This window comes from Agarivorans sp. Toyoura001, assembly GCF_005405585.1.
Taxonomy (GTDB): domain Bacteria; phylum Pseudomonadota; class Gammaproteobacteria; order Enterobacterales; family Celerinatantimonadaceae; genus Agarivorans.
The window spans coordinates 1-57,671 of the sequence record NZ_BJEQ01000019.1; the positions used below are offsets into that span (position 1 = coordinate 1).

The 57,671-nt window shown below is 44.7% G+C and carries 56 protein-coding genes and 1 riboswitch (1 of these 57 running past the window's edge); of the genes, 22 read left to right on the forward strand and 34 right to left on the reverse strand.

Translation table 11 applies throughout. The features are described from left to right. The first annotated feature begins 376 nt into the window (after window positions 1-376). Window positions 377-838: an RNA-binding protein gene (locus FFR00_RS17835; protein WP_137674770.1), complete on the forward strand. Its 462-nt coding sequence runs from the start codon at window positions 377-379 to the stop codon at window positions 836-838. Here FFR00_RS17835 and murI read toward each other — a convergent pair. The 3 genes from murI to FFR00_RS17850 all read right to left on the reverse strand — a co-directional run bounded on the left by murI (window position 835) and on the right by FFR00_RS17850 (window position 5,045). Continuing rightward, window positions 835-1,620, reverse strand: coding sequence for a glutamate racemase (murI, locus tag FFR00_RS17840; RefSeq protein WP_137674771.1), 786 nt, complete (start codon window positions 1,618-1,620; stop codon window positions 835-837). The two genes, FFR00_RS17835 and murI, sit on opposite strands and share 4 nt — an antisense overlap. A gap of 80 nt (window positions 1,621-1,700) precedes the next feature. Continuing rightward, window positions 1,701-3,551 carry a TonB-dependent receptor domain-containing protein gene (locus FFR00_RS17845; RefSeq protein ID WP_137674772.1) on the reverse strand — a complete coding sequence of 617 codons (1,851 nt, stop codon included), beginning with the start codon at window positions 3,549-3,551 and terminating at the stop codon, window positions 1,701-1,703. Between the two features lie 35 nt (window positions 3,552-3,586). Further along, window positions 3,587-3,813, reverse strand: a riboswitch (cobalamin riboswitch). A 56-nt stretch (window positions 3,814-3,869) separates the two neighbouring features. Further along, window positions 3,870-5,045 (reverse strand): DUF5610 domain-containing protein, encoded by a 1,176-nt coding sequence (locus FFR00_RS17850; RefSeq protein ID WP_137674773.1) that lies wholly within the window; start codon window positions 5,043-5,045, stop codon window positions 3,870-3,872. A gap of 146 nt (window positions 5,046-5,191) precedes the next feature. On the opposite strand from FFR00_RS17850, the gene trmA reads away from it, so the two are divergent. Beyond that, window positions 5,192-6,295: a tRNA (uridine(54)-C5)-methyltransferase TrmA gene (trmA, locus tag FFR00_RS17855; protein WP_137674774.1), complete on the forward strand. Its 1,104-nt coding sequence runs from the start codon at window positions 5,192-5,194 to the stop codon at window positions 6,293-6,295. Window positions 6,296-6,804: 509 nt separating this feature from the next. Here trmA and FFR00_RS17860 read toward each other — a convergent pair. After that, window positions 6,805-7,143, reverse strand: a complete 339-nt coding sequence (locus tag FFR00_RS17860) for a DUF1422 family protein (protein WP_137674775.1) — start codon at window positions 7,141-7,143, stop codon at window positions 6,805-6,807. Window positions 7,144-7,152: 9 nt separating this feature from the next. Then, window positions 7,153-7,773, reverse strand: a complete 621-nt coding sequence (gene fabR, locus FFR00_RS17865; protein ID WP_137674776.1) for an HTH-type transcriptional repressor FabR — start codon at window positions 7,771-7,773, stop codon at window positions 7,153-7,155. Between the two features lie 277 nt (window positions 7,774-8,050). Here fabR and FFR00_RS17870 point away from each other — a divergent pair, with 277 nt between their 5' ends. Then, entirely contained in the window at window positions 8,051-10,120 is a 2,070-nt protein-coding gene (locus FFR00_RS17870) for an alpha-amylase family glycosyl hydrolase (protein WP_137674777.1), read from the forward strand. A 153-nt stretch (window positions 10,121-10,273) separates the two neighbouring features. On the opposite strand, the gene metL is transcribed toward FFR00_RS17870, so the two are convergent. Together metL and metB are read right to left on the reverse strand one after the other, a co-directional pair. Further along, a complete protein-coding gene (gene metL, locus FFR00_RS17875) occupies window positions 10,274-12,685 on the reverse strand; it encodes a bifunctional aspartate kinase/homoserine dehydrogenase II (RefSeq protein ID WP_137674778.1) in 2,412 nt (803 codons plus the stop codon). 29 nt (window positions 12,686-12,714) lie between these two features. Further along, entirely contained in the window at window positions 12,715-13,872 is a 1,158-nt protein-coding gene (gene metB, locus FFR00_RS17880; RefSeq protein ID WP_137674779.1) for a cystathionine gamma-synthase, read from the reverse strand. Window positions 13,873-14,025: 153 nt separating this feature from the next. Here metB and metJ point away from each other — a divergent pair, with 153 nt between their 5' ends. From metJ to FFR00_RS17895, 3 genes are all read left to right on the forward strand, one after another. After that, window positions 14,026-14,325 (forward strand): met regulon transcriptional regulator MetJ, encoded by a 300-nt coding sequence (gene metJ / locus FFR00_RS17885; RefSeq protein WP_137674780.1) that lies wholly within the window; start codon window positions 14,026-14,028, stop codon window positions 14,323-14,325. Window positions 14,326-14,553: 228 nt separating this feature from the next. Continuing rightward, window positions 14,554-14,922, forward strand: a complete 369-nt coding sequence (locus tag FFR00_RS17890) for a hypothetical protein (RefSeq protein ID WP_306766898.1) — start codon at window positions 14,554-14,556, stop codon at window positions 14,920-14,922. A gap of 395 nt (window positions 14,923-15,317) precedes the next feature. Continuing rightward, entirely contained in the window at window positions 15,318-16,412 is a 1,095-nt protein-coding gene (locus tag FFR00_RS17895) for a DUF4062 domain-containing protein (protein WP_137674782.1), read from the forward strand. Between the two features lie 78 nt (window positions 16,413-16,490). Here the strand turns inward: FFR00_RS17895 and rpmE are convergent, their stop codons facing one another. Then, window positions 16,491-16,703 carry a 50S ribosomal protein L31 gene (gene rpmE / locus FFR00_RS17900; protein WP_016399703.1) on the reverse strand — a complete coding sequence of 71 codons (213 nt, stop codon included), beginning with the start codon at window positions 16,701-16,703 and terminating at the stop codon, window positions 16,491-16,493. A gap of 241 nt (window positions 16,704-16,944) precedes the next feature. On the opposite strand from rpmE, the gene priA reads away from it, so the two are divergent. The 8 genes from priA (at window position 16,945) to rraA (ending at window position 25,758) form a co-directional block, all read left to right on the forward strand. Beyond that, window positions 16,945-19,149: a primosomal protein N' gene (gene priA, locus FFR00_RS17905; protein WP_137674783.1), complete on the forward strand. Its 2,205-nt coding sequence runs from the start codon at window positions 16,945-16,947 to the stop codon at window positions 19,147-19,149. Window positions 19,150-19,337: 188 nt separating this feature from the next. Beyond that, window positions 19,338-21,092, forward strand: a complete 1,755-nt coding sequence (gene argS, locus FFR00_RS17910) for an arginine--tRNA ligase (RefSeq protein ID WP_137674784.1) — start codon at window positions 19,338-19,340, stop codon at window positions 21,090-21,092. Window positions 21,093-21,094: 2 nt separating this feature from the next. Next, window positions 21,095-21,655 carry an SPOR domain-containing protein gene (locus FFR00_RS17915; protein WP_137674785.1) on the forward strand — a complete coding sequence of 187 codons (561 nt, stop codon included), beginning with the start codon at window positions 21,095-21,097 and terminating at the stop codon, window positions 21,653-21,655. Between the two features lie 318 nt (window positions 21,656-21,973). Then, window positions 21,974-22,276 carry a PilZ domain-containing protein gene (locus FFR00_RS17920; RefSeq protein WP_137674786.1) on the forward strand — a complete coding sequence of 101 codons (303 nt, stop codon included), beginning with the start codon at window positions 21,974-21,976 and terminating at the stop codon, window positions 22,274-22,276. A 107-nt stretch (window positions 22,277-22,383) separates the two neighbouring features. Beyond that, window positions 22,384-23,037 carry a division plane positioning ATPase MipZ gene (locus tag FFR00_RS17925; RefSeq protein WP_137674787.1) on the forward strand — a complete coding sequence of 218 codons (654 nt, stop codon included), beginning with the start codon at window positions 22,384-22,386 and terminating at the stop codon, window positions 23,035-23,037. Window positions 23,038-23,206: 169 nt separating this feature from the next. Then, window positions 23,207-23,737 (forward strand): ATP-dependent protease subunit HslV, encoded by a 531-nt coding sequence (gene hslV, locus FFR00_RS17930; protein ID WP_137674788.1) that lies wholly within the window; start codon window positions 23,207-23,209, stop codon window positions 23,735-23,737. Window positions 23,738-23,756: 19 nt separating this feature from the next. After that, entirely contained in the window at window positions 23,757-25,088 is a 1,332-nt protein-coding gene (gene hslU / locus FFR00_RS17935; RefSeq protein WP_137674789.1) for an HslU--HslV peptidase ATPase subunit, read from the forward strand. Window positions 25,089-25,269: 181 nt separating this feature from the next. After that, window positions 25,270-25,758, forward strand: a complete 489-nt coding sequence (gene rraA, locus FFR00_RS17940; RefSeq protein ID WP_137674790.1) for a ribonuclease E activity regulator RraA — start codon at window positions 25,270-25,272, stop codon at window positions 25,756-25,758. A gap of 17 nt (window positions 25,759-25,775) precedes the next feature. Here rraA and zapB read toward each other — a convergent pair whose 3' ends face one another. Further along, window positions 25,776-25,982 (reverse strand): cell division protein ZapB, encoded by a 207-nt coding sequence (gene zapB, locus FFR00_RS17945; protein ID WP_137674791.1) that lies wholly within the window; start codon window positions 25,980-25,982, stop codon window positions 25,776-25,778. Window positions 25,983-26,174: 192 nt separating this feature from the next. On the opposite strand from zapB, the gene FFR00_RS17950 reads away from it, so the two are divergent. Further along, on the forward strand, window positions 26,175-26,396 hold the full coding sequence (locus FFR00_RS17950; RefSeq protein WP_137674792.1) for a DUF1653 domain-containing protein: 222 nt from the start codon (window positions 26,175-26,177) through the stop codon (window positions 26,394-26,396). 16 nt (window positions 26,397-26,412) lie between these two features. Here the strand turns inward: FFR00_RS17950 and cysE are convergent, their stop codons facing one another. Genes cysE through FFR00_RS17965 form a run of 3 tightly spaced genes read right to left on the reverse strand, consistent with a single transcriptional unit; the run spans window position 26,413 to window position 28,644 of the window. Beyond that, entirely contained in the window at window positions 26,413-27,219 is an 807-nt protein-coding gene (gene cysE, locus FFR00_RS17955; protein ID WP_201798769.1) for a serine O-acetyltransferase, read from the reverse strand. Between the two features lie 9 nt (window positions 27,220-27,228). Beyond that, window positions 27,229-28,131 carry a cation diffusion facilitator family transporter gene (locus tag FFR00_RS17960; protein WP_137674793.1) on the reverse strand — a complete coding sequence of 301 codons (903 nt, stop codon included), beginning with the start codon at window positions 28,129-28,131 and terminating at the stop codon, window positions 27,229-27,231. Window positions 28,132-28,173: 42 nt separating this feature from the next. Continuing rightward, the gene (locus tag FFR00_RS17965) at window positions 28,174-28,644 is read right to left on the reverse strand and encodes a Spy/CpxP family protein refolding chaperone (RefSeq protein ID WP_137674794.1); all 471 of its coding nucleotides are present in this window, start codon (window positions 28,642-28,644) and stop codon (window positions 28,174-28,176) included. Between the two features lie 136 nt (window positions 28,645-28,780). Between FFR00_RS17965 and FFR00_RS17970 the strand changes: the two genes are divergently transcribed. Genes FFR00_RS17970 through trmL form a run of 3 tightly spaced genes read left to right on the forward strand, consistent with a single transcriptional unit; the run spans window position 28,781 to window position 31,316 of the window. Next, window positions 28,781-29,488 carry a response regulator gene (locus FFR00_RS17970; RefSeq protein WP_137674795.1) on the forward strand — a complete coding sequence of 236 codons (708 nt, stop codon included), beginning with the start codon at window positions 28,781-28,783 and terminating at the stop codon, window positions 29,486-29,488. A 2-nt stretch (window positions 29,489-29,490) separates the two neighbouring features. Next, window positions 29,491-30,825, forward strand: a complete 1,335-nt coding sequence (locus FFR00_RS17975) for an ATP-binding protein (RefSeq protein ID WP_137674796.1) — start codon at window positions 29,491-29,493, stop codon at window positions 30,823-30,825. A 26-nt stretch (window positions 30,826-30,851) separates the two neighbouring features. After that, a complete protein-coding gene (gene trmL / locus FFR00_RS17980; RefSeq protein WP_137674797.1) occupies window positions 30,852-31,316 on the forward strand; it encodes a tRNA (uridine(34)/cytosine(34)/5-carboxymethylaminomethyluridine(34)-2'-O)-methyltransferase TrmL in 465 nt (154 codons plus the stop codon). Between the two features lie 10 nt (window positions 31,317-31,326). On the opposite strand, the gene dinF is transcribed toward trmL, so the two are convergent. The 5 genes from dinF to FFR00_RS18005 all read right to left on the reverse strand — a co-directional run bounded on the left by dinF (window position 31,327) and on the right by FFR00_RS18005 (window position 35,960). Further along, the gene (gene dinF / locus FFR00_RS17985; protein ID WP_137674798.1) at window positions 31,327-32,661 is read right to left on the reverse strand and encodes an MATE family efflux transporter DinF; all 1,335 of its coding nucleotides are present in this window, start codon (window positions 32,659-32,661) and stop codon (window positions 31,327-31,329) included. A 145-nt stretch (window positions 32,662-32,806) separates the two neighbouring features. Continuing rightward, window positions 32,807-33,721, reverse strand: coding sequence for a heme o synthase (gene cyoE, locus FFR00_RS17990; RefSeq protein WP_174235973.1), 915 nt, complete (start codon window positions 33,719-33,721; stop codon window positions 32,807-32,809). After that, window positions 33,699-34,715, reverse strand: coding sequence for a heme A synthase (locus tag FFR00_RS17995; protein WP_137674799.1), 1,017 nt, complete (start codon window positions 34,713-34,715; stop codon window positions 33,699-33,701). Before FFR00_RS17995 ends, cyoE begins: the two co-directional genes overlap by 23 nt. 16 nt (window positions 34,716-34,731) lie before the next feature. Continuing rightward, on the reverse strand, window positions 34,732-35,235 hold the full coding sequence (locus FFR00_RS18000; RefSeq protein ID WP_137674800.1) for a hypothetical protein: 504 nt from the start codon (window positions 35,233-35,235) through the stop codon (window positions 34,732-34,734). Continuing rightward, the gene (locus tag FFR00_RS18005; RefSeq protein ID WP_137674801.1) at window positions 35,232-35,960 is read right to left on the reverse strand and encodes an SURF1 family protein; all 729 of its coding nucleotides are present in this window, start codon (window positions 35,958-35,960) and stop codon (window positions 35,232-35,234) included. Before FFR00_RS18005 ends, FFR00_RS18000 begins: the two co-directional genes overlap by 4 nt. Here FFR00_RS18005 and FFR00_RS18010 point away from each other — a divergent pair. Then, window positions 35,953-36,156, forward strand: a complete 204-nt coding sequence (locus tag FFR00_RS18010; RefSeq protein WP_137674802.1) for a DUF2909 domain-containing protein — start codon at window positions 35,953-35,955, stop codon at window positions 36,154-36,156. The genes FFR00_RS18005 and FFR00_RS18010 overlap by 8 nt on opposite strands. On the opposite strand, the gene FFR00_RS18015 is transcribed toward FFR00_RS18010, so the two are convergent. From FFR00_RS18015 to lexA, 5 genes are all read right to left on the reverse strand, one after another. Further along, a complete protein-coding gene (locus tag FFR00_RS18015; RefSeq protein WP_137674803.1) occupies window positions 36,157-37,032 on the reverse strand; it encodes a cytochrome c oxidase subunit 3 in 876 nt (291 codons plus the stop codon). Continuing rightward, window positions 37,016-37,597 (reverse strand): cytochrome c oxidase assembly protein, encoded by a 582-nt coding sequence (locus tag FFR00_RS18020; RefSeq protein ID WP_137674804.1) that lies wholly within the window; start codon window positions 37,595-37,597, stop codon window positions 37,016-37,018. The genes FFR00_RS18015 and FFR00_RS18020 overlap by 17 nt, the downstream gene beginning before the upstream one ends. Window position 37,598: 1 nt before the next feature. Further along, complete coding sequence (gene ctaD, locus FFR00_RS18025; RefSeq protein ID WP_137674805.1) at window positions 37,599-39,188, reverse strand: cytochrome c oxidase subunit I; 1,590 nt, start codon at window positions 39,186-39,188, stop codon at window positions 37,599-37,601. Between the two features lie 11 nt (window positions 39,189-39,199). Further along, complete coding sequence (gene coxB / locus FFR00_RS18030; protein ID WP_201798771.1) at window positions 39,200-40,267, reverse strand: cytochrome c oxidase subunit II; 1,068 nt, start codon at window positions 40,265-40,267, stop codon at window positions 39,200-39,202. A gap of 328 nt (window positions 40,268-40,595) precedes the next feature. Continuing rightward, window positions 40,596-41,240, reverse strand: a complete 645-nt coding sequence (gene lexA / locus FFR00_RS18035; protein WP_137674807.1) for a transcriptional repressor LexA — start codon at window positions 41,238-41,240, stop codon at window positions 40,596-40,598. Between the two features lie 116 nt (window positions 41,241-41,356). On the opposite strand from lexA, the gene FFR00_RS18040 reads away from it, so the two are divergent. Beyond that, window positions 41,357-41,854, forward strand: a complete 498-nt coding sequence (locus FFR00_RS18040; protein WP_137674808.1) for a GNAT family N-acetyltransferase — start codon at window positions 41,357-41,359, stop codon at window positions 41,852-41,854. A 58-nt stretch (window positions 41,855-41,912) separates the two neighbouring features. Here FFR00_RS18040 and FFR00_RS18045 read toward each other — a convergent pair whose 3' ends face one another. Both FFR00_RS18045 and FFR00_RS18050 read right to left on the reverse strand, forming a co-directional pair. Continuing rightward, window positions 41,913-44,699 (reverse strand): choice-of-anchor Q domain-containing protein, encoded by a 2,787-nt coding sequence (locus FFR00_RS18045; protein WP_137674809.1) that lies wholly within the window; start codon window positions 44,697-44,699, stop codon window positions 41,913-41,915. Between the two features lie 166 nt (window positions 44,700-44,865). Beyond that, a complete protein-coding gene (locus tag FFR00_RS18050) occupies window positions 44,866-45,552 on the reverse strand; it encodes a PEP-CTERM sorting domain-containing protein (protein WP_137674810.1) in 687 nt (228 codons plus the stop codon). Between the two features lie 244 nt (window positions 45,553-45,796). On the opposite strand from FFR00_RS18050, the gene plsB reads away from it, so the two are divergent. Beyond that, window positions 45,797-48,190, forward strand: coding sequence for a glycerol-3-phosphate 1-O-acyltransferase PlsB (gene plsB, locus FFR00_RS18055; protein WP_137674811.1), 2,394 nt, complete (start codon window positions 45,797-45,799; stop codon window positions 48,188-48,190). On the opposite strand, the gene ubiA is transcribed toward plsB, so the two are convergent. Both ubiA and FFR00_RS18065 read right to left on the reverse strand, forming a co-directional pair. Then, complete coding sequence (gene ubiA / locus FFR00_RS18060; protein ID WP_137674812.1) at window positions 48,187-49,068, reverse strand: 4-hydroxybenzoate octaprenyltransferase; 882 nt, start codon at window positions 49,066-49,068, stop codon at window positions 48,187-48,189. The genes plsB and ubiA overlap by 4 nt on opposite strands. Then, on the reverse strand, window positions 49,049-49,612 hold the full coding sequence (locus tag FFR00_RS18065; protein ID WP_137674813.1) for a chorismate lyase: 564 nt from the start codon (window positions 49,610-49,612) through the stop codon (window positions 49,049-49,051). The genes ubiA and FFR00_RS18065 overlap by 20 nt, the downstream gene beginning before the upstream one ends. A gap of 228 nt (window positions 49,613-49,840) precedes the next feature. Here FFR00_RS18065 and FFR00_RS18070 point away from each other — a divergent pair, with 228 nt between their 5' ends. Continuing rightward, window positions 49,841-50,242 (forward strand): flagellar basal body-associated protein FliL, encoded by a 402-nt coding sequence (locus FFR00_RS18070; RefSeq protein ID WP_137674814.1) that lies wholly within the window; start codon window positions 49,841-49,843, stop codon window positions 50,240-50,242. A gap of 59 nt (window positions 50,243-50,301) precedes the next feature. Here FFR00_RS18070 and glpG read toward each other — a convergent pair whose 3' ends face one another. The 8 genes from glpG to FFR00_RS18110 form a co-directional block, all read right to left on the reverse strand. Continuing rightward, on the reverse strand, window positions 50,302-51,150 hold the full coding sequence (gene glpG / locus FFR00_RS18075; protein ID WP_137674815.1) for a rhomboid family intramembrane serine protease GlpG: 849 nt from the start codon (window positions 51,148-51,150) through the stop codon (window positions 50,302-50,304). After that, complete coding sequence (glpE, locus tag FFR00_RS18080; RefSeq protein WP_137674816.1) at window positions 51,147-51,473, reverse strand: thiosulfate sulfurtransferase GlpE; 327 nt, start codon at window positions 51,471-51,473, stop codon at window positions 51,147-51,149. The genes glpG and glpE overlap by 4 nt, the downstream gene beginning before the upstream one ends. A gap of 138 nt (window positions 51,474-51,611) precedes the next feature. Next, complete coding sequence (locus tag FFR00_RS18085; RefSeq protein WP_137674817.1) at window positions 51,612-52,313, reverse strand: ATP-binding cassette domain-containing protein; 702 nt, start codon at window positions 52,311-52,313, stop codon at window positions 51,612-51,614. A 19-nt stretch (window positions 52,314-52,332) separates the two neighbouring features. Continuing rightward, complete coding sequence (gene livG / locus FFR00_RS18090; RefSeq protein ID WP_137674818.1) at window positions 52,333-53,097, reverse strand: high-affinity branched-chain amino acid ABC transporter ATP-binding protein LivG; 765 nt, start codon at window positions 53,095-53,097, stop codon at window positions 52,333-52,335. Next, window positions 53,094-54,365 carry a high-affinity branched-chain amino acid ABC transporter permease LivM gene (locus FFR00_RS18095; RefSeq protein ID WP_137674819.1) on the reverse strand — a complete coding sequence of 424 codons (1,272 nt, stop codon included), beginning with the start codon at window positions 54,363-54,365 and terminating at the stop codon, window positions 53,094-53,096. The genes livG and FFR00_RS18095 overlap by 4 nt, the downstream gene beginning before the upstream one ends. After that, on the reverse strand, window positions 54,362-55,288 hold the full coding sequence (gene livH / locus FFR00_RS18100) for a high-affinity branched-chain amino acid ABC transporter permease LivH (protein ID WP_137674820.1): 927 nt from the start codon (window positions 55,286-55,288) through the stop codon (window positions 54,362-54,364). Before livH ends, FFR00_RS18095 begins: the two co-directional genes overlap by 4 nt. 96 nt (window positions 55,289-55,384) lie before the next feature. Then, window positions 55,385-56,503 (reverse strand): branched-chain amino acid ABC transporter substrate-binding protein, encoded by a 1,119-nt coding sequence (locus FFR00_RS18105; RefSeq protein ID WP_137674821.1) that lies wholly within the window; start codon window positions 56,501-56,503, stop codon window positions 55,385-55,387. Between the two features lie 509 nt (window positions 56,504-57,012). Continuing rightward, on the reverse strand, window positions 57,013-57,671 hold the 3' portion of the coding sequence (locus tag FFR00_RS18110; RefSeq protein WP_137674822.1) for a mechanosensitive ion channel family protein. 424 nt of this gene lie beyond the right edge of the window; only the last 659 of its 1,083 coding nucleotides appear in the window; the start codon falls outside the window, past its right edge; it ends in the stop codon at window positions 57,013-57,015.

Below are 57,671 nucleotides of genomic sequence, written 5' to 3' on the forward strand. Positions count from 1 at the left end.
AATAAAGCCTCAGGCCTTACCAACCCTGACATCGTTTCTACATCGCTTTGCAGCGCCGCTTGCCGTGTCAGTGGAGTCGCATTATAGGGATCCGCGATTTTGGTGCAAGCGTTTTTTGAAGAAAATCGTAATAAAATTAAGGTTCCTAAGTAGCCCCCAACTAAGCCACACCTTACCCACAAACTTATCCACAAAATCGACGTTTTAAGGCCCATCAAACCTATGAATTAAAAGTAATTGTGTCTTTTAGCAAATTTCTGAAAGAGAAATTGTACATTTTCTAGCTTATCGACAAAAAGCTGGCTAACATGATGTCGCAATTTTGTTAAATAAGTTGCTTTCCATTATTCCGAATACATTGAGCATTGAATTTATTATGAAAAATTCCAGTTTATCCATTGTCATTTTAGTTGCAGCAGCTATAGCTGCATACTTTGTCGCTGGCGCTGTAGCATCTCTTGAACCTATCTATCTGTCTGTTGCAGTAATAGTAGGTGGCGCCATCGTATTATTAAGCTCCGGTTCAGCCTCTAGCGAAGAGTCAAATTCAGATTCATCTGCTAGCGATTCTGCTGACGCTATTGATACCCAAACACTATACGTAGGTAACTTGCCGTACCGTGCAAACGAGTCGGCGATTCGTAAGTTGTTTTCTGACTACGGGCAAGTAGTTTCCGTTCGCTTATTAAAAGACAAGCAAACCGGCAAACGCCGTGGGTTTGGTTTTGTTGAAATGGCAGCTGAAGACGCACCTAAAGCTGTAGAAGCATTGAACGAGCAAGAGTTTCAGCAACGCACCTTGAAGGTACGTGAAGCAAACGAACGTAAAGAGGCTTAAGTTAATAGCTGCAAACTATGTAGGCCATAGTGCTGTAGTTGCTTAAGTAAATCAGAATTAGCGGAATGCTCTGTGCAATATGCATGGGTTTCCGCTTTTTTTTGCATTAAATTCGGTTTACTAGTATCTGTAAGTAGGCTTTGTACTCGCTTGGCTATAGCTGAGCCAGAATCGACAAGTTTAACGTTCTCTCCTAATACCTGTTGTAACTCTTCTTTTAATAGCGGGAAATGAGTACACCCCAGCACAACGCAATCTAATGTCTTGATCGATAGCCACGGCTCTACAACTGCTTTAACAGCCTCTAGTGTAATATGTTCGCCTGCCAGTTTTTGCTCAGCTAACTGCACCAATGATGTAGACCCTACTAATTCGACTTGGCAATCTGCGGCAAAATCATTAATCAATTGTTCTGTATAGCTCCGCTCTACCGTTCCCGGCGTGGCCAATAAGCCAAAATGCTTAGTTTGGCTTAGCTTAGCCGCTGACTTAATCGCAGGCACAACACCCACCACCGGAATAGTTAATGTTTCTCGTAAATAAGGAAGAGATAAAGTACTAGCTGAATTACAGGCAACGACAATGATATCGGGATTAAGTTGATGAACAGCTAACTTTAGCAAGCCCAAGACTCGCTCCACGAGTTGATTGTCGGCTAACTCGCCATAGGGGAAAAAAAGGTTGTCGAATAGGTAGCTATACTGCAGTTCTGGATTAAGTTGCTGAAGCTCTTCGAGAATAGACAGCCCGCCGACACCAGAATCAAAAACAAGAACATGCATTGTTGTACCAATAAACCCCAATAAAAATCAGCCCTAGTGTAACCAATGCTAGGGCTGACGGCCATTGTTAAGCGTTTAGCTTAAAACTTGTAACTCGCACCCACTTCTACCGTGCGGCCAGGGGCTTGATAGTTTTGTGCTGTAGAATACGTTTGGTCGAATAAGTTACGTAGTTTTGCATCTAAACGCAGCCCATTTTGGAAACGATAGTTAGCACTAAGATCCCATACCGAGTAGCTACCCAAGGTTTTGGTGTTAGCCGCATCTTCATAAGACTCACCACTCCATAAGAAATCGACAACCACTTGTAAGTCAGACCAATAAACATCTGCTTTATACTTCACTTGCTCTTCAGAGCGACGAATAAGGTTTTTATTGGTACTGCGGTCTTTTGGATCAAGGTATTCAACAATCACTCTATGGTTTACCCAAGCAGTAGAAAAGTCACCTTGAATTTCGATACCTTGAATACGCGCATCACTAACATTGTCAGGTGTCCATAAGGGCCAAGTATCTGATGGGCCACTGTAGTCATTATCACAACGAGCTACACAGCCCCAAGCAATGAGGTTTTCTACATCGTTACGGAACACATTAAATTGCCACTGGCTACGCAATAAATCTAAAGCAAAACCAAACTCAGTATTAGTAGAGGTTTCAGCTTTAATATTCGGATTTTCGCTGCCTGGGTAATAAAGGTCGTTAAAAGTAGGCGCTCTAAATGCAGTGCCATGTAACGCATTAAAGCGAAGATCAGATTGAAGCTGCCATGCCCATCCTAAGTTATAGGTGGTATGGTCACCATAGTGCTCATTGTCATCATAACGAACGCTAGCTTCTAAGATATGCACTAAGTAGTCTGCTCGAGCACCAATATGCGCGGCTTTGTTGTCGCGGCTTTCTTCCTTATAAGCACTCTTAGAACCAGAAATGTCATCACTTTGGTAATCAAGACCACCTTGCAATAACCACTGTTCATCTAGTTTGTAACCTAACAGCCAGTTAGCGGCTTTGCGCTCGGTTGCATAGCGGTTAGGGTTAACGAAATTACTTGCCTCAGCGCTGTCAGACTTATCTTGATGGTAACTTAAGCCCAGTTCACTAGACCATTGGTTAGCAGCGTAATTAGCACTAACTCCATATACACTTTGCTGATGCTTGTTGAGGTACTTTACACCTTGAATAAATTCAGACTCACCGTCGTTATGGATGGCATAAACACGACCGCGCCAAGATTGGTTAAATTGGTGGTCAATGCTAAACAATCCACCAAAGGTACTATAACCATAGTCTTCGTCTAATGTGTCTTGCGGGCGAATATCGTAGCCGTCACTTTTATCAGCGCTAAGCACCACATTATATTGGGTTGAGCTGCCAATTAAACCACTCGCGCGGCCAGCAATTTTAGCGGTGGCTTCTGTTCCAACCGCAACTTTAAGCCCATGGTACTCGCTGCCAAACTCTGGACGAGTAATAATGTTAATAACACCACCCACTGCGTCAGCACCATAAACAGACGCGCGTGCACCGCGTAAAATTTCAATTCGTTCGACAAACTCAAGAGGCAGCAGGCCTAACTGAGCACCACCTAAAGTTGCGGTGTTAATTCGTACGCCATCAATAAGGTACAACGATTGCGAAGAACCCGAACCACGAATAAATACGCTTTCACTGTGGCCTTTACCACCATTACGGCTAACACTAATACCTACTTGCTGGCTGAGTACATCCACAATGTCTTGGGCGCCACTGCTTTCTATTTCACTGCGAGTTACCACCGTGAAGGGGGCAATAACGCTAGCTGCAGCTTGCTCCATACGGTTAGCGGTAACTACCATGGTGGCTTGTTGTTCTTGAGCAGGCTCTTGAGGGGTTTCTTGGGCATAGCCAAAAGCTGGCGCAACTGCAGCCAGTAATATGAACTTCTTCATCGATGTATCCTAATCGTCGCGTAGTACTTTGCTATTGTAAGCATGTGCGATGTGGCAGGTATTCGGACTTAGAGGCAGGTTACATGTACTACGGCTACGACTTCCCGCTTGGCTAAACAAGCAGTGTCTGGTGATCCTTGGAAAGGGCCAATCCTTGAGCTTTCGTTCCTCTTTACCGCTGCGCGTCAGTTCTGGAGTTCCACCAGATTCCCTATTAAGCCTAAGTTTCGCTTACTTAAGCACCACAGCGGGCGAGATTATAAGCCAGCATTAATGTGATTAATAGCACAAAATGGCTGGCTTTTTCTCTACATGAAATTAACTAATATTGGCGTTTTCGTTCGCTTGATTAGGCGGAGTGTTATTAAACATCGCCAAAGCCTCAGCCATTCTGTCGGCGAAACCTTTAAAGCGTTCTATATCTGCTTGTTTGTCATTCTCTTCACTTGGGCTAGACACCGGTAAAATACCAGCAAGTAAGGTTTCTGTTGTAGACTCTGGCTGAGCAAACAAGGCGCTCACTTTAGCTTGAATGTCTTGCCAAGAACTTAAGAACTGGCTGAGATCGGGCACTAAATCTGATCCACCAGCCGCTTTGTCATCGGCCTGCTGATAAGCTTGGCTCACCGCGACACTTTGTTGCTGCTGAAAATTGACCGCAAAACCCACTAGCTGCTGCTCATCAAAGCCAATCGTTAGCGCTTGATCAAAAGCCTTATCTAAGTCACCAGAGAAGAACTGCTGACCTACTTCATCAACTTGCTTAATTAGATCGGCTATCGCTGCCAGTTCATCTTCATTTAAATCACCTTCAACAGAGAAGCTAAATTGCTGCTGAGACGCAAATGATGCCTGATAGGACGAACCACTTTCGCTATAACTTGCCGCTAATTGCGAGCCGTAACTAATAGTGACCTTATCGCCTTCCGCTGTTTCTAACTGCATGCTAGCAGATTGCGAACTAGACATGGCCAATTGGCTGGCAATAGGTGCTGATTGAATCTCGTAATCACCCTCTTCTATTTTCTCTAGGCCGTCTTGAATCAAGTCATAACTTTTATCAATACCTTTCTCGAGCTCTTCGTTAAGGATCCCCGCATCACTTAGCTCTTCTCGAGCGCTTTCAAAGCCAATATCTACACCTTTACGGGCTTGAGCCATCATCTCGGCCAATTTATCTTCCGACATCCCAGATTGCTTTGCGCTATATAAAGAGCTAGCAACAAAGTTAAGTACATTTCTCGCCACTTCTTCGGCATCAAACACACTCACTTGCTGCGGCTTAGGTAAGCTAACGCCGCCCGTGGCCATCGACAAAGTGTGTTTTTCTATTGAACTCAACAATACATGGCTGGCTACAGCACCTTGTTGATTTAGGCTTGCCTTGTCGTCGGCGAGATTATTCCTTTTCTCGATCGCCGGCGCAGACTGTTGCAATAAGCGCTCGGCATATTGCTGCACGGGTGTTTTACCCAAGCCATTTAGTTCGTTCATAAAGCCTCCATGGATTTACCCTAGTCACAGCTTATCGGCGACCAAATTTAAAACTTTAGAAATTTTATCACTATTATTGTAGATAAACTGGACAAGCAAGCCATGCGCCTTTAAATTGCGCTCCTTGCTAGAACACAGGAGCGGCCATGAGCGCTATCGCATACTACCCAGAACAGTACCAAGAACTCTTGGCCGAGAAAGTCGCTAAACGTCGCGAACAATTTGCCGAGTTTTCTCCACCCGAGCCAAGTGTGTTCGCATCTCCGACTAAACACTATCGTATGCGCGCCGAGTTTCGCGTATGGCACGAGGGCGACGACCTCTATTACATTATGTTTGATCAAAAGACCAAGCAGAAGTTTAGAGTAGACACTTTTCCACCAGCGAGTGAAATCATCAATCAGCTGATGCCTTTATTAGTTGAAAAGCTCAAAAGCAACACGCTATTGCGCCACAAGTTGTTTCAGGTAGATTTTCTGTCAACCTTGAGTGGCGAGGCGATCGTAAGTCTGCTTTACCATAAGCCCATTGATGAAAGCTGGCGCACAGCAGCAGAACAACTTAAAGCCGAGCTTAGCCAACAATTCTCAATTCAATTAATTGGCCGCTCACGCAAACAAAAAATGTGCTTAAGCGATGATCGTGTTGATGAAGTGCTTCGCGTGAATGGCGAAGAGATTGTTTATCAACAAATAGAAAATAGCTTCACCCAACCTAATGCAGTAGTGAATCAGCACATGCTAGATTGGGCGCAAAACACCACTCGCTCTAGCCAAGGTGACTTGCTGGAGCTGTATTGCGGCAACGGTAACTTCTCACTGGCGCTGGCTAAAAACTTTAATCGAGTACTGGCCACCGAAATCGCCAAACCCTCGGTGCAGGCTGCGCAATACAATATAAAAGTGAATCAAATAGATAACGTGAAAATTTTACGTTTGTCTGCAGAAGAATTTACCCAAGCGATGTTGGGTGAGCGAGAGTTTCGCCGCTTACAAGAAGCCGATGTGGATTTAAGTAGTTATCAATGCGATACCATTTTGGTTGACCCACCACGTGCGGGACTAGACGACGCTACGTTAGGCATGGTGCAAGCTTACGACAACATTGTGTATATTTCTTGTAACCCTAATACCTTGTACAACAACCTTGGCGAACTCAGTAAAACTCACCAGATTAGCCATTGGGCTTTGTTCGATCAGTTCCCTTATACCGACCACATAGAGGTTGGCATCTACTTACAACGCCGTTAAACCCAGCCAACAACAGCGATTAATGCATCTTAATCGCTGTTGCTTGAGATCCATTTAAGTAAGGATTGCTTATGCACCCTTGCTCTTTTGCTACTCTACTCACTATATTCAGCTTTTTTAGCTTAGCGGCAGAACCTGCGAGTACACCCTATATTGGAGTGACAAAGCAGAGGGTAGATTGGATAGTTTGAGTCATGCACAACAAGACCACCGAGGGATCCTTCAAGGAAAAAATACTTAGTTCGCGGGAATAATGCCGATTAGTACATTGTTAACCAACAAAGCGCCGATAAATTCGCTAAACAGCCAGAAACTTACCTACCTCGTTACAACTGTTTTTTCCTCAAATGCCTTATCAATAGGTGAAGGCTTGGTAGCCACCAACGGCAAAGTACCGGAGCTTTTGGGTGGTGAACGGATTTATCCTATGCTCAAAAGGCAGGCGATAATAGTTACAAAGCAACTGGTAGACCTACCTGCAATAAACCAGTAAAGCCAAGCAACCAAAACTAACGCTTAAAACCGCCGAGTTTGAACATAAGCCATAAGCCAATAAACAGGCAAATCAGCAACAACACTAAGTTACTGCCTATGTCTGGAAACTGCGCCCGCAGCATAGCCGAATAGCCTAATGCACCTAACAAAAAGGCCGCGACTCCCATCAGCGGAGAGTCTTCGCTAAGATCTTTTTCCATATAAAGTTGATACAGCTGCATTATTGACAGCACAAAGGCAATAATCGGAAATACTGAAAACGTCAATTCCGGCACTGTGAGTAAAGCCAGACTAGCATTGCCACACAAACCTGCGATAAACGCTAATAACAATAGCCACTTTTTTACCTTCATATATACCTCTTAGCTTAATGCTTGAGTACGATTATATAACGCTGCACCTTTAGCCACTATACGCAACTGCTTAACCGTTTTGTCTGCCAACACTTGCCTATCGAACTCGGCCAGATCTAAAGCCGATGCTCCGGCATTGAAGACTAAAATCACCATCGCTTCAGCTTGCATCTGGGCATCATCTCGCGGGCACTTATATTGGTGCTCTAAATAGTCGGTCAGTTCCGCGATAAAATGGGCAATCTCTCGTGCTACTGCCGCTCTAAACGCTGGTGAAGTCCCAGAACGCTCTCGCAGCAACAATCGAAAAATATTGGGATTGTTATAAACAAACTCCATAAAAGTATCTACCGAGGTCCCAATAACGCTCCCCCCAGTGGCAATAATGCGTTGCCGTGCTTGACGCATAAGTTGTCGCAGAGTTAAGCCTCCTTCATCAACTAAGGTTAGGCCTAATTCTTCCATATCGGAAAAATGGCGATAAAAAGACGTCGGTGCAATTCCTGCTTCTCTTGCCACCTCGCGTAAGCTCAGGCTCGATAAACTGCGCTCAGCACTTAGTTGGCTAAACGCAGCATCAATAATTGATCTACGGGTTTTTTCTTTTTGCTGCGCTCTAACGCCACTCATAGTTTTCCCTTTATTTTAACAGCACCATCATACCGCGAGCTGAATAAAACCCAAATCGAAGATTAGCTTTAACTTAAAGCCAAGCTTTTAACCACAAAATGATACAACTCAGGAATTTTTCACTGAAAAGCATTTCATAAAAAAACAATAATCTCAATAAAACCAAAGATGCGAGCTAGGTCAATATTCCATCAACCTGAAAACGATACCAAGTATCCAGCCTTGCTGCGCTGTGATTAACTCAATCTATATAAGACGTACCTAGCAAGGATGAATAATGAATTGGTCGAAAAGCGCCATCTCAATGGCAGTAGTATTCGGTTTAAGCGCTTGTGGCGGCGGTGGTAGTGACGGCGGTGGCACACCTACTGTTCCAGATTATGAATACCAAGCATACGCCTGTGATGCTGCTATTTATGAAAAAGCCAAAGAACTACGTATATACCAGGTAATGACCGAAGCATTTATCGATGGCGATTCTAGTCACGACTATAATGACGGTTATGGCACTAGCCACCACAAAGGTGACTTGCAAGGAATTATCGATTCTCTCGATTACATTCAAGGCCTTGGCATGAATGCCGTTTGGATGACACCTATCTTTGATTCTCAAGGTGATTCTAAACTAGACGCTACCGGCTACTTCACCCGCAACTACTTCGCCATTGATCCAAATTTTGGCACCATGGAACAAGCGCGCACTTTAGTTGATGAAGCTCACGCTCGTGGAATGTACGTGATATTTGATGGCGTATTTGGTCATCACAAAGGCAACGTTACACCTTCTCCGAACGGTTTAACGCCGTCAGGAAGCGACAACCCGGTGAGCTACCCGGGTACTGATAACGACACTTTAGAGTTTTATAAAGAAGTGGCTTCTTATTGGATCACCGAACTAGGCATTGACGGTTGGCGTTTAGACCAAGCGTATCAAGTTCCGGTTGGTGCTTGGGGTGAGATCCGTAAAACAGTGGAAGATGCTTCTAAAGCGAAAACTTACACAATGAATGGCGAAACCGTTAATCCTATGGGCTATCTGGTAGCCGAAATTTGGAGAGGTGAATCTGAAATTGCAGAACAAGCTTATGGTACTGCCGAGCAACCGGGCTTATGTTCAGCCTTTGACTTCCCTGGTCGTTACCGCATTGTTCAGTCATATGCTGTTGAAGAGAGTGGCAGCAATAACCATAGCGCGGGCAACTTAGCCAGTGTGTTTAGTACTCACTCAGCCTACCCTGACCACGCTGTTCCTAATGGTTTTATCTCTAATCACGATTTAGTCCGCTTAGGCGACTTACAACAGCGCGGCAACATCGCAGAACCAAATGAATCAGAGTATTGGTTACGCCATAAAGCAGCAAATGCATTTTTGGCTGCCTATTCAGGACCAATTACTTTCTACTATGGTGAAGAAATTGGCGATGAAGTTCCTGGCTTTGCCGATCAAGAAGACAACTCTACTTGTGCAGCAGATGGTTTATGTGATGACCACGTCGCTCGTAACAGTGGCAAAGTAGAAGGTTTGCCTAACGGCGATCGCACCAACAATGAACTGTTTAGTGCTAACGTTAATCAAGCTGACCTTCGCGATTACATTGCCAAACTGATGCAAATTCGTTCTGAGCACGCAGCCTTATACAAAGGTGAACGCACGGCCATTGTGACCGAAGAAGCGACTAGTGTTTACTTTGACCATAAACAATCAGGTGATAATGTCGCGCTATACCTTGCAAACACTAGCACCACACCAAAAACAATTACCGTAAGTGACACTCAAATTGGTAGTAATGGAGACTTACGCGATCTTATTACTGAAGACGTGATAGCTCAGGCATCAGGTGAATATGAAATTACCCTTGGTTCTTTAGAGTCACGCTTCTTCCAAGTTATTGACCCATCTCCAGAAGGCCCTGATACAGGCGGAATCATTGGTGAAGGCGAACTAGCTGACTGTACACTTCCAGACTCGAATGAAACAGGACCAATTGGCGAAGACGTTTTTGCCCGCGGTTCTCACAATGGTTGGGCAGCCGTTGATACTCACAAGCTTAGTTACAAAGGTAACAACCTATACCAGCTAGTATTTGATGAACCAAGTGAGACTGCCTTTGGTTTCAAATACGCTGTAGCGGAATGGAGTGACGATAGCACTAAGCGATTCGAAGTTTCTACGCCGACTCAAACGGTTGTGTTAGGAACAACGCTTCCAGTATCGCGAATTGAAGGTTCAGGAAAAGAAATGAATGTGACGATTCCTGAGGCTGGAAAATACGTTTATAGCCTGAAACTTGACAATGCAGAACCAGAATCAGCCTCGGGTACGATGATGGTTAGCAAATGTGAGTAAAAGTTAGAGAAGTGGCCCTTAGGGCCATTTCTTACTGTAAGAAAGGTTTTCTAGCAACCCTTAAAACTAGACTGAAGGTTTGCCTTCAAACGTTTGTAAACACCCTTAATATCCTGTTTGGCCTCTTAAGTTTTAAGAGGCCTTTTTTTGTTCTCAGCTCATTAACTGACACAGGTTCACAAGGTCGGCTTGTATTGCACCAGCCGTCACTTCTCGACCCGCGCCAGGGCCTTGGATAACGAGTTGATTTTGCTTATACCACTGGCTTTCAATGGCAAATACATTGTCGCAGGGTTTTAAATTTGCGAAAGGGTGCTGAGCGTCTATTGCCGCTAATCCTACTTCTGCTTGGCCTTTAGCATCTACTTTCGCTAAAAAGCGAATCACTTTGCCTTGACGCTTAGCATCGTTAAACGCTTGCAACATTGGCTCATCTAACTCAGACATGGCATCTAGAAAGGCCTCTAAGTCTAAGTGAGCTAAATCCTCGGGCACCAAAGACTCTAGGCTAATATCACTCAACTCCAATTCCAAGCCGGCTTCTCGCGCTAATATCAGAAGCTTTCGCTGTGCGTCTTTACCCGATAAATCCTCTCTAGGATCAGGCTCTGTTAAGCCTTGATTAAGCGCATCCGCTAGCAATTCTGAAAATGCTAAAGAACCATCGTACTGTTGGAAGAGCCAGCTTAAGGTGCCAGAAAAGATCCCCGATATAGACTCAATGTTGTCACCAGCTTGGCGTAACTGCTGAATGCTAGATTGCACCGGCAAACCCGCACCAACGGTGGCATTACTTAACCAATGGCAAGAGTGATCGGCAAAGGCCTTTGTCAGAGCCGCATAGTTTGCTTGCTCGCTAGCGCCAGCATGTTTATTCGCAGTTATGAGATGGAAACCCCGGCGTGCGAACTCTTGATAATATGCACTAAGCGCTTCACTGGCGGTAATATCTACCACCACTAGCTCGTCATAGGGGTGACGACTCAGCTTATCAAATAACTCAGGCCAAATAAGCGGCACATCGGCCTCAATACTTAAAACCTCGTCGGCATGTAAACCTGCAAAATTTAAGTGACCAGCTTGGCTAGAAAATACTCCCGCTAAGCTCAGTTCTAATCCGTATTGCTGTTGTAACTGCGGTTGTTGCTCGGCAAATAAACCCAGCCATTGGCTACCTATATTACCCTTACCAAACACAATCAGACCTAGATTAGTTTTTTGTTTAAACAGATTAGTGTGCAACTCTTTAAGCAAAGGCTCTAAGGTAATTTTTCTTACCACGGCACATAGGCTGAGCTTATCGGCACTTGAATGAATAAATTCAAGTGGTTGCTCAGCTAACTGTTGGAAAAACTGATAGCACTGTTGCGGGTTATCACATACTCCAGCTCCAACCAACGCAACCAAACAGAACCCTTCGCTGCGCTCAACTTGTTTAAGTTGAAACTGCTCGGCTAATTGGTCAATTCTGCTCAAGGCTTCATCAACCAGCTCACGGGTATATGCCATTCGCAAAGAACCCGTTTCACTGTGTTTGTGGCGAGTCGCCGGCGCTAAATGGCTTTTTGCTAAGGCCTCCAGTAGCGCGGTGGCATTGCTTGAAAAATCGTGGCTGAAAGTAAGCTCAAGTAATACGATGTCATCTACAGAAGTAACAATTTTTGCAGTATTGTTCTTAATGCCTTTGCGATGAATCAGAGTTTGCCCATCATTCGGCGCATAACTGCAGCGCAAACTCACTTTTTGCTTAGATCTCGCAAGTGGTTCTAGGGTGCGCGCGTGTAATACTGAGCTGCCAATACGCGATAACTCAGCCGCCTCTTTTAGGGCTAAGTTTTCGAGCAAGTGAGCATCTTTCACCAAGCGTGGATCAGCGCTGTAAATGCCAGCAACGTCGCTCCAAATTGTGGTTGATATTGCGTTGGCTAAAGCGGCTAATTCAGTGGCAGAATAATCACTGCCATTACGCCCTAAGGTGACGGTTCGACCTTGGCAATCACTACAGATAAAGCCGGTAACCACCATTCGGCATGCAGGTTTCGCCGCCAAGCATTTAGCTAACAATGGTGTACTTTGGCTAACGTCCACTTGCGGCTGCGCCGATAGCTCGGCCTTGAAAAACTCGCGAGAGTCTAACCATTCGGCTTGGCAATCGCTTTCGCTAAGCAAAGCAGCCAATAAGCGAGCAGACCAGCGCTCGCCAAACGACAGAACCTCATTAGTATTAAAGGTGTCTAACTCACCCTCTAGAATACTGGCAATGTAGCGGTGCTCAGTGTCTAAGGCTTGAACCAGCGATTGCGCGGTAAGCTTGCTAAGCAACTCTTTGGCTAACTTACCTTGAAACTCAATCAACGCTTGTAGCGCTTCAGCAGTGGCGTCGTCGGCTTGCTGAGCCAATTCAATAATGTTGATTAAGCGATTGGTGGTTTTACCTGCGGCAGAGACCACAATCAAATCTTGGGCTTGCGAATGCTGGGCAACAATATTGGCTACACGCTTAAAACATCCCGCGTCAGCCAAGCTGCTACCACCAAATTTGTGAACATGTCTATTTACCGACACCGAATACCTCTCTACAACTTTTAGCCCGCTTAAAGCGAGGCAAAGGCCTGTTGTAAGTCATTAACTAAATCTTGGGCGTCTTCTAAACCCACCGATACCCGTAATAGCTGGTTAGAAATTCCCGCTTCCGCTAAGGCTTCAGCCGACATCGCCGCGTGAGTCATGGTAGCAGGGTGAGCGATTAGACTCTCTACCCCACCTAAAGATTCCGCCAAAGAGAACAATTGTAAGTTTTTAAGAAACTTAACCATTTGGCTTTCTTCAAGTTCCAGCTCAAAACTCAACATAGCACCAAAACCGCGTTGCTGACTTTGCGCCAGCGCATGCCCTGGGTGCTCTGGTAATCCAGGATAATAGATGTTGCCCACAACGCCTTGCTGCTGCAAACAAGCCACAATGGCTTGAGCATTTTCTTGATGCACATTCATTCTAGCTTTTAGTGTGCGCAAACCACGCAAAGTAAGGTAGGAATCAAAAGCCGAACCCGTTAACCCTAAACAGTTAGCCCACCAAGCCAATTGCTCGGCCAGTTCTTCGTTGGCCGCAACCACCATACCGGCAACCACGTCCGAGTGGCCGTTAATGTATTTAGTGGCCGAGTGCACCACAATGTCGGCACCTAACAAAATTGGCGTTTGCAAAGCCGGGGAAAGGAAGGTGTTATCCACTACTACTAAAGCACCTGCGGCATGTGCTTGTTCGGCAATAGTTTTAATGTCTACAATTCGAAGCAAAGGGTTACTTGGGGTCTCTAACCACACTAATTTGGGCTTCTTAGCCAATAACTGCGTCAACGCTGCGTAATCGTTTTGATCAACAAAAGCCACTTCAAAGGCATTTTTCTTAGCTAGGCTGTCGAATAAACGGTAGCTACCACCGTAACAATCATGCGGCGCAACCAATAAATCGCCCGGCTCAAGCAAGGCTGTAACAAGGTTAACCGCCGACATACCGGTGTTAGTAATCACCGCACCAGCACCATGTTCTAAATCGGCAATCGCCTCAGCCAAAATATGACGGGTTGGATTACCAGAGCGACTGTAATCAAACTGACGCTTCTGATTAAAATCAGCAAAGCTATAATTGCTAGACAAATAAATAGGCGGCACTACTGCGCCGTGTTGGCTATCACTTTCTATACCGCTGCGCACTGCTATAGTGGCAGCTTGAAGATCTTTTAAAGACATTTGCTGATCTACTCCCTCAATTCATCCTGCCACTTTACCACCAGCAAAAAAGACGTCAACACTTCTAGACGTCTAAATGTCTTTGCTGTTGGATTGCTAAGTCGCATTTCCCCCGTTACAATAGGGTCTCTTTGGTTTGGTGTGTATTGTAGTATGTCGACAGAATGGAACGGTGAGTGGATCAGCCCTTACGCTGAACACGGTAAAAAAAGTGAACAAGTTAAAAAAATCACAGTATCAATTCCGCTTAAGGTATTAAAGATACTCACTGACGAGCGTACTCGCAGACAAATTAATAACCTGCGTCACGCCACCAATAGCGAACTGCTTTGTGAGGCTTTCCTTCATGCCTACACAGGCCAACCGCTGCCCGACGATGCCGACTTACAAAAAGATAAGCCCGACCCGGCGTTAGAAAAAGCCGCCCAAGCAGAACTCAATAAAGAAGATTAAGATTTTACAAAGCCGCTCACCGAGCGGCTTTTTTATTGCCTAAACCCAGCGCATAACAAATTATTTTCACCAACTATTACACATAAACTGTAATCAATTTGGGGGCTTACCGGTCTGTAAACAGGCTCTTAACTTAAAATAGGTAAAAGGATGAAAACGTCGTACCCACCTCAGTTAGCCTCAAAGCTATCACTTGGTCTTTTATGTTTAAGGCTAAGCATTGCCCTCGTGTTTACAATATGGGCCTTAGATAAAGTACTTGTACCAGAGCATGCAATAAAAGTGTTCTCTGGCTTTTACGGATTAAATTTAACCACCAATACACTTATTGCCATGGGGCTTGCACAACTGGCCTTTATCGCAGCCTTTACCTTAGGTTTATGGAAAAACATCACCTACCTTGCAGTGTTGGTACTGCATGCTGGTTCAACATTTTCTTCATTTGCTAAGTATCTAGACCCATTTAATAACTTATTGTTCTTTGCTGCTTGGCCAATGCTAGCCGCATGCTTAGCACTCTATTTGCTGCGAGATTATGACACTTGGACTTTGGGTAAAACTCGCTCTTTAGAGCAGAGAGAAGAAGCCAACAACTAAGAACTAATTGATAAAACGAAGCCGCTGATTAAGCGGCTTTTGTTGCTTTATCTTACCTAAGGCTACACTCGCCTCCATTCTCTTTATCCCTCATCTGTTAGCTCAACGAATCAGTTTCGCCTAACGGCGACGTCATTTTGCTTTGGCGACCAAAGAAAAACGAAGCAAAAAGAAAGGTCGCCCCGCATTATCTAAACCCTCGATGCTCAGTTTAAAGCGCGCCTGCGCAACTCGGCGATAATGGTGGGAAAATACTCCGCACAATAAGCATGTCTATTTCTAAATAACAAATACATCATCATTTATGAAGGTAGAGCGCAATCAAAATACAATTAAATGATAAGGTATTGAACAGGAAGAGTTGACCAAAGATCAACAGTTTTAGAGAGAATCATATGCAAAAGAAATATCAGGTTTTTGTTAGCTCGACTTACGATGATTTGAAAGATGAAAGAAAGTTCGTCTCTGAAAACTTGCTAAAATGCAACTGCATTCCAGTCGGAATGGAACTTTTCCCATCTACCAACACAACTCAATGGGAGTTCATAAAAGGTCTCATAGACGAATGCGACTATTATGTTCTTGTTCTTGTTCTTGTTCTTGGGGGAAGATACGGGAGTGAGTGTGAAATCAATGAGCCTTACCGAGATGAATTCGGCTTTAAGAGGTCTAGAAAAGTGTCTCGTAGTTTTACTCATCACGAATATCACTATGCTATAACCCAAAATATACCGATTATAAGCTTCTTGTTTAAAGACCCAGAAGACTTAAAGGCTAGTAAAGTAGAAAGAACTGATCATGGAAGAGAACTTTATTCAGCTTTTAGAAGTGTCGTTGAAAACAATAACCGAATGTGTTCATACTGGGAGTCTCCGGAAGACCTCGCTCTTAAAGTAACTTTTGCTATAAATGAGCTAATTAATTCGCATCCAATGCCTGGTTGGATAAGAGCTTTAGACTCATCAACAGATAACCTACTCTCCCAACGTTTGAGTAGTGAAAATGAGAAATTAAATAGGAAAGTTCAACGGCTAGAACTCGAAATTGCTCGTGGGATTGGAGCTTTATCCAGTATACCTGTACTTAACTCCCCTATTGATAGCCAGCCTACAGGAAAAGAGTTTTGGAAAATAAGATATTCTATTTTGCAGTTTAGATATCGAGGCAACGGATTCATCCAATCTTCGTATTCAACCAATGCAGATATAAGCAAACTAAAACACATAGTTGAAGAGAAAATTAGGCAGGTTAGCTCTGAAGGAGAAATAGGAATTCTAATCAAAGAGTACGTGTTTGATACCACTCTATCAACTTCAAACGAGGCTGTTCCAATGTTTCCATTAGTTGGCGGTACATACCGAACAGGTGACATTCGACATTTTTCAGTGCACCCAGAAGATATTTTTTTGATTCAGGCATGGCTAAAAGAAAAGCAAATCTACACAATAGATGAAAATGGATACATAGTTTCTTACCCTGTGAACGAATAAAAATCACATAGGTTTCCAGACACAAAAAAAGCGCCCTTAGGCGCTTTTTGTTTGCTGTGTAGCGTAAATAAGACTGGCTTATTTTTTGCCCAATACAGCGAATTTCTTGTTGAAACGATCAACACGACCACCGGTATCAACGTTACGTTGCTTACCAGTGTAGAACGGGTGACATTTGTCACATACGTCTAGGAACATTGCGCCAGTGCGAGTAGATTTAGTTTCGATTACGTTACCGCAAGAACAAGTAGCAGTAAGTACTTCGTAAGTTGGATGGATATCAGTTTTCATGGATTACCTCAATACTTGGGCCGTATCGCCATCTGGTCGCCACAATTGACACCAAACACCATACGAAAGCAACTCTATCAGAGCCTATAAATTTTTAGGTGGCGGATCATATAAGAAGCCAACACGCTTAGCAAGCAAGATATAACAATAAGCGTTTAAAAAAACACCTCACGTGCCATTTGCCCCTTTGCACACTCTGCCAGTAGAATGAGGCAGGTTTTTTCCTAGAGTTCATTCATTAGTGTCCATAGTTCGTGTTGCCTTAGCCATTCCGCTACGTCGCCTATTTGATTACAGCGTACCTGATGGTACTCCTTTGCCAGTGATTGGTAGTCGCGTAAAGGTACCCTTTGGTAAAGGCGAAAAAGTGGGTTTAGTGATTGAGCACCCCAGCGATAGCGACATTGAAGAAGACAAACTCAAGGCTTTTACTGAATCGCTCGACCAACAAGCACTATTGCCAGAAAGCCTATTTAAGCTACTGAACTGGGCCAGCTCTTATTATCACCACAGCTTGGGCGATGTGATCAGCCAAGCCTTGCCGGCACTTTTACGCAAAGGCGAGCCAGCCAAAGCCAAAAGCGTTGTTGCTTGGCAGCTTACAGACCAAGGTAAACAAGCCGATTTAAGTAGCTTTAGCCGCGCGCCGAAACAAGGCGTAGTGCTAGGCCATTTACAACAGCAAACTAATGGCCAGCTAAGTGACGAGCAATGCAAGCAGCAAGAGCTTTCTCGCACCGCCTTAAAGGCTTTGCTGGATAAAGACCTACTTAAGAAAATCGACATTAGCCCTGAAGCAAAAACGTGGTCAAAACACGACACCAATAAAAGCGCATCTTTACAGCTGAACTCAGAGCAAGCCATTGCAGTGGCGGCCATCAATCAAAGCATAGGCAGCTTTCAGGCTTTTCTGATTGAGGGCATTACCGGATCGGGTAAAACCGAAGTTTACTTAAACGTGATTGCCGAGGTACTTGCGCAAGGTAAACAAGCCTTAGTGCTGGTGCCAGAAATTGGCCTAACCCCGCAAACTTTAGCCCGCTTTGCTGAGCGTTTTACAGTGCCGGTTTTTGCTATTCACTCTGGATTAAATGATACCGAACGTTTAAGTGCCTGGCTTAAAGCAAAAAGCGGCGAAGCCGGCATCATTATTGGCACCCGCTCTGCGGTATTCACCCCTATGGCTAACCCCGGTGTTATAATCATTGATGAAGAACACGACAGCTCGTTTAAACAGCAAGACAGTTTTCGCTATCACGCTCGCGACTTAGCCATTGTGCGCGCCCGCATGGAAAAAACGCCTATTGTGCTTGGCTCAGCTACGCCTTCATTAGAGAGTTTGCATAACGCGCTTAGTGGCCGCTATTCACATTTAGAGTTAAAACAGCGAGCCGGTAACGCCGCTCTAGCCGAGCAGCAATTGTTAGACATTCGCCAACAGCCACTATCGTCAGGTTTATCGCCAGCGTTGATCAAAGCCATGCGCATTGAGTTAAAAGCTGGCCGCCAAGTAATGCTGTTTCTTAATCGTCGCGGCTATGCCCCGGCGTTGTTGTGCCATGAATGTGGTCATGTGTGTGAGTGTGAGCGCTGCGAAGCTTACTTTACTTACCATCAGCAACCTCGCCATTTAGCCTGTCACCATTGTGGTAGCCAAAAAGCGGTACCTCACCAATGTACCCAATGTGGCTCCACCAACTTAGTGACGACAGGTTTAGGTACCGAGCAGCTACAAGAAGCGCTGCTGGAAATATTCCCTGAATACAAAGTGGCACGTATAGACCGTGACAGCACTCGCCGTAAAGGTAGTTTAGAGCAGCTGCTCAACGATATTCATAGCAACCAGTATCAAATTCTTATTGGCACCCAAATGCTCGCCAAAGGCCACCATTTTCCCAACGTGACCTTGGTGGCATTGCTCGATATTGACCACGCCCTATTCTGCTCTGACTTTCGCGCGCCTGAGCGCTTAGCCCAGCTTTATGTGCAAGTTGCCGGTCGAGCCGGTCGAGCCAACCTGTTAGGTAAGGTGATGCTGCAATCGCATCACCCCGAGCATGAATTACTGCAAGATCTTATCAACAACGGTTACCAACACTTTGCTCGCTTTGCCTTAAACGAGCGCAAAGACACCGAGCTACCGCCCTTTAGCTTTCAAGCCTTATTCCGCTTTGAAGCGGCAGACGGTAATGCAGTGAATGAGCTAAGCCAGCAGCTTTATCAGCTAGCTCAGCCATTGCAGCAAGGCGATACATGGGTATTTCCGCCCTCTCCTGCACCACAAGCTCGCCGAGCCGGTAAATACCGCATGCAACTTTTGGTTCAAGCTGAACAGCGGCCCAATTTGCATCAGTTGGTTTATCGCTTATTACCACAACTAGAACGCTTAAAATTGAGCCGAAAAGTGCGTTGGTCGCTAGATATTGACCCCTACGACATGCAATAAATAAGTGGGTGTTTTTCCAAGTGGCGAGGATCTATCTCGCAGCCTTTAACACCTAGGATTAACGACTATTTCCCTTGATGTTGAAAGCCAAGCTTAATTAGCCAAGATAAGAGATAGTTTTCATCACAAATTGTCGGTAAAATGCCCGCTTTGTACATTCTATTTACGCGAGATTGGTGTCAACCTACATGAAAGAGCTTATTCAACAACTTCTGGAACAAACGGTCACAGCCCTGAAACAACAGCAGGTGCTTCCTGAAGGATTCGAACCAAAGATCCAAGTAGACCGAACCAAAGATAAAGCTCATGGGGATTTAGCCACCAACCTTGCGCTAATGGCTGCCAAACCTGCGGGTAAAAACCCGCGTGAACTGGCTCAACTAATCGTAGACAACCTGCCAGCATCTACATTGGTAGAAAAAACCAATATCGCAGGCCCTGGTTTCATTAATTTTTACCTGAATAACGATTGGTTAGCTTCGCAAGTTGAAGCCATGGCCACTTCTGCAACTGCCAACGTTAAACCAGCCGAGCAAACTCAAACGATTGTTGTGGATTACTCTGCACCAAACGTAGCCAAAGAAATGCACGTAGGCCACCTACGTTCAACCATTATTGGCGACGCGGTTGTTCGCACTCTAGAGTTTTTAGGCCATAAAGTAGTTCGCGCTAATCACATTGGTGATTGGGGTACACAATTTGGCATGCTTATCGCTAATCTTGAAGAAGTTGAAGCGCGCGGCACTGACGCTGGCGACATTGAGCTAGCCGATTTAGAAGTATTCTATCGGGAGTCAAAAGCACGTTACGACAGCGACGAAGTGTTTGCCGAACGCGCCCGTAACTATGTGGTTAAACTGCAAAGTGGTGATGAATATTGCAATACCATGTGGCGCAAGTTAGTCGATGTAACCCTTAGCCATAACCAAGCGGTATACGATCGCTTAAACGTATCGTTAACTAAAAACGATGTGATGGGCGAAAGCATGTACAACCCTATGTTGAACGAAGTTGTTAGCGACCTCAAGCAACAGGGATTAGCAGTAGAAGATAACGGCGCAACCGTGGTGTTCTTAGATGAGTACAAGAACAAAGATGGCGACCCTATGGGCGTTATTATTCGGAAGAAAGATGGCGGTTTCTTGTATACCACCACCGACATCGCCTGTGCCAAATACCGTTACCAAAACTTAAATGCCGATCGCGTATTGTACTTCATCGATTCACGTCAGCATCAGCATCTTATGCAAGCGTGGAACATTGTTCGTAAAGCGGGTTACGTGCCTGAAGAAGTACCTTTAGAGCACCATGCGTTTGGCATGATGCTTGGCAAAGATGGTCGCCCATTCAAAACCCGTAGTGGTGGCACGGTTAAACTCGTAGATTTACTGGAAGAAGCCGAGCAACGCGCGCAAACCATTGTGGCCGAAAAATCACGCGATTTAGATGCCGAACAACAAGTTGTGGCAGCTAAAGCAATAGCCATGGGCGCAGTAAAATACGCCGATCTATCAAAGAACCGTACTACCGATTACATCTTTGATTGGGAGAACATGCTGGCCTTTAACGGCAACACGGCTCCTTACTTGCAGTACGCTTACACCCGTATTCAGTCAATTATTCGCCGCTCAGAGATTGACGTAGCTAACTTGCAACAGGCTATTAAGCTAGAGCAAGAAGCCGAAATCGCCTTGGCGCAAAAGCTCATTCAGTTTAGCGATGCAGTGCATAATGTGGCCAACAAAGGTATGCCACACATGATGTGTAACTACCTCTACGAGCTAGCCGGCGCATTCATGACCTTCTACGAAGCTTGCCCAATCCTTAAAGACGAAGTAGACAGCGACACTAAGTGCAGCCGTTTACGTTTAGCGGCACTTACCGCTAAAGTGCTTGACCAAGGCTTATCACTACTAGGAATTGACACCCTGGAACGCATGTAAGTATGGCTAAGGACTACGTTGGGCGCAGTAAGCCCAAAAAACGCACGGCTAAACCTAGCCGTGCAGTAAGCAATAAAAAGCGCTTTCCGCTGCCGCTCGCCCTTGGCGTAGTGGCTGCAATTGTTGGTTTTTCTGTTTTGCTGTTTAATATTAAAGGCACTGCACCAACTCCAGCGCCAGAGCTAAGCGAGATAGTAAAACCTCAGGCAACCAAAACTAAGCCCAAAACTCGCTTACCCGAGCCGCCTAAAGAGCGCACCTACGTAAAAGAATTGGAAGAGAAAAAGGTAGAAGTAGAGTTAGCTGAAAAGTCAGCTGAACCGGCTAAACCTTATCAAATGCAATGTGCTTCTTTCCGCAGCCGCGATAAAGCAGAAGAGAGCAAAGCCTTAATCGCTTTTGCAGGCTTAGAAAGCCAAATAAGACGTACCGAAGGTAAAAATGGCGCTTGGTATCGCGTTGTATTAGGCCCATTTCCTACTAAACGCGATGCAGAACGTGCTCGACACGTGCTACAACGTGCCAAGATAAATGGCTGCCAAATCTGGCACTGGAACTTCTAACAAGTCAAAAATCCTCTTTAAGCCGAATAAATGCTATTCGGCTTATATTTTAACCACTTAGACTTTTCATTCTATTTAAATCTTGTATTATTTATAACCAAAAATAATGCTGGGTATCGTCAAGTTTGTAGCTAAATATTCTTAGTCATTAGTTAAGCTTTGTTAAAAAAACAACGCTAAGCAATTAAAAATATTAGTTATTTGAACTGGTTCTCAACTATGTTATAAAAATGTAGCTACGCTATATTGTTAATAACAGTTAAAATGCGGAATATTTATAGGCTTTAAATCCGCGACTCGTAATAGGAACGCGATGAAATGGAAAACACCGAACTAGAGCAGCTAGATCGTCGGCGCTCAATGCGACTGGATCTAGAAAATGAGCCAGTAAAACTTATGTGGAAAAACAGCGATGGAGAAGCTGAAAGCATAGAAGCAACTTGCATAGACATATCACGTCGCGGCTTGTTAATTATGCACAGTGATGATCTACAGATTGGCACCAAACTTATAATAAAATTTGCCACTGAACATGCTGACGCCACAGAAATGAAAGCCAAGGTGGCTCGTTGCCATCGAAAGAACTTCACCAGTTACCATATGTTTTTGTTATTGTTGTAAAAAAAATCACGCTCCAAGCAATATCCGTGGAGTGTCTTATACTTATTAGGACTTGATTGGCGGCCAAAAGCACATTTGGCCACAAGTGATAATAAGAAGGAGCAGCCATGTTAATACTGGTTGGCGGAGAAAAAGGTGGCAACGGCAAGAGCAGCTTTGCACAGAACATTGCGGTTCACCTCACCACTACTAAACACCCCAAAGTCTTAATCGTTGACTGCGATGACCATCAGTCGAGCCTTGACTGGATTAATACCCGCGCTATAAACACCGCACTTAGCCATATTGATGGCATTCGTTTATTTGGCAAAATTCGTAATGATTTGCTGAACCTAAAAAGCCGTCATGACTATGTAGTGATTGACTGCGGAGGCTTAGACAATTTGGCCTTAGGCGCTGCTATGTCGGTTGCTCAGAAAGTGCTGCTACCTATTCGCCCAAAACAGCGCGACTTAAAAAGCCTCAGCTTTCTAGATGACGCAATAAGTACTTGCCGATTAGTGAACCCGAACATGACAGCGAGCATCGTGCTAAGTCAATGCACAACCTCGGCTAAACAGACACAACGAGTTAACGATGCGAGGCAGCAGTGCCAAGCTCTTGGATTGCATGTATTGGAATCGGAAAGCCAGCATCATTTCGCCTATGATGAAGCCGAAGAAACTGGCCGTTCAATTAATGAAATAGAACCCAATAGCCAAGCAGCTAAAGAGCTTGACGCGATCATTAAAGAATTTCTTGATGTCTCACCCACCAATTAGACGCGACATTCTTCTAAGAAAACCAAATCACGGCCTAAAATGCGGCGAGTTAAACTGCGATTAGCCGCTGTTTTTCGGTAAATACCTTGAAAAAGACCTTAGCCTCCCCCATTTCAAAAGTATAGCTAAGCTAATGTATACAGTTAGCTCAACCAATTGAGGAAATAACGTGACTACTATCGTCTCCGTACGCCGCAACGGCAAAGTGATCATTGCTGGCGATGGCCAAGTCTCCCTTGGCAATACTGTGATGAAAGGCAACGCCAAGAAAGTGCGCCGCCTATACCACGGTAAAGTTCTCGCCGGCTTTGCTGGCGGCACAGCCGATGCTTTCACCCTATTCGAACGCTTTGAAGCCAAGCTTGAAATGCACCAGGGCCATCTTACTAAAGCCGCTGTAGAGCTCGCCAAAGATTGGCGAACCGACCGCATGTTACGCAAACTAGAAGCACTTCTTGCAGTAGCTGATGGCGAGGCCTCGCTAATCATTACTGGTAATGGTGATGTGGTTCAGCCAGAACACGACTTAATTGCCATTGGCTCGGGTGGACCCTTCGCCCAATCGGCGGCATTAGCCCTATTAGAAAATACCGAGCTAGGCGCGCGCGAAATCGCAGAAAAAAGTCTGACCATTGCCGGTAACATTTGTGTATTTACTAACTTAAATCACACCATCGAAGAATTAGACGCTAAAGCCTAAGGCTTTGCAGGAAAACATCATGTCGAAAATGACCCCAAGAGAAATCGTCTCAGAGTTAGACAACCACATTATTGGCCAAGCAGATGCAAAACGTGCAGTAGCGATAGCGCTTCGTAACCGCTGGCGTCGTATGCAACTTGATGCCGAGTTGCGCCAAGAAGTCACCCCAAAAAATATTCTAATGATTGGCCCAACCGGTGTGGGTAAAACAGAAATTGCCCGCCGCTTAGCGAAGCTTGCTCACGCACCATTTATTAAAGTAGAAGCGACAAAATTCACTGAAGTGGGTTATGTGGGTAAAGAAGTTGAAACTATTATTCGTGATTTGGCCGATGTAGCATTCAAAATTACTCGCGAACAAGAAACCGAAAAATTCCGTTTTCGTGCAGAAGACCAAGCTGAAGACCGCATTCTAGACGCGCTACTCCCACCGGCTAAAGATACCTTTGGCCATGAGGAAAAAGGCGAAGAAAGCTCTACCCGTCAAACTTTCCGCAAGAAACTACGCGAAGGCAAGCTAGACGATAAAGAGATTGAAATTGATATTGCCCAGCCACAAGTGGGTGTAGAAATTATGGCTCCTCCTGGTATGGAAGAGATGACTAACCAGCTACAAGGCATGTTCCAAAACTTGTCTGGAAACAAAGATACCAAGAAACGAAAAGTTAAGATTAAAGAAGCCCTTAAGCTACTTATTGAAGAAGAAGCCGCTAAAATGGTAAACCCTGAAGAGCTAAAAGAAAAAGCCCTTCATGCGGTTGAAAACAATGGCATTGTATTCTTAGACGAAATCGACAAAATTTGTAAACGTGGAGACTCTTCAGGTCCAGATGTAAGCCGCGAGGGCGTTCAGCGAGATCTACTGCCATTAGTAGAAGGCTCAACCGTTAGTACCAAACATGGCATGGTTAAAACCGATCATATCTTGTTTATTGCATCGGGTGCTTTCCAGGTAGCAAAACCTTCCGATCTTATTCCTGAATTACAAGGTCGCTTGCCAATTCGCGTCAGTTTAAGCGCCTTAAGCGCTGACGATTTTGTACGTATTCTTACCGAACCCAACGCATCACTAACCGAGCAGTACAAAGCTCTAATGGCTACCGAAGGCTTAGATATAGAGTTTACCGAAGATGGTATTCGCCGTATCGCCGATGCAGCATGGCAAGTAAACGAGCGTACCGAAAACATTGGTGCTCGCCGTTTACACACGGTAATGGAAAAGCTGATGGAAGAGCTAAGCTTTGTCGCTTCTGACAACGCTGGCCAAACCGTTGTGATTGACGCTAAGTACGTTAACGAGTCTTTAGACGACCTAGTGGCCGACGAAGACTTAAGCCGCTTTATTTTATAAGCGCTGTTGGTCTGCTCTCAAGCCGCCACTTTGGCGGCTTTTTTTGTATCTGCGCGGAATGCAAAGCCCACTATACATAGGCTAGATGCAATTCTTAATTACTTGATATTTCTTAATTGAAAACGGCAACTTAGGGTTTATACTGGTAGCGAACACTCGGGCCAATTTTAGGATCCAGACCATGGAATATAATACCTCTGAACTTTGTGACCTTTACGCAGATACGGTTGACGTTGTTGAACCCATGTTTGCCAGCTACGGTGGCAGAAATGCTTTTGGGGGCGAAATCACTACCATTAAGTGCTTCGAAAACTCAGGTTTAATCGCCCAAGTTGTACAAGAGTCTGGAACGGGTCGAGTATTGCTTATTGATGGTGGTGGTTCGTTACGCCGCGCATTGGTTGATGTAAGCATTGCCGAAACTGCTGCCGAAAACGAGTGGGATGGCATTATTGTTTATGGTTGTGTACGCGATGTAGATGCCATTGAAGATTTGGATATAGGCATTCAAGCCTTAGCATCTATTCCCGTTGGCGCAGATGCCGAGGATGAGACAGGGGATGTAAATATTCCGGTAAACTTTGGCGGCGTGACCTTCCTTCCAGAAGATCACATCTATGCAGATACCACTGGGGTAATCTTATCGCCTGAGCCACTTGATATAGAATAAGCGCCCAAGCTAGCAGCTTATTCGGCGTGAACGTCTTCAATTCGGCCTAACAAGGCTTTAAGACGTTCTTGCCAAGCTTGCTGTTCTTGCAATAAACGGCCATTTTCGTCATTCAATTGGCTGTTTTGCTCTTTCAGCTCATCAATTTCCATACGCAACAATTCAATGCTATCAACTGCAACCTGAACTTTTGCTTCCAATTTTTCTAATACGTCAAAAGACATCGATATTTCTCCCGTTAATTCTGTTTCTCAGCCAACTCTTCTTATTTGAGTTGAATCAGTCATCATGGATAAATGAACCCAGCTCAGCGTTCACATATTGATGATGACTGCTTTTAAAGCAGCATACTCTTGTCATCTATAGCCAACAAGCGTAGAACAGTATTTCCCTAACTAGTTGTTGAATAAATAGTCATGAATCTAAAAAAAGGCCGCTACCGCCACTATAAAGGCCCAGAATATCAAGTTATCGATACCGTACAACATTCTGAAACCGAGGAACACTTAGTCCTTTACCGCCCGCTATATGGCGAAGGAAAACTATGGGTGAGACCTTATGAGATGTTTTTTGAGAAAGTAGAGCAAGATGGTGAGCAAGTGCCGCGATTTACTTTTGTCGAAGCACTTGAAGACTAAGCCTAACAGGCTAGGACTAAATATTTTGTCCCATATCTGTTGCTGGAGTGGCGCAACTAGGCGTACCAACTACTTTAGCAGGCACGCCTGCTACGGTGGTATGTGGTGGAACATCTTCTAGAACCACACTACCGGCGCCCACTTTGGCGCCGCGACCTACCTCAATATTGCCTAAAATTTTAGCACCAGCGCCTATCAATACGCCTTGGCGAACTTTAGGGTGACGGTCACCGCGATCTTTACCCGTACCACCTAAGGTAACCGATTGTAAAATCGAAACTTCGTCTTCGATTACCGCCGTTTCGCCCACCACAATACCCGTAGCATGATCCAGCATAATGCCTTTACCAATGGTAGCTGCAGGGTGAATATCTACCGCAAATACCGCCGAGATTTGATTTTGCATGTAACGGGCTAATGCCAAGCGCCCTTGATGCCATAACCAATTGGCTACGCGATGTCCTTGCAGGGCGTGGAAGCCTTTTAGATACAACAATGGAATAGCGTAGTACTTAACCGCAGGGTCGCGGTCTTTTACCGCGACAATGTCTGCGGCAGCTGCTTCAAGTATGCACGGATCGGCCTTCAAGGCCTCTTCAATAAATTCACGCAACAGAATCGCTTGTACAGTAGAGCTATCCAGTTTACTGGCTAATTGAAAACTTAACGCTGAAGCCAAGGTATGGTGATTCAAAATAGTCGAGTAGAAAAAACTCGATAGCATCGGTTCGTCTTCAGCCATACGGTGGGCTTCATCACGGATCTGTAACCATACCGTTTCAGCTAACGTTTGTTTGATCTGATAGTCCTTTACCTTTGCCACACCTTCACCTTATTCGAGCTCTAATTTTTTCTCTTGAGGAACCACCGATTGAGGATCTTGGTGGATCAATACATCGGCCTCAGGCCATTGCGCTAACATAGCGTCTTCAACTTCATCGGCAATTCTATGTGCCTCGTAGAGGATAAGCTTATCATCTAGCTCTAAATGAAGCTGAATAAATTTTGTATGCCCAGACTGGCGGGTGCGAATATCATGCGCGCCCAGTACCCCTGGAATAGCCAGCGCGCAATTATACACCTGTAATTGAAAAGATTCAGGCAACTCTCTATCTAATAAGTTTTGGACCGATTCTTTGCCAATGCCATAAGCGCCATAACAAATGTAAACCGCAATTAGCACCGCGAACAAACCATCGGCCCAATACCAGCCATACTGGCTTAGCAGCAGCGCAACCAGCACTGCGGCATTCATGTAAATGTCCATGGCGTAGTGCATCGAATCAGCTTTAATTACGCTGTTATTGGTTTTCGCGATGACATAACGTTGGAATATTACTAAACCAATGGTAATTAGTGTGGAGATAATCATTACCATAATGCCTAAGCGGCTGTGCTCAATAGCTTTAGGGTTTAATAATTCAGTAAATCCGCCAAACAACAGCATAATAGCTGAGCCAGTAATAAACGCAGCTTGTGCAACACCAGCTAAATGTTCGGCTTTGCCGTGGCCAAAGCGATGTTCTTTATCGGGAGGTTGCAGTGCATAACGCACCGCGAGGAGGTTCACTAACGACATGGCAATGTCCATTAGTGAGTCAATCAAAGAGGCAAGAATGCTCACTGCGCCAGTATATAAAAATGCCGCGCCTTTAATGACAAGCAAGGCCACCGCTACACAGGTTGCGACCCATGTAGCCAAAGTGACCAAACGTTGATAGCGTTGTTTTTCCACTTCACAAATTCTTTCTCAAGTTTTGTAAAGTATAACGGCTAGTTAACTCTCTGACTGAGCTTTTTTGCTGGCTTTATCCATACGCTTTTGCTGCTTTTCCATTTTTTTGCTGCTCATTTCGATGTATTTTTGCTGTTGTTCCGGCGTTAATACTTGGTAGATCTCTTGCTGAGCTTGCAGCATGTTTAACATACGCGTTTGGTGCTTAGCTTGTTGGATATCAATCAAGGCTTGCGCTGCACTTTCATCAAAAGTTGCAGACGTAATAATTGCCATACGCTGTTCATGCATTGCTTGGTGCTGTTCTTTATCGCCACCTTGAGGCTTGTATTGCTGCATAATGTCTTTAACTTGAACTTTTTGTTCATCAGTTAAATCCAGTTTTTTCATCATTTTCATTGCAGGATGACCACCACGCTTCATGCCATCTTGCATGTTGCCTTTAGCAGCGAAGGCTACCGGTGCAATAACTAAAGCGCCAACGAGGGTAGTAACAAGTAGCTTTTTCATCATATTTTCCTGAGGTCTGTTAAGTCCATTTAAGTCTACAAAAGTGAATGCAAAGTAACTGCAGTAAAGTGTAAAGCTATGTAAAAGCCACAAATTAAACCCCGCAAAGCCGCCCTAGTTTTGTACAATTTGCTTATAAATGTTGAAAAGAGAAACGCCTGTGAAGCTATTATTAATTGATGATGACAAAGAGCTGACCGAATTGTTAGGCGAACTCTTAGAACTAGAAGGATTTAGTTGTGAGGTATGCAACGACGGTTTAAGTGGCTTAGAAAAGCTAAAACAGCAGCGCTATGATTTGGTGCTACTAGACGTAATGATGCCGGGTAAAAATGGCTTTGAAGTATTAAAAGAATTACGCAAAGACAACCAACAGCCAGTACTAATGCTTACCGCGAAAGGCGATGAAATAGACCGTGTATTAGGCTTAGAGCTAGGCGCCGACGATTACTTAGCTAAACCTTTTAGTGAGCGTGAATTACTAGCGCGGATCCGGGCAATTTTACGCCGCACTCAAAGCGCGAGCCCAACAGAGGCAAATCAAGAACTCGTCTGCCATCAAGACTTGAAGTTATCGGTAGCCAAACAGCAAGTGCATTGTGACGGCCAAGAGCTAGAACTCACCAGTACTGAGTTACTGCTACTGCAGCATTTATTAGAACAGCCTGGCAAATTATTGGAAAAAGACGCCCTCAATCAAAAAGTATTAGGCAAGCGTCTACAAGCCTTTGACCGCAGCTTAGATATGCATATTAGTAACTTACGCAAAAAGATACCGGCACGTAAAGATCAACTTCCACGGATTAAAACAGTGCGTGGTAAAGGCTATATGTGGCTAGAGTGGTAGTAATGAAGCGTCTAATTAACAACTTATTTGTAAAAATCTTCATCTCATTTTGGATGATCTTGTTGGTCACGGCTTTTGTCTCAATCAACTTATCGAAAATGGTCAGCGAGGATAATTTTAGAGCGCCCTCTTGGGCGCTAAAAAGCTTGCAAGAATTTGCAAAGAGGATTGAGAACAACCCCCAGAAAATGCTCCATCCAAAGCTGGAACCACGCTTTAAAGGGCGATTTGGTAAACCTTTCATTGTGAATGCAAATGGCGAAGTGATTAACCAAACAGATGTGAGTCGCGACATGCGCCGTTTAATCGCGAACCACGATAACCTTGAAGATCCAAGAATCACTCTCGATAAAAAGTACATTCTTATTGGCCCTCAGCAAATAACACTCGATAACCAAAGCTACCTACTCTATGTAGAGCGACGCGCTAAACCTGAGCAAATGCATGCCATTCGTAACTTTGGCGTATCGCCGGTTTTTTTAAGTTTGGTGGCTATTGGGCTTAGCTTAGCCCTGTGTTTTTTGCTTACTCGCCACATTGTAAGGCCACTCAAGAAACTGCAATCGGCAGCAAACAAAGTATCACTTGGTCACTTAGACACTCAACTGCCCGAGATCCATCGCGGCGACGAGGTTGGTCAACTGTCTGATAGCTTGCAACGCATGGTAGATACCCTAAACCAGGCTATTAGCAACCAGCAGCGCTTACTTAGTGACATTTCCCATGAGCTACGCTCGCCACTTACACGAATGAATATGGCGCTGGCCATTCATAAAAAACGCCAAGAGCCGAGCCCAGAAATAGAACGCATTGAACGAGAGTCACAACGTTTAGCAGAGATGATAAACGCACTGTTATCACTCTCGCGTATGCAAGTAAATGCCAAGCAACAACAGCTTGATTTACCCGACCTAATCGATGACATCGTTAACGATTGTGGGTTTGAGGCAGAGCAATTAAACAAAACTTTTACGGCAAGCTACCCACCAAATGTTAGCCTGGTATGTTACCCACAGCTTTTGGCCTCGGCCTTAGAGAACGTTTGCCGTAATGCTTTAAAATACGCTGAACAGCATGTCAGCCTGCAAATAACTCAGCAAGACAATGAGCTAGTGCTGGTTATTCGTGATGATGGGCCAGGCTTAAATGAGGGCGAATTAGAAAGCATTTTCCGGCCATTTTATCGCAGCGGAGAAGCGCGAGATCGCGATAGTGGCGGAGTGGGTTTAGGCTTGGCCATTGCCGAATCAGCGGTTCGCCAACACGGTGGAAGCATTCGCGCGAGCAATCATTCGGCTAAAGGGCTAGAAGTTAGCCTGCGCTTGCCACTACAATAGCGCTTTCGCAGCGACTTGGACTTATCATGATTAACATTGTGCTTTATCAACCAGAAATACCACAAAATACCGGCGCAATAATCCGTTTAGCGGCGAATAGCGGTTGTAACTTACACCTCATCGAACCATTGGGTTTTGCTTGGGATGATAAAAAAGTTAAGCGTGCAGGCTTGGACTACCATGAATTTGCTGAGGTAAAGCGCCATGCCGACTACCAAGCATTTTTAGACACCGAACAGCCCGCCCGATTGTTGGCTTGCACCACCAAAGGCAGCGGTTTTCATAGCGATTTTAGCTTTGAAGCTGGTGACTACTTAATGTTTGGCCCAGAAACTCGTGGTTTGCCCGATGATGTGTTGTCTGAAATCGACAGTAAGTTTCGTTTACGCATTCCTATGTTAGCTGATAGTCGCAGCATGAACTTATCAAACGCAGTATCGGTATTTGCTTACGAAGCTTGGCGCCAACTCGGTTATATTGACGCAGTATAATGCAAAGCCCTTAAGCCGCCTTAAACCAACGCTGTTGATTTAAGGCGCGCTTATATACCCATGCCAAACTCAATCCTCTTAGGGCCATAAAGCCACACAAAGCTAGCCACAAAGCATGGTTACCCCAACCCTGAAACAACCACCACAAAGGGAAAAATCCACCAAAGCTGGCCAGTAGCATAGAGTTACGCATAATTCGCCCTTCCGAGGTCGCAATAAACACCCCATCTAAAATAAAACACCACACCGCCACTAGCGGTAGTACGACCATCCAATGTAAATACAAGGCTGCGGTTACTCGAATATCTGGTATATCGGTAAGTAGAGCAACTAAGTGCTCTCCAAATACCCCAAACATTACGCTAAACATTACCCCAGCCATCAACGCTAGCCACAAACATTGCTTTATAACATCCACAAACAAACCACGATCTTGTTTTCCCTTGGCTTTACCCGCCAACGCCTCTACCGCGTATGCGAGGCCATCGAGGGCAAAAGAAACAAACATCAAAAAGTTTAGCAATACCGCGTTAGCTGCAACAATGTTGTCGCCCAGCCGCGAGCCTTGAAAAGTGATAAAAGCAAAACACAGCTGCAAAGATAATGAGCGTAAAAAGATATCTCTGTTCAGGGAAAACAATCCGCTTAAGTGCTTGCGGCTAAACCCCTGCCAACACTCAGAAAAACTAGGAAGTTGTTTAAAACGACTTAGAAACTGTTGTCGGCACAAATACAAACCTAACAATAATCCCAAGTAATCAGCGATCACTGTGGCTAAGGCCGCACCTTGTACCTTCCAATCAAAACCAACTACAAACAAAACATCTAAGCCGATGTTGCAGCTGTTGGTTAAAATAAGTAACAACATAGGTGCTCGAGCATTTTGCATGCCCAGTAACCAGCCTAACAATACGAAATTTAACAAAGCTGCAGGAGCGCCCCAAATTCGCGTAGAAAAGTACTCAGCGGCATAAAATTGAACAAGCTCGCTGCCACCGGCCAAGCTCAGCCCTAAACGTAAAATTGGCGCCTGCAAGGCAAGTAAAGTGAAACCTAACACCAAGGCGAGTAAGGCTGAGTTAAACCCAATACGTTGAAGCTCAGCTCGATCGTTCGCACCCGATGCTTGCGCACTTAAGCCTGTGGTAGACATACGCAAAAAGCCACATAGCCAGAATACCAAGGTAGTCATCATTGAGCCTAGAGCCACTCCAGCGAGATAGTAGGAATGATCTAAATGGCCAATGACAGCGGTATCTACCAAACCTAATAAAGGAATAGTGATATTCGACAGAATCATCGGGATGGCAATGGCGGCAATAGCAGAGAAACGCGAATGAGACATGTGGGAGAGAGTTAGAGGTTGATACCGAGAGTGTAAGAGTTCGATACACTCTCGGCAATAGCAACGACTAGCTTACAACAACGTAATCAGATTATAGCCAGCCACTCGCCGTGAAAAAAAACAAACTGAAATAGCAGCAACTCCGCTACAGCAAAGCAAACAGCCAATGATCAGCGAGTAAGGCGACAAACAACAGCATCAAATACATTATCGAATAAGCAAACAACTTCATGGCGTCTTTTTGGTTATCACCATTGTATAAACGCCATGCCAATTGAATAAAGCGCAGGTTAAGTACACAACTAGCGGCCAAGTAAACCAGCCCGCTCATGCCAACTAAAAACGGTAACCAACAGACCGCAAACAATAACAACGAGTACAGCACCACCAGCTTTTTGGTGAAGCTAATGCCATGTGTCACTGGCAGCATAGGAATATTCACTTTTGCGTAATCATCTCTTCGAGCAATCGCCAGCGCCCAAAAGTGCGGTGGTGTCCAAGTGAATATCAACATAACAAGCAGCAAAGGCTCAGCCGATACCGCATTGTTTACGGCTGTCCATCCTAGCAATGGCGGCATTGCACCAGCTAAGCCACCAATGACAATGTTCTGTGGCGTAGCGCGCTTTAGCCATAGCGTGTAAACCACTGCGTACCCCACTAGGCTCGCAGCAGTAAGCCAAGCAGTCAGTGGGTTCACCCACCAGTACAACATGGCAAATCCAGCCAGCGACAATAGCGACGCCCACAATAATGCCTGCCAACTGGCAATCGCCCCAGTGGGTAACGGGCGATTATGGGTACGCGCCATAGCTGCATCCGCTTCGCTATCAATATAGTGATTAAATGCTGCTGCCCCACCCGCCATTAATCCAATACCCAAATTACCTATGAGCAAGGCTTGCCAAGGAGGAAGGCCAGACGTTGCCAAACAAGCACCCACCACCGCGGTAAGCACAATTAGAGCAACTACCTTAGGTTTGGTTAATTTGTATAGCGCTCGCCAATTTATTCCCTTGTTCAATGAACTAGGCGGGTTAAGCGTGTTCAACTTCGCCATAATGCGTCTCCTTTTGCACAAGTGGTTTTAACTTGGTGGCACTTTGGTAGTGGGCCAAAATCAAGCTAATTAAACATAGCAGCAGCATGGCCGCTATTAAGTTGTGGGCCACCGCAACAGCCAAAGGCACCTGCCAAAGTACATTCGCCACGCCTAGCCCTATTTGGGTAAACAATACAAAAATAAGCCGAGAAGCTCGCCCGCGCTCAATATCGCTATGGCGTCGCTGTATATAACTCAAGGCTAAAATGAACAAGTATAGGGCTGTCACTCCGGCCCAAATACGATGAGTTACATGCACCGTTTTACGCTGCTCGTGACTCAATACACCAAACTCGTAATTGCTGCCTGTTCGCTCTGGTAAGGGATGAAAAGCATCTATTTGATAATCATCGCTCCACGCTTCATGGCATAAGGGCAAACCTTGGCAGGAAATGGCCGAATAATTAGCAGAGGTCCAACCGCCTAAGGCAATTTGAGTGCTTAGTACTAACAAGCCAACCCACAACCAGCGACCACTGCGTTGCGGTTTGGTAATAGGTCGTTGACGCAACATAAACCAAGTAAACAGCAATGCCAGCATTGAAAAACCGCCCAACAAATGCCCCATCACCACAATAGGCATTAACCCTAGAGTCACCGTGAGCATACCAAGGGCGGCTTGAAATATGATCAGCACCACTGAAGCAATAGCAATAAATCGATGTTGTTTACGCCAAACCGCTATCGCCGCTAGCGCCACCACCAGCAAACCTAAACCGCCGGCAAAGTAACGGTGAATCATTTCATTCCAAGCTTTATGCGCTTCAAGCGGGCGTTCAGGAAAAGCAGTCGCGGCATGCTGGATATGTTCTTCAGTTTGAGGCACTGCGAGCTGGCCATAACAACCCGGCCAATCTGGGCACCCTAAACCAGCATCAGTTAATCGCGTGAACGCGCCTAAACCGATCACGACAACGGCAAGTAACATGGCAGCAATTAATCCTTTTTGCATATGCTTCCCTTAGCCTTTATTGGAACCGCGAGTTTTTAATTAAACGTTTTACGTCTGTGATTAAGCCTTTCACTTGCTCATCTCCTTGAGCCGGCTGATAACTTAAAATGACCCAGCCCGTGGGATCAACCACCAACCATTGTTGGTCGTATCCCGCTAAACCTTGATTACTTTGGGTTATTGCCAAACGAGCATAACCTGCATCAATGTTGGCTTCTTTAGCCTCGCTGATTAACGCTAAACGCTGAGTTTTTTGCTTGGCAATGCCCAGTGCTAACCATGCGGTATTCAACCGCGCTAAGTTGTCGCTACACACATCCAAACAATCATCTTTTATGACTTGAGCAATCGACCACTTACCGACTTGATAATTTTCTAATTGCATTGGCGGCTCTAGCCATTGGCCATGGCTTAAAGCCCCCCGTTCAAACCAGCCCATTTTAAGTACGACCCAGGCCAGAATTAATGGCACTAAAAATACTGAAGCAAGTAACAGCATGGTTTTTTGGTGACTTCTCATAAACCTTCCTTGTTTCTATTTTGCCAACAAAAATAGCCCGTCAGCCCGCTAGCCACTAACGCCATTAACAACCACTGCAAAGCGTAGCCCTTATGTTTTTCAGGAGATATAGACACCAGCTGCTCTGGTGAATGTTCTAATTGGCTATCCAATACAAAAGGTAATAAATCAATGCCCCAGTACTCAGCTAAGGCATCGATATTGACTTGCTGAACCCGTAAACCTTGCGGAAACGCTTCTAACCAATGTTGCTTATCCAACACCACCGGTAAACTCACCTCGCGTAAACGATATCGATTTGGCAAAGCATCAGTATTTAACGCTTGTGGCAGTTCAGCGCGTTGATAAGAAGCAGGTTGCCAAGCCAAGCGCACTAATACATTGCCTTGCGGAGTGGTCGCCAAGGTATAGGCGTCGTAACCCACTTTTCCCTGCTCTACTTGGTTGTCTAGCCAAAGATTGGCGCCCACTGCGTTAATTGTTGAAACTTTTACTATCTGAAACGGCACTGCTCCATTCATTTGAACCTTATCGAGACTTGTTTCTACTAGCGACTGCTGTTGATACTGATCCAATAATTGCTGTTTTTGTTCACTACGTTGCCATTGCCACAATGAAAGCTTGACCATCAGCGCTATCAACGCAACCATAAGCAATACAAACAGTATCAAGCGGTAGGAAACTGTTTTTTTATCAGTCTGTTGAGAGAGCTTGCTTATGTTCATTAAAATACTGATTACCGCACTCGTTCTGTTTGTTGTGGTAAATATGGTGTTAGCACTTCGCGTTATGCTTAAAGGCGGCGAGAAACCAATGACTCATTATCTAGCTAGGCGCTTAATGATAAGCGCATTAGTTCTCATCGTTGTGTTACTCGCCATGTCGTTGGGATACATTCAACCCAACCCTCGCCCTTATTAGTTAGAGCACGTATACAAACAAGAATAGACACAACCACACCACGTCTACAAAGTGCCAATACCAACTGGAAGCCATAAAGGCGAAATGGCTCTTCCCGGTAAAATGGCCTTTTAGTACTCGCAAAAACATCACTGTTAGCATGATTGCGCCCAGCGTTACGTGTAAACCATGAAAACCCGTCAATAAGAAGAAGGTATTTCCGTAAATACCTGAATCAAGCCTTAGCCCCATTTCTTGGTAAGCGTGCACATACTCTTCTACTTGGAAAAATAAGAATGCAAAGCCCAGTACCAAGGTAATAGCTAGCCATAATTTGAGCGGGCCGCGCTTATCTTTTTCCAAACTCACGTGAGCAAAATGTAGGGTGAATGAAGATATCACCAATATAACGGTGTTAAGTAGTGGCAAGCCGTACCAGCCCATTGCCTCGGTGGTAGTACCGCCGGGGGTTTGAATAAGTGGCCAAATGGCTTCAAATTCAGGCCATAACACAGCCCCGGTCATTTCATTATTGCCTGCGCCACCTAACCATGGCACCGCGATCATTCGGGCGTAAAATAGTGCACCAAAAAATGCACCAAAGAACATGATTTCAGAGAAAATAAACCAGCTCATGCCTTGACGAAATGAACGATCCATTTGGGCGCTGTATAAGCCATCCATACTTTCTTGAATAACATTACCAAACCAACCAAATAGCATGGTAATAATCACCACAAAACCACAGGTTAATACCCAAAGGCCGTAGCTTTGCTCGCTACCCATTTGTTGAACGCTAAAACCCGCGCCCATAGCGATGAGGAATAAACCTACCGCGCCAACAATTGGCCAAATACTTTGGGCAGGTACGTAATACTTATCATAAGGCTGCGTCATTGCTCACCTCTCCATCAGCACGTGTTTGTGCAGTTTCAGATTCATTTAGCTCAGCACCCTCTACCGCAAATAAGGTGTAAGCCAAGGTTAATGTGTTTATATCTTCAGGTAATTCGGGGGCGACATAAAAAAACAAAGGCATGTCTTGTTGCTCACCCGGTGCGAGGGTTTGTTGTTCAAAACAAAAACAACTCACTTTTTTAAGATGATTAGCCGCGAGACCAGGGCTTACCGAAGGCACTGCTTGTACTGTTCCTCGGCGAGCGGTGAAGTTACTGGCGCTAAAATCGACTTGTAAGGTTTCACCTGGATGAACTTTCACCCGGTTAACCTTAGGGCCAAATTTCCAGTTAAGTCCCTGTGGCACGTAACTTATAAACTCCACCGTAACTATACGCTGCTCATCGGTAGCCATACTTACTTCGCTAGCTGTTTTGGCGGTTTTTCCGTTAATACCGGTGACTTTGCAGAATACGTCGTACAAAGGCACTAAGGCATAACCAAAGCCAAACATTGCCACCACTACCAATAGCAGTCGCACAACTAAGCGGCGATGGCCAAGCATCTTATTTAATCTCCGGTGGAGTAGTGAAGCTGTGATAAGGCGCAGGCGAAGGCAGGTTATCCCACTCTAAGCCTTCGGCACCTTCCCAGGGTTTAGCAGGAGCAGGCTCTCCACTGCGAATACACTTAATCACCAAGTACAAGAAGATGAACTGCGATAAACCAAAGGCAAAACCACCAATACTCACGATTGCGTTTACATCAGCAAATTGCAGGGCGTAATCAGGGATCCTGCGAGGCATTCCTCCCAAACCTAAAAAGTGCATAGGGAAAAACAGCACATTTACTGATACCAGCGAGCACCAGAAGTGCAATCGACCTAAGCCTTCGTCATACATTCTGCCCGACCATTTGGGTAGCCAATAATAAGCCGCAGCCATAATCGAGAAGATGGCTCCTGTCACCAATACATAGTGGAAGTGCGCCACCACAAAGTAGGTATCGTGGTACTGAAAATCCACCGGAGTAATCGCCAGCATCAAACCTGAGAAACCACCAATGGTGAACAGTACAATAAAGGCAATCGCAAACAACATGGGGGTTTCAAAGGTTAAAGAGCCTTTCCACATAGTGGCGACCCAGTTAAATACCTTCACCCCTGTGGGCACCGAAATCAACATGGTACAGAACATGAAAAATAGTTCTGCTTCCACCGGCATTCCAGTGGTAAACATATGGTGCGCCCACACCACAAAGCTTAGTCCTGCGATAGACGCCGTTGCGTAAACCATCGAAGAATAACCAAACAGCGGTTTACGAGAGAACGCGGGAACAATTGCCGAGATAATGCCAAAGGAGGGCAGAATCATAATGTAAACTTCAGGATGGCCGAAGAACCAGAAAATATGCTGGAACAACACCGGGTCCCCCCCTCCCGCAGCATCAAAGAAGGAGGTTCCAAAGTATTTATCAGTTAACACCATTGTCACCGCCCCCGCCAATACCGGCATTACCGCAATCAGCAAAAAGGCCGTAATAAACCAAGTCCATACAAACAACGGCAGCTTCATGTAGGTCATACCTGGGGCGCGTAAGTTCATAATGGTAACAATCACGTTAATCGCTCCCATGATCGAGCTTATCCCCATAATATGTATCGCAAACACAAATAGGGCGGTGCTGTCTGGGCTGTATTTAGTTGATAACGGAGCGTAAAAAGTCCAACCAAAATTGGGGCCGCCACCTTCCATAAACAGCGATGCCAACAGAATGCTGAAGGCAAAGGGTAAAATCCAGAAGCTCCAGTTATTCATGCGTGGCAATGCCATATCCGGCGCGCCAATCATCATTGGTACTAACCAGTTAGCTAAGCCCGTGAAGGCTGGCATCACCGCACCAAATACCATGATAAGGCCATGCACCGTAGTCATTTGATTAAAGAAATTAGGCTCAACCAGTTGCAAGCCTGGTTGGAACAGCTCGGCGCGAATAATCATCGCCATGGCTCCACCAACAATAAACATGGCAAAGCTGAACCATAAGTACATTGAACCAATGTCTTTATGGTTGGTGGTTAGTACCCAACGCATTAATCCGCGAGGGGCATGGTGGTGTTCTTCATGGTCTGAGTGAACGTCACTAATCGTGCTCATTGTCTGTCTCCCTACTGCGCTGCGTTTTGCACGGCCACAACATCCTTGGCCTGCACTAAGTCACCCGTATCATTACCCCAAGCATTTCGCTCATAAGTAATCACCGCAGCTAGCTCTTTCAAACCAAGCTGTTTACCAAAGGCTTGCATGGCTGTGCCAGGCTCGCCATTTACCACCACTTCAATATGTTTAGTCACATCACCTAACGCGATTGGACTGTCTTTTAAAGCGGGGAACACGCCAGGTAAACCTAAGCCGTTAACTTGGTGACAAGCAGCACAGCTTTTCTCATACACTTTTTCGCCTAACGACATCAGCTCATCTTGCTGCATCGTCATGGCCACCAGTTCTAGCTCTTGCGCTTGCTTGGCTAAATAGGCAGCTTCTTTCTCTGCCAACCAAGCATCATATTCGGCTTGGGGTTTGGCAATGACAACAATAGGCATAAAGCCATGGTCTTTTCCACATAGCTCAGCACATTGGCCACGGTAAATGCCGGGTTTATCAATGATGGTCCATGCTTCGTTAATAAAACCTGGGTTAGCATCTTTTTTAACAGCAAAGTCAGGCACCCACCAAGAGTGAATAACGTCTTCAGAGGTCATGAGGAAGCGGACTTTTTTACCGATTGGCAATACGAGGGGGTGGTCAACTTCAAGCAAATAGTTTTTGCGCTTTTCCAGTTTGCCGTTTACTTCATCCCAATCAGATGCCATTACACTGTAAAACTCTAAATCTTGGTCAAAGTACTTGTAGTGCCACTTCCACTGGGAACCTGTCACTTGAATGGTAATGTCGGCATCGGAAGGGTCTTCCATTGCCAGCAGGGTTTTAGTGGCTGGAATCGCCATGCCTATCAAAATGATAAAGGGAATGATGGTCCAGATAATTTCCACTTTAGTGCTTTCGTGGAATTGAGCAGGAACCGCTCCTTTGGATTTACGGTGATGGTAAATCGACCAAAACATAGCGCCAAATACCAAAACACCAATGGCACAACAAATATAGAAAATTGTCATGTGCAAGCCATAAACTTGCTCACTGATGGCAGTAACACCAGGACGTAAATTAAAAGACATCTCTTGCGCAAACAAATGCGGCGAAAAAAATGTCAGCACTAATAGCTGAATCCATCGGCCCACAGCGCTCTCCTTTGCAGTAGCCAACGACAACAACTTTCCATGCTAGGAAAGTAGCTGCGAATAAAGGGAAAATCCCCACCCCAAAAGCATAGGCTATTACAGCTAAATACAACCTACTGTTTATAAATTAACCCCTAAGTTAAAGAAATGTAAATACATTGTTGAGATTTTTATGGATAAAGACAAAAGATGTGATGTTAACGACAAAAGCCCAAATCAGAGTGATTTGGGCTTCAAAATGGGGGAACTTATTGTTGAATAAGGCTTACATCCAATCGGCAGTGCGAATAATACCTACCGCTAAACCTTCTATTTCGATGTTCTGATATTCAAGATCAACTTCAATGGTTGATAACTCTTCATTCTCGGGATGTAAGTACACCATCTTACCGTCTCGCTCAAAACGTTTAACCGTAACATCTTCATCTAAACGAGCCACAACCACCTGTCCATTGTGCACCTGGGTGGTTTTATGCACGGCTAATAAATCACCATCCATAATGCCGATATCTTTCATGCTCATGCCCTGTACTCGCAGTAAATAATCGGCATGCGGATTAAATAAGCTAGCATCTACGGCATAATGAGATTCAACGTGCTCCTGCGCCAAAATAGGCTCACCCGCAGCAACTTGACCGATTAACGGCAAGCCTAGCTCAGGCTCTACAGTGGCTTCATTTGCACTAGCCGGCAAGTACGCTTCACTAATACGGATCCCTCGCGACGCACCAGGAATCATTTCAATCGCACCTTTTTTAGCTAAAGCTCTAAGGTGTTCTTCTGCTGCATTAGCCGAGCGAAATCCTAGCTCTTTAGCAATTTCGGCACGCGTTGGAGGCATACCAGTATCGTTAATATGGCGGCGAATAAGTTCAAACACTTCTGTTTGGCGGGGCGTTAAAGGCTTCATAGTCTACCTGTAAGTTTATACAGCACACTGTTAGTATATACAGCATACATTTAGACGCAAGGTTTTATCCTAATTCTGATTTTGTTACTGTTGATTCAAAGTGATAGGAGGCAAAGATGAACCTTGAGATAGTTGAAGTATCAGCTCAATATGACCAAGATCTACAGCGAATAATCAAACAGGTTGGCCAAGAGTATGGCGCGGTAGGTGAAGGCTTTGGCCCCTCTGATGCCGAAGTTAACAATATGAGTCAATACTACACACAGCAAAATCACAGCAGGTACATGGTCGCGTTGTTAGGTAATAAGGTCGTTGGCGGCTGCGGCATTGCGCCTTTTGCCGATAGTAAAGATACCAGTGAGTTAAAAAAGTTATTTTTGCTAGAAGAAGCTAGAGGCCAAGGTCTTGGTAAAAAGCTCTCTTTAGCCTGCCTAGCATTTGCCTTAGAGCAGGGATTTTCTCGCTGTTACCTAGATACCCTTAGCAATATGTCGGCAGCGATTAAACTATACGAAGGCCTCGGTTTTGAACACTTATCTGCACCTTTACAAGGTACAGCCCATAATGGCTGCGATGTTTGGATGCTAAAGCAACTTTTAAAGCAGGGAACTTAACAATAGCGCTAATCCTGACAGGATAGCGCTATCGAAATTTTCTTTTGAAAAAAACTTACTATTGCTGAAGCTCAAATGCACCAATATCTACGCCCAAACCTGATACCCTTGCACTTCCTGCTAAATCCTTACTCGGTAGCTCAAGGTTATCAACACCATTATCAACGGCCTCACTAGTCAAATTCAAACTGAAGTCACTCTCTAGCCCTTGAGAGATCTTGTCGCTTACAATGTTACTTTCGTTCACAAACTCACTATTATTTAGTAGCTCTGTAAAACGAGATGAAAACAAGTTATGACGAGTAACGCTTTGCTCACCGCTAACGCTAAATACTGAACCATCGAGTTCTGAATCATCAACACTCTCTAAGTTGTCAGTCAGTGCGACAATATTGTTTTCAAAAACAATGGCTGATAATGGAAAGAGCGAGTGGTCACTAAAGAAAGAATACATATCTATTAGAGTATTATTGCTTACTTTTACAGATTCTTTAAGCTGCTCTGATTCTGCTTGACCCAGTGAATTTCCAATTAGCGTCGCCCGGCTGTTTTGCAAAACAATAAGATTATTGTTCACCGATGAGCCCGGTGGTAAGTTAATAAGTGTACCATTAGTGTCTTTCACATTTATGGAGTTGTGAGTAATTCGTATAGGCTTATCTGAAGTAATCATTGAGCCGCGATAACCAGAAATGTGGATATCACTGTTAACAATACTCCCCCCGCTCACCTTTATTGCACTGTCTGTATCAGCAATAACGTGTAGATTTAGACCATCAATGTGTAACTCAGAAGTACTGGTTATCGAGGCTCCATCTGCATAAGCACCTGACTTTAACCACAATTCTGTATTAGCATCCCCTTTCAAGGTTAAGTTTCTATCAAAAGTAACGCTACCACTGTAGATCCCAGGCGCTATGTTTAAAATCGTCTCACCAACTTCTAGCTCATCAGCTTGAGCCTTCAACTCCGCCATCGATGAAGTAATCGCGAGCAAACTTGAAAACTGTTGCTCATACACCAAGCTACCATCTTTGTAGTCTTTCACATTGATGCCAATACTCACTTTTCCATGAGCACTTGGTTTAGATAGCACCAGTTCGACAGAAGGATTACGAAAAGATGGCACATCACACTGAGCTAACTTAGAAGAAAAGGTGCACACCATTTCATCGTCTAAAACATTAATTCCAACAATCTCCATTCCCAATGAGCTGCTTGGTAAACTAATATCTAAAGCCTGCTCTAGGTAGCGACTGCTATCGATTTCTAATTTATAGAAGAACTCATCTTTGATGTCGTCTAAAACAACCGCAAAATCGTTAGCATTAATCCTGCTTTCTGTATAAGGTCGTTGGTGAAGTGTTAGACTGCGTGAAAACGAAGGTTCTTCCTGTGCTGAAGTCATTAGTGGGTTATTAAAATCAAGTGCAATTTTATGCTTCGTTTCACCTACGTCTAGACTTCTATTTTTAAACTCTAATATAGCTAAATCTAAGTTTTCGAGAGGGTGGTTTTGGTAACCTATAAAATCTGAATAATCTGTGACATTACACTTTAGTAAATTATTTTCTATAGAACAGTGGTCACTTTCTTCAATATTCCATTCGATAGTTTCCGGGAAACTCACTGTAAACGAAAAATCGCTGATCGCATCAGCTAAACGTTTATCTATATTTCCAAATAACCGTAACGTGTAACTGGAACTTTCAAGCCCAACCAATGTATCTATAAACGAGTTAGGTATACCGATGTTGATAGAAGGTTTAGACGTTGCATCTACAGGAGAAGAATCAATACCAACAAACTCTAAATAATTCGACCACCCATCTCCATCGTCATCATCCTCTCCATTTGCTTCAAGATGGTCAAGCCCATAATAAATCTCCCAACCATCCCACATTCCATCACCGTCGCTATCATTTAAGTTGCTGAGAACTCTGTGGGTTAGAAAATGTAAAGGAGCTTCCCTAACTGTCGAGTTTGACTCATCAAAGGGAAATAACTCTAGATTGTTTTTCTTCGGATTTGGATTAAATGTAGTGCTATACGAGCTTGAGTCGCCCTTAACAGTAAAGTGCCCGTCGTCAACATTTAGCCCTGACATTAACAATTGGTCACTTGTTAAATCTACACGACCATGAGCCCCCAAATAAATACTACCCTTTACCTCAACCATATTTTCACTATTGGCATTCGACTCAAGCCAAGAGACGTTATCTAAGAGTATTTGCTGAGCTTGATTCTCATCAGTCATGATCAAGTTCATGCGTGTATCTTTGGTGAGGCTGCGGGTAATACGGAAGTCAACATTACCATTGAGCTGACTATAGTGATTTGAGTTAGAAGAGATGGAGAAATCCGTGTACTTAACCGAGTAATTATCTAAATAATGTCCACTAGCACTATTCAAAGCCTTAATTGTTAGAGTGTATGAACCATTGACTGTTGCATTGTTTATAAGGCATTCATTAAATGAGACTGATACCTCTCCTAACCAGGTGCTTGTATCTACATCGCTATGCTCTTCAAAGTTTCCGCTATCACAGCTTAGAGAAGAGTATAGGCCAGGAAAATCCCCAATACCGAACATTAAATACAAAAAGCTATCAGGGGAAATAAGATCTTTAGCGCTTAATTCCCCATTGCTTTTAAGTTGAGAAGAATAAAACGCAGCACGAGAAAACTGATGTGCGTTAGCAGAATTAACCACCGCTAATTCTTCGCTTCCTTCGTATTGAGCTCTAGCCTCACTTATTGAACTGGAACCTGACGAACCACCACAACCTACGAGAGTGTGAATGGAAGCGGCAAATAGCCCGCATAATATGATATTGTATTTCATGGTTAAGAATCCCTTCATGCTAATGAAGACATTCTATTATTCTTTGTATTAATTACTTATTTTTGTACTAAAAGATAGCCATAGATCACAGCTAAGCCAATGAAAAGTATATTTAAAACAACAAACAGCTCTTGAAAGCCCTTTCAAAAAAGCTTTTAAAAAACTATTAAGGCGCGATAGATTCGTAATAAGATCGGTGTCTTGAGCGACTGAATAAGAATACGAGCAAAAGACTACTAAACATAAAAACCGAAGCTGGCTCACTCACTCTTGTCGCCTCTGCAACAATCAGTACAGGGTTAATGTCTATCCAGAAATAATCGTTATCATTTTGAACGAGAGGACTACGGAATATGCGCTCAACTTCTGGCTCGGTAATTAATGTGCGATTGTTGAGGCTTGGATTCATTAGGTAAGCGCCAGACAAGTGCGGTAGGCCTAAATTGTGGCCTAACTCGTGAGCAAGCAACTCTCCGCCTAAACTGCCCGCGGCGTAACTAGATTCAACCACAAAATCGTTTCCAAAATACTCCCCACAACCCACTATCCCTCGATTGATTTGCGATCCGCAGGCGCTAATCGTGTCGATAAAATAAAAATTGACCACATTAGAGGGGCCAACATGCTGACTAAAAAGTTGACTCACCTCCGCGCTGGTAGTGATATCCAATAGCTCGGGAAAGACCAATTCGGTGGCGGTACCAATGCGGATATCAATGATGTTTTGGCCAAAAGTCGCTTGAGAATAAATGCTATCAAGAGCGGCTTCTTGAGTAGTAATAAACGCAGCATGAACAAAGGGAGTGGTAAGTAGTGAAATGCCGAAAATCGCCGCACGTGTAAACAATTTCATGATGGGTTCCTTAGCCGGGTAAGCCTAATCTAAATCATGAGTGACCAATTTTAACGATAGCAGCCAATTCTAATTAGGCAAAGATTAACAGCAAAACTAGCTTACTTAGAGGAAGTTTTCTCGCTTAGAACAGCAGTATATTCCAAACCATTGTTTACGCAGATTTTGCATCAAATCAAAGCCAAATTTTGATAAGTCTGCTACTCTATGCCCTGTATTCATTCACCACTATAAGCTCTTTGAGATGTTACATTTACCCTCTCCAGTATTGGCCATATTGCGCTCTATCATTGGCTTTTTTACTCGCGGCAAGTTTGTCCCTCAAAACCCGATTGCTGAGTTCGATCTAGATCTAAGCCAACCGATCATTTACGTCATTCCTAGTAACTCATTAGCTGACGTGCTTACTTTACAACTTGCCTGTAAACAGCTTGGCCTGCCCGATCCCTTCGAGCCAGTGATGTTTGCCGGTGAAGCCCACCAAGGGGTAGCCTTTTTAGTCGATGGTAAAGGTGAAACCCTAGAAGCTACCATCAACCAATTTACCGCGGCTCTCAGTATTCACCGCAGCGATGAAAGCCATAACGCACAATTAGTGCCTGTTAAATTGTTTTGGGATCGCTACCCTGGCAGAGAGAGTGTTAACGACTTAATGGGCGGCAAGCCTGAACGCCCAGCTGGCATTTTGAAGAAAACTTGGCAAGTGATTTTTAAAGGACGCGAAAACCTAATACGCTTCAGTCGTCCGGTATCACTGAAGGATATGGCACAGCGCCAAGGTTCTGATAAGCGTATTGGCCATAAGTTAGCGCGCGTAGCGCGAATCCACTTTAGCCGTATGCAAATGATCGCTACCGGGCCTAAGCTGCCAAACCGTCGTCATATGTTTGAGCAACTGCTCGCCTCAACCATTATTCGTGAAGCGATAGCTGAAGAAGCCAAAGCAAAAAAAATTAGCCATTCTGAAGCGCGCCAAGCAGCCTTAAAATACCTAGAGGAAATTGCTGCTGACTTTTCGTATCGCAACCTTCGCATCGGTGAGTCGGTGTTAAGTTGGGTGTGGAATAAAATCTACTCAGGCATAGAAGTTAACCACGCAGAAAAGGTGCGTCAGCTAGCTCAAGAGGGCCACGAAATTGTATTCGCCCCCTGCCACCGCAGCCATATGGATTACTTACTGTTGTCTTATGTACTCTATCATCAGGGCATGGTACCACCGCACATTGCAGCAGGCGTAAACCTTAACTTTTGGCCAGCGGGACCGTTTTTTCGCCGCGCCGGTGCATTTTTTATTCGCCGCAGTTTTAAGGGCAACAAACTCTACTCAACCGTTTTTCGCGAGTACCTCGGCCAATTGTTTAGTCGCGGTTATTCTGTTGAATACTTTACCGAAGGTGGGCGTAGCCGCACTGGACGCTTGCTTCCACCCAAGACCGGCATGTTAGCCATGACAGTACAGGCGATGCTGCGAGGACTAGAGCGACCCGTCACTATTGTGCCCATTTACTTTGGTTACGAACACGTAATGGAAGTAGGCACTTACTACAAAGAGTTAAAGGGAAAATCCAAAGACAAAGAATCACTATTTTCTCTGTTTGGCATGCTGCGTAAATTGCGTAATTTTGGCCATGGCTACGTAAACTTTGGCGAGCCTATCAACGTAAACCAAAGCTTAAACAAACTCGCACCCGAGTGGCGAGAGCATCCAGAAGATGGATTAAAGCCGACTTGGTTGGTGCCTGCGGTTAATGATATTTCTAACCAATTGATGGAAAACATCAACAGTGCCGCCGCAGTGAATGGCTTGTGCTTAAGTGCCATTATTTTGCTCGCTGCAGAAAATCGTGCACTGCCGCGCAAGCAGTTGGTTAAGCAAATAACCTTATGTACCTCATTGATTAAAAACGTGCCTTACAGTGACCACGTTACCCTACCAGAGCTGGATGCAGAGGCCTTGCTAGACCAAACCATCAGCTTAGATAAGTTTGAAATAAGAAGTGATTATTTAGGCGAAATAATCGGCCTTGATGAGAAACAACAAGTGCTGCTTAACTTTTACCGCAATAACATTATTCACTTAATGATTATTCCGGCATTTATTGCTACTGCTTTACTCCAGCATCGCAGCCTTTGTCGTAACCAGTTGGTTAGCTTACTTGAACAGCTATACCCTCTATTAAAAGGCGAACTGTTCTTGCGCTATCAAGTGAGTGATATGAGCGATCTCGCCGAGCAGTACTTACAAGAGTTTGTAGCATTAAAACTGATTAGCGAAAATGGCGACTGTTTTATTATTGATAATCACCGCCGAGGTCGTTTATTGCTGCTTTCTCAAATTGCCCAAGAAAGCTTGCATCGCTATGCGATTGTAGCTGCCTTATTAGCAAAATATCCGCATTTAGAACGTGCAGAGCTAGAACAGCAAGCATTAGCAGGAGCCCAGCGCTTAGCCAAACTGCATAATATTGACGCACCAGAGTATTACGACAAACGCATTACTACTAATCTGTTGTCGCTAATGCGAGAAAAGGGATATACAGAGACACGAGCGGCCGGCGAGCTATTCGCTCAGCTGTCACCATTGTTAGCAGACGGAGTGTATGACTCTATCAGTGAGTTACTTGAACTAGACGCTTAAACCGCAAACCACGCCAGCCACGCATAGTGGCTGGCGATACCTAAAAATATCGCCAAACCTACGTAGTTATTATTCAAAAAAGCTTGAAAACAAGCATCACGGTCACGATATCGAATCAGCTTTTGCTGATAAACAAATAGCACAGCAGCAGCTAACAACGCAAAATCAAAAGCCCAACTTAAATCTTTTAGGTAAGCCAATGCTGCAAAACACAATAAACTGCTTAACTGCAACAAGGCAATGATTAGCTTGTCGAAGCGACCAAACAAAATGGCAGTAGATTTAATACCCACCAGCAAGTCATCATCACGATCCACCATCGCATACTTGGTATCGTAAGCTATTGTCCAGCACACATTAGCCATGAGCAACAACCAGGCCTCGCTAGGCACGCTGCCAGTTTGAGCCGCATAAGCCATGGGAATACACCAACTAAAAGCCAAGCCAAGAAACAACTGAGGCAAGTGGGTATAACGTTTCATAAAGGGGTAAATAGCGGCAAGAACTAAGGCCGCAAAAGACAACAATATGGTCAGCGTGTTTTGCGTCAACACCAATAAAAATGATGCCGCTACCAAGCCAGCAAACAAACTTAAGGCGTTTCGCTCACTAACCTCGCCCGTTGCCAAGGGGCGCTGTGCAGTTCGTTTAACATGCGCATCTACTTTTCGGTCGGCATAGTCATTAATCACACAACCTGCCGAGCGCATAAAAAACACCCCCAAAACAAACACCACAAACACCGACAAGCTAGGCAAACCTTCGGCCGCCAACCAAAGTGCCCACAGCGCTGGCCACAGCAACAACAAGGTGCCAATAGGTTTATCTGCACGCATAAGTTGCCAATAAGGGCGAATACTAGTTAGCTGCAACACCATCTTCTCCTTGATAAGCCAAACTGTTGGGCAAAAAGATTTCGGCGACTAATAACGGCGCGCTGGCAAGAAGGAAGCGTGAACGACGCCCCCACAACGCTTGCTGAGTTTGTGCATGTTGGTAAATCGGTGAGTTCTGCTCAATTTGGCACAGTTCCAGGGTTTGTCGCTGCCCTTTATCGGTAAACAACAACTCGCCTAAGGGTTTATTTGCTAGCCGACTTATCGCAGCAGCATCCCCTTCTAATGAGCTTTTAGGAATCACACTCCGAGCAAAAACCCACGCTTTTCCATCACAGCACAACAACACTTCTCGCACCCAATAAGGTCCTTGGCAAGCAACAGCCTTGGCCTCATGTTCAGCAATCTCTGCGTACCCTTCAAACAACACCTTAATAGAAAACTGTTGGCAATGCTGGCGTAAACGAGCTGTAAGCGATCCGGGATAAACTAACCAATCCTGTAGGGTGGCGGAATAAACAGGTAAGGCTTCAGGCAGCTGCCAATGTCCATTGGCTCCACACGGTTGGGCTTGATTCAAATTCACGCGTTCACATACTTCAAAGTTAGGTTCTCATTATCCGGCAATTGGCTAATTAAAGTAAACTCGACCAAGCTTATTTGTGCTCATGCTACACTCAAAGTACTATTTCGCTCACTTAAGTCACTGGCTATTCTAACACCAAACACTTGGAATATTTGACGATGGTTGCTTGACCTAATGGCAACTAACAGAAACAATAAAGCTAGGACTACCAAGGAACTATAAAGCCACATGAAATTCGCACCCACGCTGCTTTTTTGCGTAAGTTTATTTTTTTCATCTTTTGCCTCTAGTCAGGAAGCAGGCGGGACCAATTATGCCTACTTTGGTTTTGAGCCAGACATTATTACCAATTACATTAGCACCGGTAAAAAGCTCGGCTATGTGCGTATTACTGCCGAAGTGATGGTAGAAAACCAAAGCGCGCTAAGCAGCATTGAGCATCACGCACCACTTATTCGCGATGCCATCATCGAGATTCTAGGCCACCAACGCGAAGAAGATATTAAGTCTCTGAAAGGCCGCGAAGAAATACGCATGATGTGCCAAGAGGCGGTAAATGATTTGCTGGTACAAGAAACGGGTAAAAAACTGGTGAGTAAATTGCTATTTACTAAATACCTCTACCAGTAAGCAACACTTACTCTGCACAATAAAAAGCCCATTTAAAATGGGCTTTTTTGCTTTTTAGATTAAGCCTGCTTTTGCTTACCAACAAACCTATCGAGCACTGCTTGAGCGCAGCCAACAAACAAACCAAATAAATGGGCTAAGTTAGCGGTCGACGGACCGATTACATCCATAAAGCCAATCACTAACCACACCAGCATAAACCCAACAATGGCAGGGCTTAGCTGTAACCCAGCCTGTGGCCGTAACCAACCGGTAAACCAGCAATAACCTAACAGGGCGTAAACCACTCCCGACAAGCCGCCAAAATAAGGGCCGGTGGCCAGAAGTTGTGCCACGTTGGGGATCACAGCCGCCACAAGAGTAATCAACAACAATTTGGAGCTGCCCAACTGGCGCTCAATTTCGCCGCCTAGTTGCCACCACCACAAACCATTAAACACAATATGAATCACCGAGAAGTGTAGAAAAATCGGTGTAATCACTCTCCAAAACTGCTCAGAAGCCAACATACTGAGCTGCGGCGTAATGGTAAGGTGCTGCATCATGTAACGGTCAAAGCCGATATTCATCAGCAAATACACCAGTCCTGCAATCAGCAATACACTTAAGGTCACTGGCCCCGCATGGGCAAAGAAGGCACTTTTTACGATGCCTTTACCACCGTAAGAAAAAGAGGCTTTGCGGCTGTCGGCAACAGTCCACGACGCTGCCAAATACTTTTCATCATTGGGGTTTTCTAAAAACTGTTTAAGCTCATATTCAGCTTTTTCAAGGTGCTGCTCATCTTTAAGAAATACTGCTACACCTTGATCAGCGGCCGCTAACTGGCATTCAATTTTTAACACTGCCATGTAATCCACGTAAGCTTGCGCCACTCGCGGGTTACCCATCACTATTAGTTGTTTCACTCAGCGTCACCCGACTCAATCGGTGCAACTGTTCGCCAGGCTTCAAACCCCCCTTGCAAGCTATACACTTCTTCAAAACCTTGATGAATTAGGTATTGCGCCGCACCTTGGCTAGAGATGCCGTGGTAACACATCACAATCAGCGGGGTATCAAATTCGGTATCTGACATTAGCTGGTTAAGGCTGCCATCACTTAAGTGAAACGCATTCACTGGGTGGGCTTGAGAAAATGACTGCTGATCACGCATATCAAGTAATACAGCGCCACTTTCGGCAATTTTTTGCTGAGCGCCGCTCACATCAATTTGTTCAAACTGTTCCATGGTTTTCACTATCGCTATTTTTGACCCACTTTAACTGGTTTAGCCCTAAAGAAAAAGTCACACACTTTGCAGGGAGCGCCTTAGCTCACGCATAAAAAAAGCAAGCCTAAGCTTGCTTTTGGATTAAGGGTAATAAGATTACGCGCCCAAATAGGCCTTACGTACTTCTTCGTTTACCAATAAATTATCGCCGGTATCTTCCAGAACAATTCGGCCATTTTCCAATACGTAACCGCGGTCGGCTAAGCGCAAAGCTTGGTTAGCATTTTGCTCAACCAAAAATACCGTCATGCCGCGCTGGCGTAATTGTTCAACAATATCAAAGATCTGTTGAATGATAATCGGCGCCAAACCTAGCGATGGTTCATCTAGCAATAACAAACGTGGATTGCTCATTAGCGCTCGACCAATGGCTAGCATTTGCTGCTCGCCGCCCGACATAGTGCCTGCTCGCTGGCTTACTCGCTCTAGCAAGCGAGGAAACAAGCTGTACATTTCTTGGATCCGCTCTTCAGTTTCTTGCTTGGTCGCAAAAAAAGCCCCCATTCGCAGATTCTCTTCTACCGTTAGCCGGGAGAATATTCGTCGCCCTTCTGGTACCACTGCAATATCACCGCGCATGATGTCGTGAGTTTGGCTATGGGTAATGTCTTTTCCGTCAAACAACACTTGGCCACTGCTGGCACGAGGATCACCACACAAGGTCATCAACAAAGTGGTTTTACCCGCACCGTTGGCACCAATTAAACTAACAATTTCACCTTGGTTAACCGTAACACTCACATCATGTAAGGCTTGGATTGGGCCATAGTGGGTCGAAACATTTTTTAACTCTAACATTGCTATCTCTTCCCTCGCCCTAAAACTCGCCCAAGTAGGCTTTAATCACCTCAGGGTTATTTCGAATGTCTTCCGGTTTACCATTGGCTAACGGACAACCTTGATTCACCACATAAATGCGGTCTGAAATCCCCATTACCAGCTTCATGTCATGCTCAATCAACAATACTGATACCGACTCGTTGTCACGCAAATCAATGATTAATTTGTCTAAATCGTCAGTTTCTTTAGGGTTAAGACCGGCGGCGGGCTCGTCTAACATTAAAATTTCTGGACGGGTCACCATACAGCGAGCAATTTCTAAACGGCGCTGCTGGCCATAGGCCAAGTTACCCGCTTTACGGTTAGCAAACTCTTTAAGATCCACTTTGTCTAACCAATACTCAGCAAACGCCAAAGCGTCAGACTCACTTTTCTTAAAAGCAGGTGTTTTTAACAAACCCGCCAAAAAGTTAGTATTGAGATGGCGGTGCTGAGCCACTAACAGGTTCTCAATCACGCTCATGTCTTTGAACAAACGTACATGCTGAAAAGTACGCACAATGCCCTTACGCGCAATTTGATGACCCGCTAAACCTTGCAGCGCTTCACCACGGTAAAGAATTTGCCCTGCTGTAGGTTTATAGAAACCCGTTAAGCAGTTAAACACTGTCGTTTTACCGGCGCCATTGGGGCCAATCACCGATACCACTTCTTTCTCATTGAGGCTTAAGGCAACGTTATTTACCGCTAACAGGCCGCCAAAGCGCATAGTAAGGCCATTTACTTCTAATAAGGGATTCATGCTTTGGCCTCCTCTTTTAACTCAATATGAGGACGAGACATAGGCAGTAAACCCTGTGGTCGCCAAACCATCATAAACACCATCATTAGACCAAACATTAACATGCGATATTCGTTAAACTCGCGCGCCATTTCTGGCAATACCGTCATGATAATTGCAGCGAGTATTACTCCAACCTGCGAGCCCATTCCCCCCAATACCACAATCGCCAAAATAATCGCTGATTCAATAAAGGTGAATGATTCGGGACTAATAAAGCCTTGGCGGGCGGCAAAAAAGCTTCCGGCAAAGCCAGCAAAACCGGCACCAATGGTAAAGGCTGTTAGCTTCACCACGGTTGGATTTAACCCTAATGAGCGACAAGCAATTTCATCTTCTCGCAAGGCTTCCCAGGCGCGGCCAATCGGCATTCTTAACAAACGATTAATCACAATCACTGTGAGAACCACCAGCAACAGCGCCATTAGATATAAGAAGATAACCTTGTATTGCGAGTTGTAGCTAATGCCGAAGAAGTTATGAAAGGTATCAAAACCCTCCCCTTTTAGCCGACGGTTAAACTCTAAGCCAAACAGCGTCGGTTTTGGAATACTACTAATCCCGTTAGGGCCGCCTGTAAGGTGAGTTAAATTATTCAGCAATAGGCGAATAATCTCACCAAAACCTAAGGTTACAATCGCTAGATAGTCACCGCGCAAGCGCAATACCGGAAACCCAAGTAAAAAACCAAACAAGGCTGCCATAGCGCCAGCGATAGGCAAACACATCCAGAAACCAAACCCATCAGCACTTAATAATGCATAGGTATAGGCACCTACAGCGTAAAAGCCTACATAACCCAAATCGAGTAAACCGGCCAAACCCACCACCACGTTTAGGCCTAAACCCAACATAACGTAAATAAGAGTTAGCGTGGCTAAATCAACTGAGCCGCGGCTCACCATAAATGGCCATACAATGGCGGCAGCAAGCGCAAACGACACTACCAACCGGTAGGCTTTAGGGTTTTGCTCTGGGCTTGGCAATTTAAAACTAAACTTTTTGCTTGATGCTTTTGCTTTTCTGTTTCCAAAAATAATCGGGTGTAAAAGCTGGCTTAAAAACACCGCAGCCATTCCGATAAATAACCACTTTAAATGCTGCTCATCAGCCAAGGCTAATTTCAAGCCGCTACTGCTTGGTTCCATGCGAATACCGAGCAACCAACCAGCCAATAACATAAAGGTAACGGTTGAGATTAGCGCACCTGATAGATTAAGTTTTTTCATACTTTTTCTACCTCTGGCTTGCCCAGTAACCCGGTTGGCATGAATAGCAAAACAAAACATAACAAACCAAATGACACCACATCTTTGTACTCAGTACTAAAGTAACCGGCGGTTATCGCCTCAGTAATACCCAGTAGCAAACCACCCACTACGGCACCAGGAATAGAACCAATGCCGCCTAATACTGCTGCGGTAAAGGCTTTTAGTCCGGCCATAAAACCAATGTAAGGATTAATAACGCCGTAATAAATACCGAGTAAAACACCGGCTACAGCGGCTAGCGCAGCACCAATAACAAAGGTTAATGAGATAACTTTATTGGTATCAATGCCTAACAAGTTTGCCATACCGATATCTTCAGAACATGCTCTACAGGCGCGTCCCATTCTAGATTTAGTGATAAAAGTCGTTAATACAATCATGGCAACAAAGGTCACCACAAATATCACTACTTGCATGTAAGAGATGGTGAGATTAAAGCCATCTTCTGGGCCAAAGGTCCAACCGCCAGTGATTAAGCTTGGCATCGCAATATCTCGGCTACCTTGCGAAAGGCGCACTAAGTTTTGCAAGAAAATTGACATACCAATCGCCGAGATCAGCGCAATAAGTCGGTTACCACCACGAACCGGCCGATAGGCGATCTTTTCGATGGTCCAGCCATAGGTACTGGTAATAATGATGCTTATGGAAAACGCACCAAACAATAAAATAGGTAAAGAGTCTAATCCCATTAGGGATAGTGCAGCGAGCACAATAAACGCGACGTAACTACCAATCATATAGACTTCGCCGTGAGCGAAGTTAATCATGCCGATAATGCCGTATACCATAGTGTAACCAATGGCGATCAGCGCATAAGTACTACCAATGGTTAATCCATTGACTAACTGCTGAAAGAAATAGAAAAATTGCTCAGACATAGCTGCCCCAATCTAGCGGCTCTTGGCCACTAATTAGTGTCTTTTAAAACGGAAAACACCGACTAACAAGGTGTTAGTCGGTGTGTTATTGCGGAATTACTTAGCGGCCGATGAAGAACCGTCAGCGTGCCAAGTGAATACACCAAAGTCGAAGCCTTTTAGATCGCCTTTAGTATCCCACTGTAGCGGGCCCATTACCGTATCAACTTGGTTGCTACGCAGGTATTCAGCGACGGCTTCAGGATCATCTCCCGCAGCAGTTACACCCGCTACAATAGATTGCATAGCGGCGAAAGCGGTCCAAACAAATGGGCCGGTTGGGTCATCGCCATTTTTAACTAACGCATCAACCACTGGCTTGTTGGCAGGATCTAAATCGTATTTCTTAGGAAGCGTTACTAATAAGCCTTCAGAAGCTTCTCCAGCAATTGCTGAAATGTCTTTATTACCTACGCCCTCTGGGCCCATAAAGGTGGCTTTAAGGCCTTTTTCAGCTGACTGACGAAGGATTAAGCCTAGCTCTGGGTGGTAACCACCGTAGTAAACAAAATCTACATTCTCTTTTTTCAGTTTAGCAATCAGTGCTGAGAAGTCTTTATCACCCGCAGTCACACCTTCAAAAGCCACTACTTCGGTACCAGCGGCTTCTAATTCAGTTTTTACAGAGGTTGCAATACCTTCACCGTACTGCTGCTTATCGTGAATAACAGCAACACGCTTCGGCTTAACTGAGTTAATAACATAACGCGCAGCCGTTGGGCCTTGGTCACTATCAAGACCAATAGTACGGAAAATTAACTGGTAATCACGGGTAGTAATATCTGGATTGGTTGATGCCGGTGTAATCATTAATACACCTTCATCTTCATATACGTCTGACGCAGGCTGAGTCGCACCTGAACATAAGTGACCGATAACGTATTTCACCCCATCGTTGATGATTTTGTTGGCTACAGCCACCGCTTGTTTCGGTTCACAGGCATCATCGTAAACCACTGCTTCAATCAATTTACCGTCAATTCCACCGGCTTGATTAAGCATCTCAACCGCAATACCGCCACCAGCAAATTGCATGTCGCCATACTGGGCTACTGGTCCGGTTACCGGACCTGCAATAGCAACTTTAATTGTGTCTGCAGCGTGCGCCACAGATACTGCGCCAAATAGTGCTAGCGATACCGCTACCCCTGAAGCTGATCTTGTCCATTTAGTCATTGAAAACTCCATGTTAGCTTTTTGTTATAGTTTGTGTGTGTTTGCAGAAGTGCGCATTAATCCATAATGCAGTTATCACCTCATTGGCTGATGTTTTACCTTAAGTCTACTGTGTTTAACAAGTCGACCTAGCTGAACAGGCCCAAGCACAGTTAGTTTTAACAAACTATTTAACTGCAATAAATGTAACCAACCTCACTTAATCAGCACAAAAATCGACAAGAGCGAGCAATGCACCCACAATTGGATCAAAATTAAGCATTTTCATCTTATTTTTTCTAAATATGCTACTACACTGCTGAATAACTAAATTTTGATAATGTTAAATTAGGTTTTTCAGCATAATAATAAAGTTTATTGTAAGGAATGCCCAAGATTAGACTATTTAACTCGGCTTACATTGTGAAGATTTAGGCTTAGATAAAGAATAAATATGCAGAGAAATAAAGACAAAGCGCAGTGCGAAGCGCCGAGGTAAGCACAATACTTACCCCAGCTTTTTTATTTAACTAAACACTGGGCTCCACTTGAGAGGCCATATGCAAAGTACGTGTAGGGAAGGCAAACTCAGCACCATTTGCTTCAACCACTTCCACCACTTTGTTCAGCACATCTTGCTTCACTTCATGGTACTTCACCCAGTTAGTGGTTTTGGTAAAGGTGTAAATAAAGAAGTCTAAAGACGAGGCATTAAAGCTATCAAAATTCACCATCAAGGTTTGAGTAGTGTCTATCTCAGGGTGATTTCGCAGCATCTGCTCGACTTCTGTTACTACCTTGCTCATTTTACTGGCGTCGTCATAACGAATGCCGATGGTTTCTTTGATGCGTCGATGACTCATGCGACTTGGGTTTTCTACCGCAATGCTCGAGAAAATAGAGTTAGGCACATATAAAGGTCGTTTATCAAAGGTACGAATTTTAGTTACTCGCCAGCCAATGTTTTCTACTGTACCTTCAATGCTGCGATCGGGGGAACGGATCCAATCACCCACTTTAAAGGGCTTATCAAAATACACCAACAAAGCACCAAAGAAGTTAGCCAGCAAATCTTTTGCTGCCATCCCCACTATTAGCCCGCCCATACCGCCAAATGCCAATACGCCAGAAATACTAAAACCTAGTGTTTGAAACACGGCCAGCAAAAACAAAATAATTACCGCCGCCC

What these genes read in the sequence shown, in the direction of transcription:
- FFR00_RS17835 (WP_137674770.1), top strand. Translation starts at nt 377, where the DNA reads ATGAAAAATTCCAGTTTATCCATTGTCATTTTAGTTGCAGCAGCTATA.
- murI (WP_137674771.1), bottom strand. Translation starts at nt 1,620, where the DNA reads ATGCATGTTCTTGTTTTTGATTCTGGTGTCGGCGGGCTGTCTATTCTC.
- FFR00_RS17845 (WP_137674772.1), bottom strand. Translation starts at nt 3,551, where the DNA reads ATGAAGAAGTTCATATTACTGGCTGCAGTTGCGCCAGCTTTTGGCTAT.
- FFR00_RS17850 (WP_137674773.1), bottom strand. Translation starts at nt 5,045, where the DNA reads ATGAACGAACTAAATGGCTTGGGTAAAACACCCGTGCAGCAATATGCC.
- trmA (WP_137674774.1), top strand. Translation starts at nt 5,192, where the DNA reads ATGAGCGCTATCGCATACTACCCAGAACAGTACCAAGAACTCTTGGCC.
- FFR00_RS17860 (WP_137674775.1), bottom strand. Translation starts at nt 7,143, where the DNA reads ATGAAGGTAAAAAAGTGGCTATTGTTATTAGCGTTTATCGCAGGTTTG.
- fabR (WP_137674776.1), bottom strand. Translation starts at nt 7,773, where the DNA reads ATGAGTGGCGTTAGAGCGCAGCAAAAAGAAAAAACCCGTAGATCAATT.
- FFR00_RS17870 (WP_137674777.1), top strand. Translation starts at nt 8,051, where the DNA reads ATGAATTGGTCGAAAAGCGCCATCTCAATGGCAGTAGTATTCGGTTTA.
- metB (WP_137674779.1), bottom strand. Translation starts at nt 13,872, where the DNA reads ATGTCTTTAAAAGATCTTCAAGCTGCCACTATAGCAGTGCGCAGCGGT.
- metJ (WP_137674780.1), top strand. Translation starts at nt 14,026, where the DNA reads ATGTCGACAGAATGGAACGGTGAGTGGATCAGCCCTTACGCTGAACAC.
- FFR00_RS17895 (WP_137674782.1), top strand. Translation starts at nt 15,318, where the DNA reads ATGCAAAAGAAATATCAGGTTTTTGTTAGCTCGACTTACGATGATTTG.
- rpmE (WP_016399703.1), bottom strand. Translation starts at nt 16,703, where the DNA reads ATGAAAACTGATATCCATCCAACTTACGAAGTACTTACTGCTACTTGT.
- argS (WP_137674784.1), top strand. Translation starts at nt 19,338, where the DNA reads ATGAAAGAGCTTATTCAACAACTTCTGGAACAAACGGTCACAGCCCTG.
- FFR00_RS17915 (WP_137674785.1), top strand. Translation starts at nt 21,095, where the DNA reads ATGGCTAAGGACTACGTTGGGCGCAGTAAGCCCAAAAAACGCACGGCT.
- FFR00_RS17920 (WP_137674786.1), top strand. Translation starts at nt 21,974, where the DNA reads ATGGAAAACACCGAACTAGAGCAGCTAGATCGTCGGCGCTCAATGCGA.
- FFR00_RS17925 (WP_137674787.1), top strand. Translation starts at nt 22,384, where the DNA reads ATGTTAATACTGGTTGGCGGAGAAAAAGGTGGCAACGGCAAGAGCAGC.
- hslU (WP_137674789.1), top strand. Translation starts at nt 23,757, where the DNA reads ATGTCGAAAATGACCCCAAGAGAAATCGTCTCAGAGTTAGACAACCAC.
- rraA (WP_137674790.1), top strand. Translation starts at nt 25,270, where the DNA reads ATGGAATATAATACCTCTGAACTTTGTGACCTTTACGCAGATACGGTT.
- zapB (WP_137674791.1), bottom strand. Translation starts at nt 25,982, where the DNA reads ATGTCTTTTGACGTATTAGAAAAATTGGAAGCAAAAGTTCAGGTTGCA.
- FFR00_RS17950 (WP_137674792.1), top strand. Translation starts at nt 26,175, where the DNA reads ATGAATCTAAAAAAAGGCCGCTACCGCCACTATAAAGGCCCAGAATAT.
- FFR00_RS17965 (WP_137674794.1), bottom strand. Translation starts at nt 28,644, where the DNA reads ATGATGAAAAAGCTACTTGTTACTACCCTCGTTGGCGCTTTAGTTATT.
- FFR00_RS17970 (WP_137674795.1), top strand. Translation starts at nt 28,781, where the DNA reads ATGTTGAAAAGAGAAACGCCTGTGAAGCTATTATTAATTGATGATGAC.
- FFR00_RS17975 (WP_137674796.1), top strand. Translation starts at nt 29,491, where the DNA reads ATGAAGCGTCTAATTAACAACTTATTTGTAAAAATCTTCATCTCATTT.
- trmL (WP_137674797.1), top strand. Translation starts at nt 30,852, where the DNA reads ATGATTAACATTGTGCTTTATCAACCAGAAATACCACAAAATACCGGC.
- dinF (WP_137674798.1), bottom strand. Translation starts at nt 32,661, where the DNA reads ATGTCTCATTCGCGTTTCTCTGCTATTGCCGCCATTGCCATCCCGATG.
- cyoE (WP_174235973.1), bottom strand. Translation starts at nt 33,721, where the DNA reads ATGGCGAAGTTGAACACGCTTAACCCGCCTAGTTCATTGAACAAGGGA.
- FFR00_RS17995 (WP_137674799.1), bottom strand. Translation starts at nt 34,715, where the DNA reads ATGCAAAAAGGATTAATTGCTGCCATGTTACTTGCCGTTGTCGTGATC.
- FFR00_RS18000 (WP_137674800.1), bottom strand. Translation starts at nt 35,235, where the DNA reads ATGAGAAGTCACCAAAAAACCATGCTGTTACTTGCTTCAGTATTTTTA.
- FFR00_RS18010 (WP_137674802.1), top strand. Translation starts at nt 35,953, where the DNA reads ATGTTCATTAAAATACTGATTACCGCACTCGTTCTGTTTGTTGTGGTA.
- FFR00_RS18005 (WP_137674801.1), bottom strand. Translation starts at nt 35,960, where the DNA reads ATGAACATAAGCAAGCTCTCTCAACAGACTGATAAAAAAACAGTTTCC.
- FFR00_RS18015 (WP_137674803.1), bottom strand. Translation starts at nt 37,032, where the DNA reads ATGACGCAGCCTTATGATAAGTATTACGTACCTGCCCAAAGTATTTGG.
- FFR00_RS18020 (WP_137674804.1), bottom strand. Translation starts at nt 37,597, where the DNA reads ATGCTTGGCCATCGCCGCTTAGTTGTGCGACTGCTATTGGTAGTGGTG.
- ctaD (WP_137674805.1), bottom strand. Translation starts at nt 39,188, where the DNA reads ATGAGCACGATTAGTGACGTTCACTCAGACCATGAAGAACACCACCAT.
- coxB (WP_201798771.1), bottom strand. Translation starts at nt 40,267, where the DNA reads ATGTCTTTTAATTTACGTCCTGGTGTTACTGCCATCAGTGAGCAAGTT.
- lexA (WP_137674807.1), bottom strand. Translation starts at nt 41,240, where the DNA reads ATGAAGCCTTTAACGCCCCGCCAAACAGAAGTGTTTGAACTTATTCGC.
- FFR00_RS18040 (WP_137674808.1), top strand. Translation starts at nt 41,357, where the DNA reads ATGAACCTTGAGATAGTTGAAGTATCAGCTCAATATGACCAAGATCTA.
- FFR00_RS18045 (WP_137674809.1), bottom strand. Translation starts at nt 44,699, where the DNA reads ATGAAATACAATATCATATTATGCGGGCTATTTGCCGCTTCCATTCAC.
- FFR00_RS18050 (WP_137674810.1), bottom strand. Translation starts at nt 45,552, where the DNA reads ATGAAATTGTTTACACGTGCGGCGATTTTCGGCATTTCACTACTTACC.
- plsB (WP_137674811.1), top strand. Translation starts at nt 45,797, where the DNA reads ATGTTACATTTACCCTCTCCAGTATTGGCCATATTGCGCTCTATCATT.
- ubiA (WP_137674812.1), bottom strand. Translation starts at nt 49,068, where the DNA reads ATGGTGTTGCAGCTAACTAGTATTCGCCCTTATTGGCAACTTATGCGT.
- FFR00_RS18070 (WP_137674814.1), top strand. Translation starts at nt 49,841, where the DNA reads ATGAAATTCGCACCCACGCTGCTTTTTTGCGTAAGTTTATTTTTTTCA.
- glpE (WP_137674816.1), bottom strand. Translation starts at nt 51,473, where the DNA reads ATGGAACAGTTTGAACAAATTGATGTGAGCGGCGCTCAGCAAAAAATT.
- FFR00_RS18085 (WP_137674817.1), bottom strand. Translation starts at nt 52,313, where the DNA reads ATGTTAGAGTTAAAAAATGTTTCGACCCACTATGGCCCAATCCAAGCC.
- livG (WP_137674818.1), bottom strand. Translation starts at nt 53,097, where the DNA reads ATGAATCCCTTATTAGAAGTAAATGGCCTTACTATGCGCTTTGGCGGC.
- FFR00_RS18095 (WP_137674819.1), bottom strand. Translation starts at nt 54,365, where the DNA reads ATGAAAAAACTTAATCTATCAGGTGCGCTAATCTCAACCGTTACCTTT.
- livH (WP_137674820.1), bottom strand. Translation starts at nt 55,288, where the DNA reads ATGTCTGAGCAATTTTTCTATTTCTTTCAGCAGTTAGTCAATGGATTA.
- FFR00_RS18105 (WP_137674821.1), bottom strand. Translation starts at nt 56,503, where the DNA reads ATGACTAAATGGACAAGATCAGCTTCAGGGGTAGCGGTATCGCTAGCA.